The following is a 57,671-nucleotide window of genomic DNA, read 5'->3' on the forward strand; positions in this document are numbered from 1 at the left end:
CCATTATGATACCCTTTCTCAAGTTTGAGGCGATCAGCCTCACTCAATTCAAGCACTTTTATATGTTTCATGATTCAATGTCTAAAATATCATGAGACAATATTAATAATTTATGCTGAATATAAAAATATTTTAGATCACTTACTTATAAAAATAAATAATTACCTTTATATCATGTTATAATCTAAACATGATTCAAACAATGTCTAAATTCAACACATACATGGCGGGGATTGACGCAGATTTCTACATTGACTTATGCCATAGGAAAGGAGAATTGCGTCAATACAAAAAGAATGAATATATACAGAAAGAAGGGGATATATTTCCGTTTTGCGGGTTACTTGAATCAGGTATAGTAAAATACACTTGCCGGAATGTAACAGAGGGAAAGGATTACAACATAGGGTTCTCATTTCCCGGTGAATTTGTTGCAGACTATCCCTTTTGCCTTTACGGAATGAAAGCTGAAATAAGTATTCAGGCTGTAACGGACTGTAAAATTCTTTTTTGCCATTCAGACGTTTTAAACCACGAGTATGAAAACACAGTAAACGGACAAATACTGGCACGTACTACATCCGAACAACTGTTCAACCAGATATATCTGAGATACATCAACTTGTATCGTTACACTCCTGAAGAAAGATATATTCAACTTATAGAAAGATATCCGGACGTTATCCAACTTATTCCACTGAAGGAAATTGCTTCTTATCTGAAAATAACTCCTATCCATTTGATCAGAATAAGAAGGAAACAAACCCTAGGGATAAAATAATAAACTATAAAGACCAAAGATATGAAAACCATGAAACTTCACTCATTCATTATAGCGCTTTTATCTGTTGTTTTCTTTGCATCATGCAACAAGGAAGATATCTATCCTACTTTTTCTTTCGATGCTAACGGAGAATGCTATATACCTGATGCCGCCAATATCTCAACAGAAGAATTTGAATCGTCAGTCGTAGGATATGGCTGGAAGCACGTTATTACATATGAAATTGGCAGCGACGGAAAATGTTCTACTAAAGACTATTATGAAGATTTGGTGGGAGGAGGACCAAGCCAGTATTATTTCGAGTCATCTGAATCACTAAAAGAATACATGTATGTAGATGCTTTTCCGGCTCATGGATATCATACATATGCCTATGATTATGAGGATGGGAACAGAGTCAGCCAAAATGGTTATCTGGTAATGCGTATCGTATCTTTAAAAGGAGACATTATGAAAATCATTGATTTTCTTGGCATTCGTGCTGACGGAGTAAAAATTTACGGTTACTCCACCTACAAACGTATGAACAGTAAAGAACTGAAAGAAATACAGAATGCTTATCCTGATGATTTATCAAATATAAAGAGCCTCACTACATCCATAAACGATGAAGTCAATATCATCTCCGGTAATGAATTTGAATTTGACGTCCTTTCTTACAACGATTTATATTCCGTAAAAGCAAGAAACGAAGAATCATGCGAAATAACATGCGACGGAGACCACGTCAAAATAAAATTGCTTACAAACGGAGCCTACATAACCGTATCCGACAGGTTCAGACATTTTGAATTCAGTCTTTTCTCAACAGACGAAGATATGGAACCCAAGGGAACAGACATCTACGACTTGAGCTATAATGAAGTGATATTCAACAAGAATATGAAATTCATTGAGCCATCTGAAAATAGGCCACTAAGCTATGAAAACTCAAGCATAGAAACTACCACACGTGATGGATATGCCGGAAGTACTATAAGCCATTATAACCGTTCGTACATGCTCGTTGTCGATACTGACAAGAAAGCAAGACTCATACATTTACAGAACGGCAGACTATATCTGAAAGAGCTTCTTCCCAAAGAGACATTGCAGACACTTATCGAAAAGGGAAACGGAAGTTCCATCTCATATAAACTAGAACTGACTACAGCAGACAGAAGAGTTTTTCAGGTTTTACCGTTCAAAGTCACTTATAAAGAAGAATTCTAACGTAATCAGTACAACACACACAGACAATCATGAGAACAAAAATTACAATTTTATCCATTCTCTTTGCCACATTGTTTACCAGCTGCAACTCAGATGTTTTTATTGACAATTTCATTTCTGAGTACCCTGATACATGTCGTGTAGAAAGCGGCAAACCATATAAACTGAATTTTGATTCAGACAACTGGAACATATCAAGTATGGAAGGTGTTGCGATAAACACTTTTGACTATACCATATATGATCTTCAGGGTAACCCAATATATAATTATTTTCCGTTGCTGTATGAAGGAGAAACAGGAATCATTTACTACGAAAGTACATATTACGCTTTCCGCATAGAAAAAAGGAATAATCGTGAGTTAGAGATTATATGTGTCAAAAATCTTGTCAATCATCCTATCGCTTTCAGTATAATAGTAGGAAACGAATATTACCACAAGGAAATAAATGTATCATTGAAACCAACAAGCAAATTCGTTATAGACAAAGTGGAATACGATTTCGAGAATGATTTCTATTATAGTGACTACGTCGTGGAACAAGTGGATGGCATAACCGTAAACAATTCCGGCTCAGAAGGAGGACCTGTTACATTAAACTTCTATCCATTCAAGAACTCACTCAGAAAAATCGAGTTCTATCCTGATGACTATGATAGTTTCAACAATCTGGATAAGATTCTCGGAGAAAATCTTGCTGAAATACCAATACCGGACATTGTGGACGGTAAACCTGTAATGGGAAATACTAAAGTTAAATTCGGACTGAAGGAACAAAGTTTCTGGACGGGCAGGCTTGACAAGGACTTTGTTGTTTCCACAACAGTTCAACCAGGAGAGACAAAAAAGATAGAAGTATATAACAATATTGAAGAATTCCATGTAAACTATAAAGTACATGCCTCAAATCCTGACACAGGAGAAGAATGTGTTTTTACAGGAAGACTAAGCAGTAAAGACCCGTTCGATTACCTCATGATATTCCCCTAAATTAGACTATAAATAATGAAAAAATATATTACCGTAATTCTGTTACTATGCCTTGTAGCAGCAAAGCTCAACGCAGAAAGGCAGGACAGTGTCCAGAGAAAAATAATACACGTAATAGGTATTGACTTCAAACCAGCATACACATTCCCGACAAAAAGTTTCTTCAGAGGAGATAATCTGGCGCAATCTCCCATACGCACCAACCTCTCCGGACACATAAAGTATGGTTTTAAATTTGGTCCTGACAGCTATATGGGAAAAATGTATCCCAATACCATTCAGGGTATAGGCATAGGCTACAATACTTTCAATAACACAAAAGAAGTAGGAAACCCACTCGCCGTATATGTATTCCAGACATCCAGAATAGCATCACTAACAAAAAAACTGTCATTAGACTACGAATGGAATTTCGGAGCTTCATTCGGATGGAAGAAATACGATGAAGAAAAGAATCCGTTTAACACTATCGTCGGCTCAAAGACTAATGCCTATATTAATTTAGGTTTGCTGCTCAACTGGCAGATGACTCATGAAGTGGCGTTAAGAGCAGGCATAGGACTTACACACTATTCAAACGGTAACACAAATTACCCCAACTATGGCGTAAACACACTTGACGGGCGTATAGGATTGATGTGGTGTCCGCAAGATGATCCCAAATCAAAGTTTAGCAATAATGACCGAGTGACTGTTATACCGGAACAAGGATTCAAACCATACGTAAGCTATGACCTGATAGTATATGGCGCGACAAAAAAGAAAAGTATTTTCTGGTCAGACGGTTCCGGAATATTAATCCCCGGTAAATTTGCTGTAGCAGGACTTAATTTCAATCCTATGTACAACTTCAACAGGTTTTTCCGCGCCGGGCTATCTCTTGACGCTCAATATGACGAGAGCGCAAACCTAACCGACCACGTGGCAAATACAAATACGCCAACTGATGATGTGAAATTTTTCAGACCGCCTTTTATCGAACAATTCTCACTCGGACTGTCAGCCAGAGCTGAAGTGGTAATGCCTATATTCTCTATCAATTTTGGTATAGGAAAAAACTTTGTATGCCGTGGCGCTGACACAAATTCCTTTTATCAGACATTTGTCCTGAAAACAAGCATTACAGAAAATGTATTTCTTCACGTAGGCTATCAACTATATAAATTCAAGGATCCGAACAACCTTATGATAGGTATAGGTTACAGATTTAATGCAAAGAAAAACAGATACTGACAAAATTATATCTTGTAATTGTAGTACCAATGAAAATAATTATCACATTTTATCATCTGTAATATTTTTTTGTTAACTTTGCGAACGTCTAATAAAGAAAAAACTCTTTAATTAAAAATATTACGATTATGATGACAATTGACAAATTCAACTTTGCTGGTAAAAAGGCAATCGTTCGCGTTGACTTCAACGTGCCTTTGAATGAAGAAGGTAAAATCACAGACGACACTCGTATCCGCGGTGCCCTTCCTACATTGAAAAAAATCCTTGCTGACGGTGGTGCTTTGATCATCATGTCACACATGGGTAAGCCAAAAGGCAAAGTAAACGCTAAATATTCTTTGAGCCAGATTGTTGACGCTGTTTCTGCAGCTCTTGGTGTTGAAGTAAAATTCGCTCCAGACTGTGCAAAAGCTTCTGAAGCTGCTGCAGCTCTTAAACCAGGTGAAGTTCTTTTGCTTGAAAACCTCCGTTTCTATCCTGAAGAAGAAGGTAAGCCAGTAGGTATCGAAAAAGAAAATCCTGCTTACGAAGAGGCTAAGAAAGAAATGAAAGCTCGTCAGAAAGAATTCGCTAAGACTCTTGCTTCATACGCTGACTGCTACGTAATGGATGCATTCGGTACTGCTCACCGTAAACACGCTTCTACAGCTGTTATCGCTGACTACTTCGATGCAGACCACAAGATGTTGGGCTACCTGATGGAAAAAGAAGTTAAGGCTGTTGACAACGTATTGAAAGATATCAAACGTCCTTTCACTGCTATCATGGGTGGTTCTAAAGTTTCTACTAAGATCGGTATCATCGAAAACTTGATGGATAAAGTTGACAACCTGATCCTTTGCGGTGGTATGGCATTTACTTTCGCTAAAGCTAAAGGTGGTAAGATCGGTAACTCATTGGTAGAAGACGACAAACTTCAGTTGGCTCTTGACATCATCGAAAAAGCTAAAGCTAAAGGTGTAAACCTTGTATTGGGTTGCGACTGTATCGCTGCTGACGCTTTCGCTAACGATGCTAACACTCAGGTTTGCGACGATACAAATATTCCTGACGGATGGATGGGTCTTGATGCAGGTCCTAAGACTCGCGAAGAATTCAAGGCTGCTATCAAGGGTGCAAAAACTATCTTGTGGAACGGTCCTGCAGGTGTATTCGAAATGGACAACTTCGCAGGTGGTTCTAAAGTAATCGCTGAAGCTATCGCTGAAGCTACTAAAGAAGGTGCATTCTCACTCATCGGTGGTGGTGACTCAGTTGCTTGTATCAACAAGTTCGGTATGGCTGACCAGGTATCTTACATCTCTACTGGTGGTGGTGCTTTGCTTGAAGCTATCGAAGGTAAGATCCTTCCGGGTATCGCAGCTATCCGTGGTGACAAATAATTTGAGAATTATTCATACCATAATAAGAAAGGAGGCCGTTCAGGTCTCCTTTTCTTTTTGTCATAACTCCATATGAACAATTGCAAACATTCATATGGAGTTTTTATTTTATTGTCTGTCAATAATCAGAACTGGAACATCGCAGTAAACACTATACGGTTGTTCTTTACAAGATGTGTATCAACTACCTTTCCCTTTGAGTCATTGTTTCCGTACCATGCTCCTGCCCACGAATATTCCGCACCGAATTTCCAGTTAGGAATATTATATGTAAGCTCGGCAGATGCATTTGTCAGCTGATCCAGATTTGTACCGGTACCTATCAGACTGGTCACGTTTTCCTTTGCTCCAAGATTTTTCAGATAGCCGGCAAAAACTCCGAAACGCAACTTACTTCCATAAACCATATTTATCCACGAATGAGAAACTCGCAAAGGAGCATATTCCTGCTCTCCTGTACGACTGTCAACAGATGTCACTCCATATCCTCCTACTGTACTTGTCATTGTAAGATTGGAACTCAACAAAGTCTTTGCTGAGAGAGAGAATTTATCCTTAACATATTTCACATGGGCTTCACCGGAAATCCCTGTTATACGTTCGTTCACCTTATAAACTTTACCTCCGGTTTCCGACTGTGTACGTGGGGTCATAGAAGAAACATGCACTCCGGCACCAAGAATCATTCCCAGTGTCCTGTAGTCCGCACCGAAATAGAATTCAGGAACACAACTGTTTTTTATAAAATTCTGGCTTTTAACAGTCGATGTAGTTCCCGGAGCATTATTTGCCGGACCTACAGAAAGATACTGCGACTGCCATATAGCTGAAGCCGTAAGCACCATTCCTTGAGTAGTAAATCTATATCTTAACTGTGGGGCACGGCTAAAAGGCTGGAACGGAGCACCCATATTCAGATTCAGGATGTCAGGAGCCACATCACCATACAGAGGATGCCATGTCTGACCTACGAGCAAAGCTGATTTACCCCAATCAAGATTAAAATATACATGACGCATTCGGAACAATGAGAAAGTGGTACCCGAACCACGAAAATCCACTTCCAGCTTTGCAGAAGTCTTTATCTTTCCCATCAGTTCAGGGCCTTTCACATCAATTCCAAGACGTGAATACAGTGTATAGAATCCACCGTTGGCAAAACTGTTAAGGTCCTTACCATCCGCATCAGGAGATATGTCTTTCGGATACATATAGAACAATCCGTCAACAGTTTCCGAATTTGCTCTTGAGTTATAAAACAAATCGGTACGAACCTGACCGTAAAATTTGTAATCAAAACCTTTCTTCTGGGCTATCATCAACCCCGGCAATGCCATAAAGACTACCGCAACTAAACTTTTCTTCATTTCTACCCTATAAAAAAATATTATTCCAAATATACAGCAGTACCCGAAGCTGTAACCATTAGCATACTTCCGTTTCCACCTACAGTCTCAAAATCAAGATCTATTCCTATGACTGCATTGGCTCCAAGACGCATAGCCTCATCACACATTTCTTTCATCGCGCTATCTTTAGCCTGGCGCAAAACCTCTTCGTAAGACCCTGCACGTCCGCCCACGATATCACGAATACTTGCAAACAAGTCTCTGAACATATTTGCACCGATTATAGTCTCACCAGAGACTATTCCATAATAATGCAGAATACGCTTGCCTTCCACATTATTGGTTGTTGTCATTAACATATTATCTATATTTTAGTGTTTAACAGATTTTCTATACCATGCCACAAACCATATTGCAGCCACTACGACACATGCCATTCCTCCCCAGTAAGATATTACAGGCGAAAGGCTGAAACCTTCCGGCGCTATCAATATATATGTAGAGCATACGCATGTCATAAACAAGGCGGGAATAAGGGTCACCCAATAGTTTTTCTTATTCTTCACAAGATATACAGTTATTGCCCATAGTGTAAATACCGAAAGCGTCTGGTTACACCATGCAAAGTATCGCCAGATAATCTTGAAACCTTCAGCATTGCTGAAACTGAATACCAGAAGTCCAACAGTGAGAAGGAAGATAGGAATACATATCAGCAGACGTTTTGCGATACTGCGCTGTTCGATACCGAGGAAGTCGGCAACGATAAGTCGAGCTGAACGGAGTGCAGTGTCACCACTGGTGATAGGAGCTGCAACGATACCCAAAATGGCAAGTATTCCACCAAAAGTACCCAACCACTGATTGGAAATATCTGTAGCCACTTTTGCCCCCGAATAAGCTATACCTGTAGCCTGATCAACAATTCCGTTTTCATGGAAGAAATATGTAGCTGCAGCAGCCCATATCAAAGCTACTATACCTTCTGTCACCATTGCTCCGTAGAAAATAGGGCGACAATGCTTCTCGTTGACCATACATCTTGCCATCAGAGGAGACTGTGTGGCATGGAAACCGCTGATTGCTCCACAGGCTATTGAGATAAACATCATAGGGAAGATAGGGTTCTTCTCATATTTTGTTCCGAAACCGTCCCACATTTCAGGAAGTTCAGGAGATTTTACATAAAGCATTACAAGAATTCCAACAGCCATAAACAACAAGGCAAACGCAAACAGCGGATAAATACGACCTATGATTTTGTCGATTGGAAGCATTGTGGCAAGGATATAATATATGAATATCACTACCATCCAGAAATATATATCCATATAATCCGGAGTCATGCCAGCAAGCAGTTCTGCCGGACCCGACACGAACACCGCACCAACCAGAATCATAAGTAGTACGGTAAATATACATGCCACTTTCTTAGTGGTCAGTCCCAAATATCTTCCGATAATTTCAGGAAGGCTCTCGCCGGAATTACGTATGGAAAGCGCTCCAGAAAAGAAATCGTGCACTGCTCCGGCAAAAATAGTACCGAAAACAATCCAAAGATAAGATGCCGTACCGAACTGCGCACCCATTATGGCTCCGAATATAGGGCCAAGACCGGCAATGTTAAGAAACTGAATCATGAAAATCTTCCACGTAGGAAGAGGAATAAAATCCACCCCATCTGCCATAGTCACGGCAGGAGTCTTGCGCGAAGCATCCGGCTGGAAAAGTCTGTCAACGTATTTTCCGTAAACCAGATAGCCTACAATAAGTAATACTAAAGCTAAACTAAACGTTATCATAATATTTTTTGTTTGATTTTCCTTATTTTCAGTTACAAAAGTAATGTTATTTAATCAGAAATAAAACATAAAACTACAGATTACTCTCATTATAAAGATTTTTCGACAAAGTCTTAGTATCTTTGCAGCCAAAATATCAGTAATATGCAAAGAATCATAATAATACTGTCCATGCTGGCTATATTCTCAGCCAATATAAAAGCCTCATCCAAATATGAAATAAGGGCTGCATGGATTACAACCATAGGAGGACTGGACTGGCCTACAGTAAAAGCGACATCAGCATATGGAATAAAGCGTCAGAAAGAGGAACTGTGCAAGCAGCTGGATATGCTGAAAGAAGCAAACTTCAACACTGTTTTGTTCCAGACACGACTAAGAGGTGACGTGATATATCCTTCAATCTATGAAACATTTGCAGAATCGCTGGCAGGCAAGACAGGCCGCAATCCGGGATACGACCCACTAAAATTCGCAATTGAAGAATGCCATAAGCGCGGAATGGAAATTCACGCGTGGATGGTATGCATCCCTGCAGGAAATGACAGACAGGTAAAACTGCTCGGAAAACAATCCGTCGTAAAGAAAAAGCCAACGATGTGCATACATTTCAAGAGAGCCTGGTATCTTGACCCGGGCAATCCTGAAACAGCAAAATATCTGGCAGCAATAGCAAAGGAAATAACCATGAATTACGACATCGACGGAATTCATCTGGACTATATAAGATATCCGGAGAACGCGGAAAACTTTCCTGACGGAAAGACGTTCCGCAAATATGGGAAAGGGAAAACTATCTCGCAATGGCGTAGGGACAACATCACATCAATAGTGAGAGAAATATATAATGACGTCAAGCTCATAAAGCCATGGGTAAAAGTAAGCAGCTCGCCTGTAGGCAAATATGACGACACACGCCGCTACAGCTCGAAAGGATGGAACGCCTACAACGCCGTATATCAGGATGCAAAACTATGGCTGAAAACAGGGATACACGATGCCATATTCCCGATGATGTATTTCCGCGACAACCATTTCTACCCTTTTGCGCTCGATTGGGAAGAGAACAAACACGGGCGATTCGTGGTTCCCGGACTGGGAATATATTTCCTGAAACAAAAGGCCCACGAATGGGACATAAATGAGATAATGAGACAGATATATTTCACAAGGCGCAACGGACTTGACGGACAGGCTTTCTTCAGAAACGAATTTCTGATGAAAAACACGTGTGGTCTTACAGACAGCCTGAAATGCCGATTCTATACATATCCGGCTGCCGTACCTCCAATGGTATGGCAGGACAGCATTGCTCCAGCTCAACCTGTAAACGGAGTAATATCATTCAGGAATGACAGTGTGATGATTAACTGGGATAAAGCGGACTCTTCGAAAACAGAAGAAGCAAGCTATCGCATATACGCCTCAGATTTCTATCCGGTAGATATAAACGACGGTAAAAACATTATCTGCCTGAAGCATGGTTCCAACAGTTTCTGTTATAGCCTCAAGGCTGGAAAAATCAAACGCTTTTGGGCTATCACGGCTACCGACCGCTACGGCAATGAAAGTTCTCCATTGGAAATAAACCGTCCGGCAGACGACGAAAGAATAATTTCCGTAAACAAACTGCCGGAAGCACCTGAAGGATGCATTATTGTCGTAAACGACATCACCGGAATGGAACTTTTCAGAACGAAAAGCGCTTCTGATGAATTGATAAAGAAACTCCAGAAAGGAGTATATTCTATTCAATATTTACTCCCGGACGGGAAACAGGAGAATATAACTCTGATAATGTCAGAAAGAGATCAATGAAAATATGCAGAGAGGCTACTCGCAGAGCCAATCTGCAATGGTACCTGTTTCGGATGAAAAAACAGCACCTATCTTGTATATTATTCTTTTATCGGAAGAATACTCAAGAGCATACCCTTTCTCATTTATCTGATGCAGAGCTTCACCTGCAGTACCATCAAGTTTAAATTCAAATATATAGACATAATCAGGAGTTTCAACAATACAATCCACTCTACCCTGACTTTGCAGCTTTTCAATATAAACCGTATATACGCTGATAAGGCGCATGATAAGATAGAAAGTATATTGGAAATATCTTTCACGTTCGCGTTCGTTTTCCTTACGTCGCATAATATATGGAATACCGGCAAGAAAAGAAGTCAGACCTGTACGGAAGTCCTCAATCTTTCCATCCTCCAACTGAAAAGCTGCATTTCGAATCCATGAGTAGATACTCTCACGGGTATTGAAATAGTTGCTGGCCACAAGAGAAAGAAAGCCTTTCTTTACCTCGTTGTTTGGATAATCCAAAAGAAAAACATTACGGCGCAGATTAAAATCCTTTATTGTAAGATATCCACTCTGATAAATCATAGGCAAAGGCTGTTCTACGGTAGCTTTATAATCGATAAATTCTTCAGCCGAATAATAACGCCCCGTTATCTCGTCCATATTCTCGTCGGCATGCGAAAGCAGACGTATGAGATATGTCGGTGTACCGCTCTTGAACCAGAAATCAGAGATATCCAAAGTAGCAAAAGCATTAAGCAGGCTGAATGGATTATAAACATCAGTCATGTTCTTACTGAAATGATAACCATCATAGTGGGACTTAAGCATTGAACGCATCTCATCGTATGAGCATTCGTATCTGCCAGACATTTCTTTTATCGGTTCACGAAATACTGTATCCAGCTCAGTCTGTGATATACCACAGAGAGTTTCATACTTGCCGTGCATACTTATGTCAAAAGGCTGATTGAAACCACTGAATACACTGACCTGAGAAAACTTGGTAACTCCAGTAAGAAAGACAAACTGAAGATGCTCATCAGCGCTTTTGAACACCGAATAGAAACTTTTCAATGTATTGCGATGCTCTTCCTCAAGATTTTTATCCACGTCAAGAACATCAAGAATAGGCTTGTCGTATTCGTCTATCAGAACAACGGCACGGCGTCCGCTCTGCTCATGGGCAACACGAATAAGTTCAGCAAACAAGTCGCCCAAACCAAGCTCTTTAGTTCGTTCCGGTAAAGAATATTCTTCTGCCCAAGACAAAAGATAATACCTTATTTTTTTCTCAAGACCTCCCCTAACAGTATAGTCTGTACCATTGAAATCCAAATGAAACACCGGATATACATTCCAGTCTTTCTCCAGAGAGTCTATCTTCAAGCCTTTGAAAAGTTCTTTCCTACCAAGAAAATAGTTCTTCAATGTAGAAACCAGAAGGCTCTTTCCGAAACGGCGCGGACGACTAAGAAAGTAGATTTTACCTTCGGTCACAAGGCTATATACCATATCGGTCTTGTCGATATACACATAACCGTCTTCTATCAACTGGTCAAAACTCTGGATTCCTATCGGGTATTTCATAAACAGACTTTATTCGATTCTTAATATTATGTTGTAAAGATAACACAATATTAAATTATAACCAACAGCTTTAGGCTGATTTCTATAAATCAACACCATAAAAATTTCCACTTTACTATAGAAAGTTTGTCTGATAATATATATCATAAAAGATTTACTCTTTGACGCTTTGTATGTGTTCCTCAATATTTGAAGGAATTGAACCTTCAGTAAGTAATATATACAATAACAAAAGAGAAATTTATTAATTAGATATTCTCAATAAAAAACTGTATTTTTGCAAGTATTAATCGACAAAAGAATTGAATGATAACAAAAAAACAATTGCACAAGATGTATCGAAAAAAGTACCATACTCAATCCTTTATATAGTTATTGATAAGTAAACTTACTTACCTCAGCATATGGAATATACAATGATAGTAAGTTTTAATCATAATATATTTTACCCCAAACATTAATTGCATAAAGTTATGGCTAAGAATCTTTGGACAAAAGACGAAATGATATTAGTATTAAACCTATATCTTAAAATGCCATTTGGTAAAATGCACGCAGGAAATACTGATGTTATAAAAACGGCAAAATTAATAGGAAGAACACCTAATGCAGTTGCCTTACGTTTAGTTAATTATGCCAGTTGTGACCCTCTGCTTAAACAAAGAGGGATTTTAGGAATGTCACATGGAGGGAAAAAATGTGAAGAATACTGGAACGAATTTGCAAATGACCCAGAAAAACTTATTTATGAAAGCGAACGTATATTAGCTCAATATGAAGGGACATCTGTTGAACAAAAATTCAAGAAAGAACTTAGAGACATACCATCAAATATTATAGGTGACAATAAAATAAGGCAAGTAAAGACACGTATCAACCAAAGTGTATTTCGTCAAATAATACTTGCTAACTATGATTATAAGTGTGCACTTTCAGGCATTGATATTCCTGAATTACTTGTTGCAAGTCATATTATTCCATGGTCGGAAAGTCAAAAGGAACGTCTTAACCCGGAAAATGGCATATGTCTTTCTTCTTTGTACGACAAAGCATTTGACCAAGGACTTATTAGTTTTGATAATTCTTGCAAAGTCCTTTTTTCTAAACGTTTATCAAAGAACATTGGTAAAGATTATTATAACAAATATTTTTTACCGATATATGGTAAACCATTAGCTGAAACTAAAAAGTATTCTATAAATCCATTGTTTCTGGAGTGGCATCGTGATTGTATCTTTAATAAATAAACTATGAATATAGAAACTAAATATAAGGTTGGAGATATTATATATTGGTTCTGTGATTTAGACAATAAAATTCATCACGCAGAAGTTCTATTTGTAAATTATGCCGGTGCAGGATATCCTGATATAAATTATGAGGTAGAAACAGTATGTTGCGGAGAAAAAAAAACTCTTTTTATTGACGAATACGATATCATAGATACTGATTATCTATAATTTCCAACATCATCATCAATCGTCGCGAATCACGTGCATGAGTTTCAATCTGAAATAGAAACATTATCATCATTCATAAACATAGTCAAAGAAAAACAGAAAAGTAAAACCATTCTTTCAGTATAACTGAATATGTTGACATACCTTCAGTCCTATACTGAGGGTATGTTTTCTTTTATCAATTCCTTCTTCTTGTGCGATATCCATCAAATCTATTACCTAATTAAAATAAACGGAAAACAAATTGATATTGACAGAAATATATTTTTGTCAGATTGACATTCTGTTATTTGCGATTTCCAAGAATAGAATAATCAATACCAATTATAAATCAAGACAGGGAAAAATCAATTCCCAGAAAGCTTTACCAAATCATTCTATCACAAATAAAAGCCAAATCCCTTCAAAATATCACACAAACCGCCTATACGCCTACACCAATACAACAAGAAAGGAATTATTACATCATTCTATCAAAACGAGAATAAATCTAAAAATCTTCTTTTTAGAATAAAACAAGGCAACTTTTACAAAAAATATTGACAACCCGTCACTTTATGAAGAAGAAAAAGAAGTTTTTCCTGAAAAGACAAGGAGTTTTTGAGACAATAACAAGACATTTTACATAAAACGCCGAGGCGTTTAAATTAACATTCTTAACCATTCATAATATTATACATACATTATTATCAATCATAAGGACTAAAATCATTAACATTACAGATTTTTCTGAATAAAATATCTAAGGCAATAAATAACATAACAGGACTATATAATTACATTATGCAACAAATGCCATTAAAACGATTTCATTTTGTCAGAACAGATAAAACAACACCTCTACCTTTTTACGTGCTATACACTTGAAAAGGAGTTCTAAAAACTAATACTTCGAGCCATTATTTACCACCTGCCAACTTTGATATATATCAGATTTTGAGTATTTTTGCACATCGAATCGATTTAGAAAATTATAATTTATAATATATCATCACTCATGAGTAATCAAAGATACATGCAGCGCGGCGTATCGGCATCTAAGGAAGATGTGCATAACGCTATCAAAAACATTGACAAAGGTATTTTCCCTAAGGCTTTCTGTAAAATCATTCCTGATATTCTTGGCGGAGACCCTGAATACTGCAACATCATGCATGCGGACGGTGCGGGAACCAAATCATCACTGGCATATCTGTATTGGAAAGAAACAGGCGACTTGTCTGTATGGAAAGGTATCGCACAGGATGCTCTAATCATGAACATCGACGACTTGCTCTGCGTAGGAGCAGTTGACAACATACTTGTTTCTTCTACTATCGGACGTAACAAACTGCTCGTTCCGGGAGAAGTTATCTCGGCTATCATCAACGGTACTGACGAACTGCTTGCCGAACTTCGCGAAATGGGTGTAGGCGTTTACGCTACAGGCGGTGAGACAGCCGACGTTGGCGACCTGGTTCGTACTATCATCGTTGACAGTACAGTGACTTGCCGTATGAAGCGTTCTGACGTGATTGACAATGCAAACATCCGTCCGGGCGACGTTATAGTAGGTCTTGCATCTTACGGACAGGCTACTTATGAAAAGGAATACAACGGCGGTATGGGTAGCAACGGTCTGACAAGCGCGCGTCACGACGTATTCTCAAAATATCTTGCAGAGAAATATCCTGAAAGCTACGATAAGGCTGTACCTGAAGACCTGGTTTACAGCGGTAATCTGAAACTGACTGACGCTGTAGAAGGTTCTCCACTTGACGCTGGTAAGCTGGTTCTCTCTCCTACACGTACATACGCACCTGTAGTGAAGAAACTTCTTGATGAACTGCGTCCTGAAATCCACGGTATGGTTCACTGCTCGGGTGGCGCTCAGACTAAAGTTCTGCACTTCGTAGGCGACAACTGCCGCGTGGTTAAGGATAATCTCTTCCCTGTTCCTCCATTGTTCCGCACTATCAAGGAACAGAGCGGTACTGACTGGGACGAAATGTACAAAGTATTCAACATGGGACACCGTCTTGAAGTATATCTTTCTCCTGAACACGCTGAACAGGTTATCGAAATCAGCAAATCGTTCAACATCGACGCACAGATTGTTGGTCGCATAGAAGAAAGCAACGGCTCTAAGGAGTTGATTATCAAGAGCGAATTCGGAGAATTCAAATACTAACATAATAAAGCCACAATTCCTATAGTCACATTTGAATTTATTCCAATAACAAAAAGACATTAATAATACTCCTTCAAATGAAAAAAGTTTATGATAGGATCAATGTAGATTTATATATAATTGCTGTCGCTTTTGGAAAAAATTACAGCAACAATGTTTTTATGGTATATAATGCTTATGGACAATAATAGAAAGAACAATACACAGTCATTGAAACCTGCTGTTTTAGCACTGCTTTTTGTAGCAAGTATAGCTATAATCGGATTAGGAGATTCTCAAGACATCTACTACATCAAAACATTAGGCTATATGACGGCCGGATTTTCGGGAGCTATATTTGCAAAATATTTTATTGATAATAGCAAGGAACCTATATTCAAAAACTGGAAGGGTTTTATACTCCTAATCATTTCAATACTATTATTGGCTATACCTATAACATTGTTATTCGAAGGCAGATTGTGGTAAAAAAACAAAACAAAAAGATTTAAATGGCGGAAAATAACACCATATTAGAGAAACTTGAAGGACTGGTATCACGTTTTGAGGAAGTATCTACACTGATTACTGACCCGAACGTGATATCAGACCAGAAAAGATATGTAAAACTTACAAAGGAATATAAGGAGCTGGGCGACATCATGAATGCACGCAAGGAATACCTGCAGTGCATCAACGGTCTGGAAGAGGCCAAAATGATGATGAACGAAAGCGACCCTGAAATGAAGGAAATGGCCCGCGAAGAGGCTGCTGCCTGCGAGGCACGCATACCGGAGCTAGAAGAGGAAATCAAACTTCTGCTTGTTCCTGCCGACCCTCAGGATGACCGCAATGCGATTCTTGAAATCCGTGGCGGTACGGGTGGCGACGAGGCGGCTATCTTTGCCGGCGACCTGTTCCGTATGTACTCCAAATATTGCGAAACCAAAGGCTGGCGACTTGAGGTATCAAGCGCTAACGAAGGTGCAGCAGGCGGCTTCAAGGAAATAATCTGCTCCGTAACGGGAGAAAAGGTTTACGGAACTCTGAAATACGAATCGGGAGTACACCGCGTGCAGCGAGTTCCTGCCACTGAAACCCAAGGACGCGTTCACACATCGGCAGCATCGGTAGCCGTACTGCCTGAAGCTGAACCATTCGATGTGGAAATCAATGAAGGCGAAATAAAATGGGATACATTCCGAAGCGGCGGTGCCGGAGGACAGAACGTAAACAAGGTGGAATCCGGAGTTCGTCTGCGATATAACTGGAAGAATCCTAACACCGGAGTTGTGGAAGAAATCCTTATTGAATGTACCGAAACACGCGACCAGCCAAAGAACAAGGAACGTGCGCTCTCGCGCCTGCGTACATTTATATACGATAAGGAGCATCAGAAGTACATCGACGATATAGCTTCGAAGCGCAAGACTATGGTCAGCACCGGAGACCGTTCGGCTAAAATCCGTACATACAACTATCCTCAAGGACGTATTACAGACCACCGCATAAACTATACAATCTATAACCTCAGTGCATTCATGGACGGAGACATTCAGGACTGTATAGACCATCTGATTGTGGCTGAAAATGCTGAAAGACTTAAGGAAAGCGAACTTTAAACAAAGATAAAAAACACTCAAAAACTTACGTGATATGAACAAACAACAGTTATTTGAAAACATCAAGAAGAAACAGTCATTCCTCTGCGTGGGACTTGACACTGACATCAAGAAAATTCCTGAACACCTTCTGAAAGAAGAAGATCCTATATTCGCCTTCAACAAGGCTATAATTGACGCAACAGCACCTTACTGTATCGCTTACAAACCAAACCTGGCTTTCTATGAAAGTATGGGTGTTAAGGGATGGATAGCATTCGAAAAGACAGTAGAATACATCAAGACAAACTATCCTGACCAGTTCATCATAGCAGACGCTAAACGTGGTGACATCGGTAATACTTCGGCTATGTATGCACGTACATTCTTCGAAGAACTGAACATCGACTCTGTAACGGTAGCTCCATATATGGGCGAAGACAGTGTTACTCCGTTCCTTACTTACGAAGGTAAATGGGTTATCCTTCTTGCTCTTACATCAAACAAGGGTTCACACGACTTCCAGCTCACTACTGACACAGAAGGCGAACGTCTATTCGAAAAGGTATTGCGCAAGAGCCAGGAATGGGCAAACGATGAAAACATGATGTACGTGGTAGGCGCTACTCAGGGACGCATGTTCGAAGATATCCGTAAGATCGTTCCTAACCACTTCCTTCTGGTTCCTGGCATCGGAGCACAGGGTGGCTCACTGGAAGAAGTTTGCAAGTACGGTATGACTAAGGAATGCGGACTTATTGTAAATTCAAGCCGCGCAATCATCTATGCCGACAAGACTGAAAACTTTGCAAAAGTGGCAGGCGAAGAAGCTCAGAAAGTACAGCAACAGATGTCTGAGCAACTAAAGGCAATCCTCTGATTGATGAATAAAACAGTTTCGGATTAAACTTTCTTAAATTTAGCTGAAATATATATTTAGATACTTTACTGGACTTACTATCCGAAATGACATGGATTTTTCATAATAATGTCATGAAAATGCTAAACAATATTATCATATATTCCGGATAAATCCAGCAGATAAAACAGTTATATCATCCTCACAAAAGGCTGATATAACTGTTTTTTTGTTGAAATCGCCCTATTTATATGAGTAAAGATGCAAATATTTTGCTTTTTTCTCTGATATATAAAAAAAAAACACGTAATTTGCATAAATAAGTAATCGAACTTACTTTACGTTTATTAAGGGTAAAAAAAACAATTAAACAAAACAAAAGGAACAAAAGGTAATAATTATGGAGTTCTCAGCTAAACAAATTGCAGAATTTATCCAAGGAATTATCGTAGGCGACGAAAATGCGACAGTACACACTTTTGCGAAAATAGAAGAAGGTGTACCGGGGGCATTATCGTTTCTGGCAAATCCCAAATATACAAATTTCATATACGAAACGCAGTCATCAATAGTTCTGGTGAACAAAGACTTCATACCTGAACATGAAGTGAAAGCAACACTCATAAAAGTTGACAACGCGTATGAAAGTTTGGCCAGACTTATGACATTATACGAAATGAGCCAGCCAAAGAAGACCGGGATTGACCCGCTAGCCTTTATTTCGGATAAGGCAAAGATTGGAGACGGCTGTTATGTAGGTCCTTTTGCATGCATAGAAGAAGGAGCTGTTATTGGAAACAATGTCTATATTCATCCACACGTAACTGTTGGTAGCAATGCAAAAATAGGTAATAACTGCATTCTCTATCCGCACGTCACAATCTATCACGATTGCCGCATAGGTAACAATTGCATTCTGCATGCAGGAGCTGTAATCGGTGCTGACGGTTTCGGATTCGCACCTTCACCTGAAGGATATGAAAAAATTCCACAGATTGGTATTGTTATATTGGAAGATGATGTTGAAATTGGCGCCAATACATGTATAGACCGTGCTACAATGGGAGCGACTATAATTCACAAAGGTGTCAAACTTGACAACATGGTTCAAATTGCCCATAACGTAGAGGTTGGCAGCAATACAGTAATGGCATCGCAGGTAGGTATTGCCGGTTCTGCAAAAATAGGCGAATGGTGTATGTTCGGCGGACAGGTCGGAGTGGCAGGTCATATAAAAGTAGGAAACAAAGTCACTGTAGGAGCACAGTCCGGAATACCAGGAAACACCAAATCGGATATAGCTATTATGGGTTATCCTGCCATAGACCACAAACAGTTTGCCCGTTCGGCTATCATTTATAAGAAACTGCCGGACATGTATGCAGAAATAGGCAAGCTGCAGAAAGATTTAGAAGAATTGAAAAAACAAATAAACAAATAATAGCCCATGTTGAAACAACAGACTTTAAAAGGTAGCTTTTCACTGAACGGAAAAGGACTTCACACTGGAGTTAAACTGACAGTGACATTTAATCCGGCTCCGGAACATCACGGGTATAAAATCCAACGTATTGATCTTGACGATCAACCTATCATAGACGCTGTGGCCGAAAACGTGATAGACACTACTCGCGGTACAGTGTTATCAAAAAACAATGTAAAAGTAAGCACAGTAGAACACGCATTGGCAGCATTGTATGCTGCTGGAATTGACAACTGTCTGATACAAGTGGATGGACCTGAATTCCCTATACTTGACGGAAGCGCAAAAGCATATGTGGAATGCATAGAAAGGGTAGGCATAGAAGAACAGTCTGCTCCAAAGGACTACTATATAATAAAATCAAAAATAGAATTCCGCGACGAAGCTACTGGCTCATGTATCACTGTATTGCCTGACGACAGATTCAGCATCAATACGCTTATATCATACGATTCGCACATTCTGACAAACCAGTTTGCCACACTTGAAAATATGGCAGACTTCCCTACAGAAATAGCATCTGCACGTACATTTGTTTTCGTCCGCGAAATCGAACCTCTGCTTAATGCAGGGCTCATTAAGGGAGGCGACCTGGACAATGCAATCGTTATATACGAAAAGCAAATGACACAGGAAAACTTCGACAAGCTGGCCGATGTAATGAAAGTTCCTCATATGGATGCAAGCCATTTGGGTTACATCAACCATATACCTTTGGTATGGCCTAACGAACCTGCAAGACACAAGCTTCTTGACATAATAGGCGACCTTGCATTGATAGGCAAACCTATAAAGGGACGTATCATCGCCACAAGACCGGGACATACCATCAACAACAAGTTTGCAAGACAGTTGCGCAAGGAAATACGTATGCATGAAATACAGGCTCCTATATACAACTGTAATGAAGAACCGTTGATGGACGTTAACCGCATACGCGAGTTATTGCCACACAGATATCCGTTCCAATTGGTTGACAAGGTTATAGCAATGGGAGCAAACTATATCGTGGGGGTAAAGAACGTTACATCAAACGAACCGTTCTTCCAGGGACACTTCCCACAGGAACCGGTAATGCCGGGAGTTCTGCAGATAGAAGCTATGGCACAGGTGGGAGGACTTCTGGTTCTTAACTCAGTAGATGATCCTGAAAAATATTCTACATATTTCATGAAGATTGACAATGTGAAATTCCGTCAGAAGGTAGTGCCGGGCGACACTCTTATATTCAGAGTAGAACTTATGGCTCCTATCAGAAGAGGAGTTTCTACAATGAAAGGATATGTATTCGTAGGAGAAAAGATTGTCTGTGAAGCAGAATTCATGGCTCAAATTGTAAAAAACAAATAAAGTGAATATGATAAGTCCATTAGCATACATACATCCGGAAGCACAAATAGGACAGAACGTAGAAATCGGACCATTTGTGTATATCGACAAAAACGTGATTATAGGTGACAACAACACCATAATGCCAAATGCAAACATCCTTTACGGCTCACGCATTGGCAATAACAACAGAATATTCCCCGGAGCTGTTATTGGAGCAATCCCTCAGGACTTGAAGTTCAAGGGAGAGGAAACTACAGCCGAGATAGGTGACAACAATACCATAAGGGAAAATGTTACCATTAACAGAGGTACTGCCGCAAAGGGAAAGACAATAGTAGGAAGCAATAACCTGCTTATGGAAGGTGTTCACGTTGCACACGACGCTATAATCGGAAACGGATGTATTATCGGAAACTCTACAAAATTCGCAGGAGAAATAATAATCGACGATTATTCAATAATAAGTGCGAGCGTGCTCATGCATCAATTCTGTAGAGTGGGCGGTTATGGAATGATTCAGGGAGGAAGCCGCTTCAGCAAGGATATACCACCTTTCATTATAGCCGGAAGAGACCCTATCGCATACTGCGGAATCAACATCGTCGGACTGAGAAGACGCGGTTTCTCAAACGAACTGATAGAAAATATACATAATGCATACCGCATAATATACAATAGCGGAAAGAATACTGCAGAAGCTCTTGAACAAGTGAAACAAGATGTTCCTATGAGTCCGGAGATAGAATATATAATCTCCTTCATAGAAAATTCACAAAGAGGTATAATAAGATAATCATTTTTTGTATATTTACAAAACAAAGATTTAAAACTAAACAAAGATGGTTTACAAATTCAGACTCATATCAGACGAAGTCGATAATTTCTTGAGAGAAATAAAAATCGATTCAGACGCTTCATTCTACGACTTGCATGAAGCTATACTAAAGTGTACAGGTTATAAAGATGACCAGATGACTTCTTTCTTTATATGTGATGACGACTGGGAGAAAGAAACAGAAATCACCCTTGAAGATATGGGCACTAGCAGTTCTGACGAGGACATTTACATAATGAAAGATACTCCGCTGAGCGAACTGTTGGAAGACGAAAAGCAAAAGCTGATTTACGTTTTCGATCCGCTGGCTGAAAGAATCTTCTTCATCGAACTTTCTGAAATAATAACAGGACAGGATCTTGAACATGCCATATGCTCACGCAAGGAAGGTGAAGCTCCACAACAGACAATAGACTTCGACGAACAGCTAAACACAAGCCAGTCGCTTGACTTGGGAGAAAACTTCTATGGAGACGAAGACTATGACATGGAAGATTTCGACATGGAAGGTTTCGGTATGAGTGAAGGTAACCCATACGAAGAAGACAAATATTAATTATAATACCGATACTTAATAAAAGCGAAGAATACGGCTTCAACTAATGGTTGATATTCCGCATTCTTCGCTTTCTTAATTTATATATCTGATGGACAACAAAAAAACTCTCATAGTACTCATAGGACCAACCGGCGTAGGAAAAACTGACCTTAGTATAAAAATAGCGGAGAAATATGGCTCGCCTATTATTTCTGCCGATTCAAGGCAATTATACTCCGACTTGAAGATTGGTACTGCTGCCCCGACGGAAGAATATCTGAAAAGGGTGAAACACTATTTCGTAGGTACACTGAAACTGACGGATTACTACAGCGCAGCACAATATGAGAGTGAGGTCATCAGCCTTTTGGAAGAGCTCTTCAAGAGCAACAACACCATTCTTCTGACAGGCGGCTCCATGATGTATATAGATGCTATATGTAAAGGAATAGACGACATACCAACTGTTGACAGCGAGACAAGGCTGATGATGATGGAGAAGTATGAAAAAGAAGGTCTGGACAGATTATGTGCCGAACTGAAACTGTTGGATCCTGAATACTACTCGACAGTTGACTTAAAAAATCCCAAAAGGGTGATACACGCTCTGGAGATATGTTATATGACCGGAAAAACATATACTTCATTCAGAACTGGAAACAAAAAACAGAGACCGTTTGATATCATAAAAATCGGATTATGCAGGGACAGGGAAGAACTGTATGAACGCATCAACAAAAGGGTTGACATCATGATTAAAGAAGGTCTTGTGGATGAAGTCAAGTCGGTGTATGAATACAGAAACCTAAATTCACTTAACACGGTAGGATACAAAGAAATAATCCAATACCTTGAAGGTAACTGTACACTTGAATTTGCTATAGAAAAAATAAAACAGAATTCGCGTATTTACTCCCGAAAGCAGATGACATGGTTTAAACGAGATAATGATATAACATGGTTCCATCCTGACAAGGAGGAGGAAATAATGGAATTCATAGAATCAAAATTATAATAACACTGCGTTATAATTATCGTGTAAGTTCGGTATAAGTCTTCTTGCCAGAAAGCTTACATCTGAAAATAATGGAAAAATTATATCTGTATTTTATTTTTCCAACAGTAGCCTCCTTAAGATTGCACTGGCGCGATGACTGGAATTCATCGCGGAGTTTCAAATAATCATGCCTGGCTTTTATGACTGCTTTAGCATTAGCAAAATCACACTTCAACACGAAGAATAAGGCAGCCATATAATCCAGGGCGCAACGCACGCGCATTACACTTTTCAACTCATGCGAAGGAAGATTTTTATACAACATCAGCAGGTTGTTGCGGAAATTAAGATAAGTCTTGCGCGGATTCTCTTTCTTGAGTGTTGCACCGCCTACATGATAGACAGTACTTGACGGCACACAAACCACTCTATATCCCCTACTGAGGAAACGCCAGCACAAATCTATTTCTTCCATATGGGCAAAGAACTTTCCGTCAAGCCCTCCTACCGACTTGTACAAATTACGTCTGACAAACATTGCAGCACCTGAAGCCCAGAATATATCAATTATATCGTTATACTGACCATTATCCGCCTCTACTGTGTCAAAGACTCTTCCTCTGCAAAACGGATAACCATATTTATCAATAAAGCCTCCTGAAGCTCCCGCATACTCGAATAGCTCTTTATTACGATAGCTTAATATTTTAGGCTGACAGGCGGCAACTTCAGGATTTTCATCCATATACTCCAGTATAGGTTCAATCCAACAGTCGGTTACCTCTACATCACTATTAAGAAGAACTACATACTCCGTATCAACAAAATCCATCACCTTGTTATATCCTTCTGCAAAGCCATAGTTTTCACTAAGACGTATCAATCTTACCGTTGGGAATTCAGATTGCAATATTTCTACTGAATTATCGGTAGAGCCGTTGTCGGCAACACATACGTCGGCCAACAACGGATTAGTATTCTCAATGACTGAAGGCAGAAATGTACGTAACATTTCCGCCCCGTTCCAATTCAATATAACAACAGAAACTTTCTTCATACAGATATGTATTTATTCTCCTGAAATCTTTTAAATTGTTTCAGACAACAGCGACGAACCGTCAGCGTTAAAATCACCTAGTCTGACTTTTACCAGATGATTGTCCAAAACACTATCAGGCTGTAATTCCACTCGAATATAATTATCCGTAAATCCATGCATCGGCATTCCAGGTTTTGAATGTTCTGCCAGGACTACTGCTTCTTTTCCTATATGACGCGAATAAAACTCCTTAAGCTTCGTTTCGGATAGCTCAAGTAAACGTTGGCTTCTTGCATGCTTTTCTTCAGGAGAAACTACATAATCTATTTTCAAAGCCTGCGTACCAGGACGTTCAGAATAACTGAACACATGCAGCTGTGTAACGTCAAGCGAGCTTATAAAATTATATGCAGACCCAAAATACTCCGGAGTCTCTCCTCGAGTTCCAACTATAACATCAACACCTATAAAAGCATCCGGCATCAACTCTTTTATTTTTCTTATTTTTGAAGCAAAAAGATTTGTATCATATCTTCTGCGCATAAGCTTCAGAACTTCATCGCATCCCGATTGCAACGGAATATGGAAATGAGGCATGAATCTCTTTGACTTCGAAACAAACTCTATTATATCGTCTGTAAGCAAATTAGGTTCGATAGACGAAATTCTATAACGCTCTATTCCTTCTACTTCATCAAGCGCCTTAACAAGATCAAAGAAAGTCTCTCCGGTTGATTTTCCAAAATCACCTATATTTACGCCTGTAAGTACTATTTCCTTTCCTCCTTCTGATGCCACTTCCCTTGCCTGTTCCACAAGATCGGAGATTTTACCGTTTCTGCTTCTTCCTCTGGCAAATGGTATAGTGCAATAAGAGCAGAAATAATCACAACCATCCTGAACTTTCAAGAAATATCTTGTCCTGTCACCACGCGAACATGACGGAGAGAATGTACGTATATCTTTTGTTGATGTAGTTATGGCCTCACCATGAGCAGACTTGTTAAGAGTCACAAGATATTTCATCAGATCTCCTTTTTGTTCGGCTCCCAAAACCAGGTCAACACCTTTAATATCGGCAACCGTATCAGGTTTCAACTGTGCATAACATCCTGTAACAATGACATATGCACCCGGATGTGATTTAACCAGCTTATGAATAGCCTGTCTGCACTTTTTATCAGCAACTTCCGTTACGGAACATGTATTTACGACAATGATATCTGCCTTTTCACCTTTTCTGGCAGTTCTAACACCAGCTTCTTTCAAAGACTTCCCTATTGATGAAGTCTCAGCAAAATTGAGTTTACAACCTAATGTGTAATAAACAGCTTTCTTATCCTTGAAAACAGTAGTATCAATCATACAATAAAAATATTTTGCACAAAGTTACGTAATATTTCGTGATTTATAAAGTATAAAAAAACGAACAATGGCGAAGTGTAAAAAAAAGGAAAACAGGTATTGTTAAAAAACAATAAATAGGCTGCATAACATATTTTTTAGCGAAAATATTGGACCAAAAGTGAACAACGTATCAAAAAACTATATATCTTTGCAGCGTCAATTAAGATAACAACATAAGTATTACAGAATTTTAAAAGCAAAAAAGATGAAAAAGTTAGTATTTTTATTCGTTGCATTCGTTGCAGTATCTTTCGCATCATGTGGTGGTAACAAAAATGCAAATGCAGAATCTACAGAAGCTGCTGTAGTTGAAGAAGCTACTCCAGCATGTGACTCAGTATGCTGCGATTCAGCTGCATGTGATTCAGTAGCTTGCGATTCAGCTAAAGCTTGCTGCGACAAAGCTGAATAATTATCAGTAGAATTTTAGGTAAAAAGTTAAAGTCTGTAGGATAACAAAACCCACAGGCTTTTTTTGTGTCCATACTTTTCTATAATGCTTTAATTATAAAAAACAGGAATGTCACAACCAAAACTTTTATAAACAAAAAAATCCCTTTCATTCGAAAGGGATTTTTCATATACTTATGTAATAAGCTTATTATTCTGCTACTACTTCGAAAGGAATTTCTACAGAAACTTCCTTGTGAAGTTTAACAACTGCCTTGTAGTGACCAACTTCCTTAACTGTATCTTTAACAACGATAATCTTACGATCGATGTTGTGACCCAATTTAGCAAGTTCTTCTGCAATCTGAATGTTACCTACTGAACCGTAGATTGCACCTGTTGCACTAACTTTAGTAGCGATAGTCAAAGAAACACCCTTCAACGATTCAGCTACTGCTTCAGCATCTTTCTTAATCTTTTCCAATTCGTGAGCACGCTGTTTCAATTCTTCTGCCAACATTTTCTTTGCTGCCGGTGAAGCGATAACTGCTTTGCCAGTCGGAATAAGATAGTTACGACCATAACCAGACTTTACAGTTACAACATCGTTCTTGTAACCCAAGTTTAATACGTCTTCTTTCAATATAATTTCCATACTTATTCCTCCTTTTTTATTTCATCATATCAGTTACGTAAGGCAATAAAGCCAAATGACGAGCTCTCTTCACAGCCTGTGCAATACGACGCTGATACTTCAATGAAGTACCTGTAATGCGACGAGGAAGGATCTTACCCTGTTCATTCAAGAATTTCTTCAAGAATTCAGGATCTTTGTAATCGATATACTTAATACCACTCTTTTTGAAACGGCAGTATTTTTTCTTCTTAACATCTACTGATGGCGGAGTTAAATATCTGATTTCTGATTGTTGCTGTGCCATGATTAATTTTCCTCCTTTTTAGTTGATTTAACATTTCTTCTCTTTGCAGCGTATTCTGCAGCGTACTTGTCCATCTTGAAAGTCAAGAAACGGATAACTCTTTCATCACGACGGTAGTTAACCTCAAGTTTTTCGATTACAGCTGGTTCAGCTTTAAACTCAATCAACTGATAGAAACCTGTAGATTTCTTCTGAATTGGATAAGCCAATTTCTTCAATCCCCAGTTTTCTTCATTGATGATCTCAGCACCTTCCTGAGTAAGGATTGCCTTGAACTTCTCTACCGCTTCCTTCATCTGAGCGTCAGATAAAACGGGAGTTAAAATGAAAACGGTTTCGTATTGATTCATACTTATTCGTTAATTAAATTATTAATAAAAATTTCAATCGCGGCGCAAAGGTACAACTTTTTATCTAATATACAAACATTTATAGCGTTTTTATTCTATAATTATTTACTAATATATCAGAATAAGTGATTATTATAGGTAATAAGAATACGTATTACGACAATAAGTTGTATATTTGCATAGTTGTATAAACAATAATTATATGATAGAACAATTTAATTTCGACATACAATTAATATTTGCCATTCTTAATGGTAAAGTATCAGCAGCAATAAACAGAAAGCTCATTAGGAATTTCAGGATGAACGGATTGGATATCACTCCGGAACAATGGACGGTACTGATTTTCCTGTGGGAAAAAGACGGAGTGACGCAACAGGAACTCTGCAATGCTACGTTTAAAGACAAACCAAGCATGACCCGACTAATAGACAATATGGAGAAACAACACCTGGTTGTACGCATATCTGACAAGAAAGATAGAAGAACCAATCTGATACATCTGACAAAGGATGGGAAACAGCTTGAGGACAAGGCCAGGCTTGTTGCCAACCTCACACTTAAAGAAGCATTGAAAGGGTTGACTCTTGAAGAGTTAAGCGTAAGCCAGGAGGTACTTCGCAAAATCTTCACAAACACGAAAGATTAACAATATAGAGATGCATGATATTATACGAATTTCATTTTTTTTCGTAAAATAATTTTCACGTATAAAGAATTATGCTTTAATTTGTAACCAATAAACGAATAAACCATAAAAATAGAAGACACACATGAAAAGCTTATTAAAGAATCTGGGAGTAATATTGATTATTATCGGAGCTGTTATCCTGATTGCATGTTTTGCAACTGAAAATGTGAACAACAACACTATTTTGGGAACATCATTTGTTCTTATCATCGTTGGACTTATCAGCTATATCCTGATCAACAAACGCATTACTGATTAATTTACGAAATCAGACAAAATAAAAAGAGGTTATCCTTTCGGGTAACCTCTTTTTATTTTGTCATTTATCATTAAGCTTCCTGCTGTTCTTCGTCAGGAGTAATCAATTTATATCCCTTACCGTGGATATTGATAATTTCGATAGACGGATCCGCTTTAAGGTGTTTACGCAACTTAGTGATATAAACATCCATGCTTCGTGCATTGAAATAATTATCGTCAATCCAGATGTTCTTCAGTGCATAATCTCTCTGAAGGATTTCGTTTGCATGAGAACAAAGCAATGACAGAAGTTCAGACTCCTTAGTAGTAAGTTTAGTCTGCTTATCACCAATAGTAAGCAACTGTTTCTGAGTATCGAAAGTAAAGTTACCAATATTATACATAGTATTTTCCTTAACCTTCTTACCTCTGACACGACGCAAGATTGCCTCAATACGAAGTGTAAGTTCTTCCATACTAAACGGCTTGCTGATATAATCGTCTGCACCAATCTTGAAACCTTCAAGGATGTCTTCCTTCATAGTTTTTGCAGTAAGGAAAATCACAGGCACTTCCGAATTGATCTGTTTGATTTCCTGAATCATAGAGAAACCGTCTTTAACAGGCATCATAACGTCTGTTACAATCATATCATATTTTCCTTTCTGATATCCTTTCACTCCTTCGTCACCATTCAGGAACAGGTCAGCTTCATAACCTTTAGCCTGTAAATATTCTCTCAAAAGCATGCCAAGATTCTCGTCATCTTCGCACAATAAAATACGCATTCTTTCGTCCATATTATTCTTCTTTAAATAAAGGTAATACAATTATAAATTTAGTTCCGACATTCAGTTCACTTTCAGCACGAATGCTTCCGTTGTGATCTGTAATTATCTTCTTAACATAGGCCAATCCAAGACCGAAGCCTTTCACATCGTGCAAATTTCCGGTATGGACTCGGTAGAACTTATCAAATATCTTTTTCAAATTTTCTTTCTTTATACCTATTCCGTTGTCTTCTACTGATATATGAAGCTTGTTAGCCTCATTCCAGGTTCTGACTTTCAGACTTATATCCACATCCGCACGTTTATACTTGACTGCATTGTCAAGCAGATTGAATATCACGTTTGTGAAATGCATTTCGTCAACGAAGATAAACGGGTCTGTAGCTTCAAGCTCTGCATCCAATGTTCCATGACAACTTTCCACCTTCAGCCTGAAAGTATTTATCACTCCGTTCACCAGTTCATTGGCATCAATCTTCTTTTTCTTCAGAGTGGCTTTCTGGCGTTCGAACATTGACATCTGCAATACTTTTTCCACCTGGAAACGAAGACGTTTCGTTTCATCATTTATCACCCCAGATATATGCTTGAACATCACAGGCGATTTTCCTACAGCCGGATCATTAAGCATCTGGGCAGCCAGTGATATGGTAGAGATAGGTGTCTTGAATTCATGAGTCATGTTGTTTATGAAATCATTCTTTATCTCTGTAAGCTTCTTCTGACGGAATATTATATATATAGTAAAAATAAATGTTATCAGAAGTACAATAGTAAAGATTATGGAAGGAATCATAAACTTCACAGAACTGAAAATATAATCATCCATTGTTGGGAAGAATATATTCACATATCCCATTTTTGCCGGAGGATCATTTTCAAACAGCAGTCTGGAATAAATCTTCTCTCCATCATATGCATAGTCCGAACAACGGTATATTTCCTTTCCGTCTCTGTCCGTAACAGTGAAATGATATGGCAAATCCAATCCGTTGTTAAGCAACTCAGATTTGATGAAATGATCCAGCTGCTTGAAATTTATCCTCTCCTTCAGAGGCTTGTCGCTTGCCGTATATAGAATATTGTATATCACTTCATCAAGCAATGCCCTCTGATATACATACCTTTCCTTTATTATCTCCTGCAATGTCCTTGATGTCTGCGGAATATTCTTTCCTGTAGAAATTATCACCTTAGGGACACTTGACGGTCTGTTGGTAATAGTCTTGAATTCGAAAGTGGAATACATACTTCCATCAGGCGATGTTATAGTATATTGGTGATGCTGCTGGAGTATGTCATCGCTTCCTTTTCCCTTATTCAGATTAAACTGCTCAGCCAGACGAGCCGCCCTTTCAGTAGCAGCAACATCTGCTTCAAGATACTTCTTGGTTTCCACCAGTTCAAGATTACGCACGGACTGAACAAGACTGCGGTTTACATTCTCTTCGAATTGTCCACGACGCATCTTAACCATCTCTTCTATGTAACTTACCTGCAAATATAGCAGACTAAGAAAAGACAGAGCCATAATGACTCCTAATATCCATATTGTTGACTTTTTCATGGTGACAAATTTAACAAGCTAATTAATATAATCATCATCAATTAACATGTTTTACACGGGATTTTTTCGTATTTAACAATATCACCTATTTTTAATTAATAAAACCACAAGTAAAAGTCATTTCCTCCGCACTTACTTTACAAAATTAATATAACTTTAAATATATAACAACTAAAAGTGGCGAAAAGTTCATGAAAAGTGAATAAAAAAAAGCCGTATTTTTAAGAAATACGGCTTTTTTATGTATTAAAATATTAACTAACTATCAATCTTCGTTCTTTTCCTGCTCTTCAAATTCCTTCATAAGCTTATTCTGGACATCAGTTGGAACAAGTTCGTAACTTGCAAACTTCATAATGAACGAAGCACGTCCACCTGTCAATGAGCTTAAAGCAGTAGAATAGTTAGACATTTCTTTCAAAGGAACTTTTGCTGCAAGCTTTTCGTATCCCTTTTCGCTGCTCATACCCATAATCATACCGCGGCGTCCCTGCATATCACTCATTACATCACCAAGCTTGTCGCTCGGAACGAAAACTTCCACATCATATATAGGTTCAAGAATCTTAGGACCAGCGTTCTTGAATGCTTCGCTGAAGGCATTACGTCCGGCAAGCATGAACGAAATTTCATTTGAGTCAACCGGATGCATCTTTCCGTCATATACGATAACACGTACGTCGCGTGCATACGAACCTGTCAGAGGTCCCTGTTCCATACGGCTCATGATACCTTTAAGGATAGCAGGCATAAATCTCGTATCGATAGCTCCACCTACAACACTGTTGATGAATACCAGCTTACCACCCCATTCCAAATCAACAGTTTCAGTACTCTTCACATTGATCTTGAATTCCTGACCATTGAATTTATAGACTTCAGGAGTAGGCATACCTTCGTAATATGGTTCCACGATAAGATGAACTTCACCAAACTGTCCGGCACCACCCGACTGTTTCTTATGTCTGTAGTCAGCGCGTGCAGCCTTAGTAATAGTTTCTCTGTAAGGAATCTTAGGTTCCATGAACTGCACTGCAAGTTTCTCATTATTTTCAAGACGCCATTTCAGTGTACGCAAATGGAACTCACCCTGACCATGAACAAGAATCTGTTTCAATTCCTTTGACTGCTCAACAACCCATGTAGGATCTTCCTCGCGCATACGGTTCAGGATAGCCATCATCTTTTCAGTATCTGCCTCATTTTCCGGCTTGATAGCTCTAGTATATTTAGGATTTGGATACTTGATGAAATTGAATCTATTTTCACAATCCTTGCTATTCAGTGTATTGCCAGTCTTAACGTCTTTCAGCTTCACTGTACAGCCTATATCACCGGCTCTCAGTTCTTCCACCTTTTCACGGTTTGCACCTGCACACACATAAAGCTGTGCCATACGTTCCTTCGATCCACGGTCGGCATTATTCAGGTCGTCACCTTCGTGAACAACACCACTCATCACCTTGAAATACTGCACATCACCGATATGAGGTTCAACAGCAGTCTTGAAGAAATAAAGTGAAGTTGGAGCATCAGCCACAGGAGGAACAGGAACACCACGTGTATTGTGAACCACAGGCATTTCGTCAACGAAAGGTACCACGTTACCGAGGAATTCCATCAGACGGCGTACACCCATATCTTTTCCTGCACATACGCAGAACACAGGGAACATACCCCTTGCAGCCAATCCCTTGCGGATACCCTCACGCATTTCGTCTTCTGTAAGCGATTCTGATTCAAAGAATTTTTCCATAAGAGTCTCATCGTGTTCGGCAGCAGCCTCAACAAGTCTCTTGTGCCATTCCATAGCCTTTTCCATTTCTTCAGCCGGAACAGGTTCGATAGTAGGAGCACCACCTTCTGGTCCCCACGAATATTTTTTCATTAAAAGTACATCAATCAACGAATTGAAGTCCGGACCCGTACTGAGAGGATACTGAACCGGAACAACTTTAGAACCATAATTCTCAGTCAACTGTTCAAGCACTTTATCGAAATCGCAGTTAGGCGAGTCAAGCTGGTTAACAAGGAAGATAACCGGTTTACCCAACTTCTCAGTGTAACGGAAGTGATTCTGAGTACCTACTTCAGGTCCGTACTGACCGTTAAGAAGCAATATGGCTGTATCTGTTACATTAAGTGCAGTTATAGCAGCTCCCACGAAGTCATCACTACCCGGACAGTCTATGATATTAAGTTTTTTACCATTCCACTCTACATGATAAACGGTAGAGAATACAGAGTAACCATACTCCTGCTCTACCGGGAAATAGTCGCTGACAGTGTTCTTGGCAGTAATTCTGCCGCGACGTTTTATAATACCACTCTCAAAGAGCAATGCTTCAGTGAGGGTGGTTTTACCTGAGCCATCATTGCCAAGAAGTGCAATGTTTTTGATTTCGTTAGTCTGATATACTTTCATGGTATTCTAGATTAAAAAATTAATAGAATAAAGGATATGCTTTTCATATCTCATTTTTAAGTTGGCGCAAAATAGAAATTTATGTTCAGAAATCCAACTGTTACATTCGTGTTACTAAACTATGTTTTCTGACACATAACGTAATATATCCCTTTAAATCATACGATTAGAGTGTATTTTCAGGATGTAATAAAAAAGAATACTGTTATTATTAAAATCAAAGTAATGTCCAAGAAAAAATATTTCCTTCTAAACATATTCTATAAATACAACTGATATTTATATAAATCACACTGATATTTTTACAAACCACACTGTGGTTTATAAAAACCAAACTTGTATTTATAGATTTTATCCTATTATTTACAAGAAAAAATGCACAGAATACTCTTTTCATACAGGCAATACTATAATTCAGAAAATTCGTACCTTTGCATAAATTCTTAACAATAACATGATATAAATGGCAGGAATTTACATACACATACCGTTCTGCAAAAGAAGATGCATATACTGCGACTTCTTCTCTACTACGGCTTCCGAAAAGAAAAACGAATATATCAAGGCTCTGTGCAAGGAAATAGCCGGAAGAAAAGACTATCTGGGCGATGAAACCATAGACACTATTTACCTTGGCGGCGGAACGCCATCGCAACTGGAAAAGGATGATTTCACAAATATATTCAGAACCATATATGACAATTACAGCGTAAACCCGAATGCTGAAATCACAATAGAAGCAAATCCTGACGACCTGACAGACGAATATGTGGAAATGCTCTCTACCCTTCCTTTCAACCGTCTGAGCATGGGAATACAGACCTTCAACGATGATATCCTGTCTCTTCTGAAAAGACGCCACAACGCACAACAGGCCATAGAGGCTTTCGGCAGATGCAGGAATGCAGGATTCCGCAATATAAGCATCGACCTTATGTACGGACTTCCAGGCGAAAGTATGGATACGTGGAACAAAGATCTTGACACAGCTATCTCGCTGAAACCGGAACATATTTCGGCATATCATCTGATATACGAAGAAGGAACTGTGCTTTACAAACTGAGAGAAGAAAACAAAGTGAAGGAAGCCGACGAGGATTTGAGCAATTCATTGTTTGAAACACTCATCTCACGTCTGAAAGAAAACGGATATGTGCATTATGAGATTTCAAATTTCTGCCGTCCTGGAATGCACTCACGACATAATTCAAGTTACTGGACAGGGATAAAATACCTTGGATGCGGCCCGTCAGCCCATTCATACGACGGATACTCACGGCAATGGAATATTTCGTTACTTGATAAATACATAGAAGGCATAAACAAAGGTTCGGATATATCAGAAATTGAAGAGCTGGACTTATATACCCGCTACAACGATTTCGTAATCACATCAATCCGTACCGCATGGGGAATGCCACTGGATAAGCTTAAAGCCGAATACGGGAACGCTCTTTACGACTATTGCCTGAAGATGGCTCGCCCACACATCAGTCAGGGAACGCTTGAAATAAAGGATAATACCCTGAAACTGACTCAAAGCGGAATTTTCATATCAGACGGAATAATGAGTGACATGCTTTGGGTGGAATAAAAAATGCTCCCCCGATTTATCCATCAAGGGAGCATTTTCATATATATGAATAGTAAAAATTATTACTTAGCCAGGCTATATACTATATCCATGATCTGCTTGCCAAGTTCATCGGCAGCCTCCATAGTAGAAGCTTCAGAATAAACACGGATGATAGGTTCTGTATTACTCTTGCGCAAGTGTACCCATTTATCTGCGAAGTCAATCTTGACACCGTCGATGTCGTTGATTTCCTCATTCTTGTACATTTCCTTAACTTTCAGCAGGATAGCATCAACATCTGTTTCAGGAGTAAGGTCGATACGGTTCTTCGCAATGAAGTATTCAGGATATGTTGCGCGGAGCTCTGTCACCTTCTTGCCTTCGTGAGCAAGGTGGCTCAGGAACAATGCTATACCAACAAGAGCGTCACGTCCGTAATGTGATTCAGGATAGATAACTCCACCGTTACCTTCACCACCGATTACAGCGTTTGTAGCCTTCATCTTTGTTACTACGTTCACTTCACCTACTGCAGACGCATTATATTCCATACCATATTTGCGAGTAACATCGCGCAAAGCACGAGTTGAGCTGAGGTTTGAAACAGTATTTCCTGGAGTGTGCTTCAATACATAGTCGGCAACAGTCACCAATGTATATTCTTCACCATACATTGAACCGTCTTCGCTGATGATAGCCAAACGGTCAACGTCAGGGTCAACAACGAAAGCTACATCATTTCCACCCTTCTTCATAAGTCCCATGATGTCGCTCAAGTTCTTTTCAAGAGGTTCTGGGTTGTGCTGGAAGTCACCTGTTGGCTCGCAGTATAGTTTTTCTACATGCTGAACGCCCAACTGTTCGAGCAACTGAGGAAGGATGATACCACCCACAGAGTTAACACAGTCAATAGCCACACGGAAGTTAGCCTTACGGATAGCCTCAACGTCAACGAGTTTCAAAGCCAATACGCTGTCAATATGGCGCTGGTTGTATGTATTGTTTTCTGTATATTTACCAAGGTTGTCTATGTCGGCAAATGTAAATTCTTCGGCAGCTGCAATACGCAACACTTCATTACCTTCGGCAGCATTAAGGAATTCTCCGTGTTCGTTCAGAAGTTTCAGAGCGTTCCACTGTCTTGGATTATGACTTGCAGTAAGGATGATACCACCGCAAGCACCTTCCATAGTAACGGCAAGTTCTGTAGTTGGAGTAGAAGCAAGGCCGATGTTTACAACATCGAATCCCATACCCATAAGAGTACCGCAAACTACATTCTTCACCATTTCGCCGGAAATACGTGCGTCGCGTCCAACAACGATTTTATTGCTTTTCACAGTTGTTGTCTTACGAATCAGCGTAGCATATGCTGAAGTAAACTTCACAATATCCAACGGATTAAGTCCTTCACCGGCCTGGCCACCTATAGTGCCACGGATTCCGGAAATTGATTTGATTAATGTCATAGATTATATTAATTTAGGTCATAAGTTATTTCATAATAACATGGATAGACATATCTTTGTGCATAATACGTACCTTCACTATGCGGGACAATTAATTTTACACGTGCGATTTTTTCTGAAGGTGGAGCTGATATGTATGATCTCAGCTTCAAGTAAGCAAGAGGAACAAGCCAACCTGACGGAACAGCAGACGTTTCATAACGAAGATACATTTCACTTTGCGCAACATCGGTAAAAGATGCTGAATAAGAACCTGATGATCCCACAGTTGCAAGGAAATTTTCAGAATACGGAGACTTTGTATTATACAACAATGTATCACCGGCACTGATACTAAAATCAGCAACATCCATAATACAGACTTCCATAAATCGAGATGATATTGTATATCTTCCTTCTTTGAGAATTTCCCCGTCACCACGATATTGAATATTCATATACACACCACTTTTGTCGAACAAAACGTACTCATTCTCCTTAGTCACCGTATCATTCTCTATGAATTCTTTTTCAGAGATAACCTTTATATCGTTCTCCAAAATAAATTTGTTGATGGCATCAGCCTCTTCTTCTTTCTGTTCTGCATATGTCTTTCCGTTGTTACAGCTCTGAAGTCCGAAAGACAATACATATACCAATACCGATAAATAGAATAGTTTCTTCATTATTTTAAAAATTTACAGGGCAAAATTAATAAAACTATTTATATCCCCATACTAAATTAGTCGATGTAATAGTTAATTTTGTAGAAAAATATGCTAGGAATCAATTCTTAAGCAGCAGATCTTCATATTTCACAAGTGCCTGCTTGAACAATCCTATAGCTTCGTCCATTGTTCCGTAAAATTCACCGCCTGAAGCATTAAGATGCCCTCCTCCATTGAAGAATTCCTCTGCGACCTTGTTGCAAGGGAAATTACCAACCGAACGCAATGACACTTTTATCATATTCTTTTCTGTATCTTCACGCAAGAAGACAGAGAAACATATACCTTTCATCTGAAGAGGTATATTTACAAATCCCTCTGTGTCACCCTTTACATACTGGAATTTCTTCTGCTCGTCTTTAGTAAGCCATATCAGAGCCGAACGGAACTGATGGAATACTTCCATCTTATCGTAAAGTACATAACCCATCAGACGGAGACGGCCTTCGGAATATGTATTGAATACCTTGCGATAGATATCATCCTTGTCAATTCCTTTAGAAAGGAGCTCGCTGATGATGAAATATATCTCACGGTCGTTAGAGTTATATGTAAACCCTCCTGTATCTGTCATCATTCCGGTATAAATACACTGTGCAGCTTCGTATGTTATATCGTCAAAACATCCCAGACGGCATATCAGACGGAATATCAATTCTGATGTTGAAGATATTTTAGGATGAGAAATTGTAATCTTACAGAATGGTTCCGGATTTAGATGATGGTCTATCATAACCTTACGCGCCTGCGATTCCGCCACAGGTTTTGCCACTGCATCTATTCTCGACAAAGCATTGAAGTCCAGACAGCATATCACGTCAGCCTCGGCTATCAGCTTATCGGCAAACTCGGCATACTTGTCATATCTGATTATATCCTTTGCTCCCGGCATCCATTGAAGGAACTCAGGGAAAGCATTCGGAACTATCACATGCACATTCTTTTCCATTCCGAGCAAGAAATGGTAAAGCCCCAACGATGAGCCCAAAGCATCGCCATCAGGCGAAACATGTGTTACTATAACTATTTTGTCAGCCTTTTCGAAATAGGTTTCTACCTTGTCAATGTTCGCTTGTAAGATTATCTTTGAAAGCATATTTATTGTTTGTGTTAAATTGTTGGCAAATGTACTCTTTTTTTTCTATTTACAGAAGTATTCTAAAGGAAGCTTGAGCGGATTTTTCAATACATCTTATATTAAGCCTCTCGCATTCCTGTTTCAAAAACCTCCTGTATCTTTCACTTATCGAACCATCTATTATCACATTTTTTATCTTAAACAGACCGGACAACCCTGTAATGTTTCCCTCAAATCCCTTACATATATATACATAATCAAGTACAGCAAGTTCCGATGTACCGGCAAGCCGTATGTTTTTCCAGCGACCGGAGTCCATCACCCCTACTCTAATTCCATTTATCTCATGAAGCCCGTTTCCGGACGTAACAGTATCAAGATTTTTACCATTTCTGATATACAGACCGGAACGTGCAAAAAACAATGACGGAGCATCATCCGTCCGTATCTTATAGACTTCAATAATGGCAATAATGCAAAGAATGGAAAGTATCTTCAATAAATCTCCAGGACGACGCTTCTTCAAAAATACATATAGTATCAACAAAAGAACTGAAAACAGAAGGACCTGAAGTTCATTGAAACTGACGGAAGTAATCTGTGAGCCTTGCATTCCATGAACAAACTGCATCGAAGCGTTCAGTATCCCGGTCACTCCATCCAACAGCCAGACACAAACATTCCCTACCATAGGTATATACGAGAATAATAAAGAAGCCATAGTAAGCGAAAGGATACAAACCGCCAATGGCCCCACCACTATATTAGCTATTAGGAAGTATGTTGGGAAAGTTCCGAAATAATATAATATAAGAGGCAATGTACCCAACTGTGCAGCCATAGAAACAGACATTGCGCCCCATAAATAGCGTATCAACCTGTTTGAACTCTTTATCCATCCGAAAATGAGCGGATAGAAAAGAATAATGGAAAGCACTGCTACAAACGACAGCTGAAAACTTATATCGAAAAGATACATTGGGTTATATACCAGCATTACGAATGCTGTCAACGACAACGAAAAGAATCCGCAAAAACCGTTTTCCACCAGAACCGATGCCACCAGATAAAGCGTACACATAGTAACTGCCCTTACTACTGAGGGACTAAGACCGGTGATAAATGCAAATATCCATAGAACCGTCGCCACAGCAAGTGACTGAACGATTCTTCCTCCTCTCAATTTTCTGAGAGGCCACAATAAAAGATAAAGAATACCCGACAATATTCCGACGTGCAATCCTGACAATGCCAGTACATGACTTGTTCCCGCCGCACTATACACAGCTTTTAACTCCGGAGTAAGCTCACTCTTGTCGCCAATTGTCAAAGCTGAAACTACAGCCAGTTCATTATCGCCCATGTCCCAACTTTCAAACTTCCCAGCGATGATATCCCTACATCTCAACGCTATGTGCCTTATTGATTGCGGATGTTCAACTCTGACGGCTTCCCAATTGCCGGAGAAAGCCAATGCTGTTCCGGATATTCCTTTGGTGAAAAGGTACCTTTCATAATCAAATCCCATAAATTCGATATCGGAAAGCGGTTTGGATATGGCTGAATAAAAAACAATACCGTCACCGCACTGGGGAATATATGTCGCAGAATCCGGAATATAATATAAAAGAATATTCCGGTTAATTGACTTTCCGTATATACTGTCGGCTGTTGAAGGAATTGCAAGGTTAACCCTTACTTCTGAACATAAGGTTTTGCCACGAACTTCAGGAGTGGTTTCTACCACGCCATAATAACACTGTTCCTTGTCACTCCACTCATATTCTATATTTTTCCTTTTCTGAACAATCAGTATTCCACCTATAAGAAAAAAGCATGCGGAAACTATAACTCCTAAAGAATAATTCAGACGAAGAGTCCTGAATTTAATCACCACGGAAAAGAACAATGGCAAAAAGACTGCCCAAAGTACGAGAAGTAAAAACCGTAAAGACACATCCGGCAGAAACCTGTCGAAGAAAAAAATTCCGGCTGCCATAAAAACTGCCAACCGGAATAAGGGATAGTTAACCAAATAGGAATTTCTCTCCAATCTGAGCAATTATAGGTTTTTCATTTTATGAATCATGTCTATCATGTCCGGAGCCTTGAAAATGGCATTTCCTGCCACAAGCACATCAGCACCGGCATCGACCAGCTGTTTACCTGTCTCCAAATTTACACCGCCATCCACCTCTATCAATGCTTTTGAATCTGTTTCTTTTATCAATTCTCTTAACTGACGGACTTTATTCAGAGTATTTGGAATAAATTTCTGTCCTCCGAAACCCGGATTTACACTCATAAGAAGAACCATGTCAAGATCGGCAATAATATCTCTCAGTGCATACACCGGAGTAGCAGGATTAAGTGTGACACCGGCTTTCATGCCATTGTCTTTTATCATCTGTATCACACGATGAAGGTGCGGACAAGTTTCATAATGTACATTCATCATCATTGAACCCAAGGCCTTTACTTCTTTTATGAACTTTTCGGGCTGTACAATCATAAGATGAACGTCAAGAGGTTTGTTGCAAAGTCTGGACACGTATTCCAGGACAGGGAAGCCGAATGATATATTTGGAACGAATACTCCGTCCATTATATCAATATGCAACCAGTCCGCCTCACTGCGGTTAATCTTGTCCAAATCATCTTTCAGACAACCGAAATCGGCCGACAGCAAAGATGGAGAAATCAAAACTTTATTCATTTCAGAACTATTATATATTAGTATAAGAACAAAGATATGAATTCTTTTCCGAAATAAAAAATACGAGGCATGGCTAATATTGTTTAGCGACATCACAAGACCACAAAAAATAAGTGAACAAGACATGAACGTCTGTGCGTTCAGTACTTGTTCACTACTTTTCACTTGTTGTTCAAATAAGATATATAGAGTTATTATTTGTTCAGGTTAAACCTTAATCCCAACTGAAGATTAAAGTTGAAAGGCTTGTCCTTGCGGATAGTTATAATGTCCGTATTATCGTCAAAATAATATATCATACCCGGTTCAAGATACAGGCTCAACAATTTATTGAAGTTTGCCTGCAAACCTACCGATGCGAGAACAGAGAATTGCAACGGTTTCACATCCAGCTTCTCATTTCCGAAACTTTTCCTGTTATTATCATCCACGCAAACTGTCTCTACCGAACCTGAAACACACTTCTCCATCATACCGCCTGCCGAAGCATAAAAAGAGAAAATGCTATTGCTCCATACAGAACGCTGCACCTTCAAAGGGATACCCACATAATGAAGCTTTTGCTTATCTTCGATATATGATTTTGCCCCTGAGCGCAATTCAGAATAAAGGTAAGTATAATTAAGTCCGGACTCCAACGCCCAATCCTCATTCAGATTCCATTTGACTGATGCTCCTACAGTGACCGGCATATGATGTTTTATATCCGTATATGTCTGTCTTCCCATGTTATTGAACAACATCTGACTGTATGAAGCCGTTGCATCAGAAACCTCACCTACCACAACATCGTTTACCTGCGATACAGACTTTGTAGGTATAGCCAGACGAGACATACCACTGAAACTGTTACTTGAAGAATAAGGTATATTGCCTGTCATCACCCCAAGCTGAACGCCGCCACCTTTACTGCGTTTACTATCCGACATAGCCAGATAAGAAGCATTGCGTCTCACTGTTTCACGGTCTTCCCTCATTCTTTTCATTCTGTTCTCCTTTACCGAAGCTTTATCCTCTGTATCGGCTTCTTTTTTAAGTTCTGAATCCGTGCTTTCAGTGTCAACAGTCTGTATATTTTCAGATAGAGCAATGCGGGCAACGTTCAGACTATCGGCATTATTACCTGAAGCCAAGTTTACAATGGTTTTCGGTGAATAATTTACAGCCTCAGCTTGTAACTGTTTGTCACTACTCTCCACAGTCTGAACCTCCTGGATGACATTATCGGATTTATATTCCTGACGTATTTCATTATTATCTGTCAATGCCGAATTTACCTCTTTCAATTCGGAATCGGTACTCCAATACCATACCGAAACACTTGATATCGCCAATACCAAAGCGGCAGCTGCGGCAACAGACGTCCATTTTCTCCACATCGGTATAACCTTTGGAGCCGGAGTCGATATTTCAGATTCTATCTTCTCCCATAAGCCAGCAGGGAGAGGCTCCGAATAGTTGTCCATCCGGCTACGAATATCATTTATCCATTTGTCTTTCATTTCATTCATAAGCTCTTCCTGTATTCATTAATTTTTTTCATTAACAATGTCTTTGCTCTATAAAACTGCGACGACGAAGTATGTTCTGATATACCAAGCATGGCAGCTATCTCCTTGTGGCTTTTCTCTTCGAATACGAACAGATTGAAAACCGTTCTATAGCCGTCCGGCAATTCCTTTATCATCCTCATTAATTCCTTGTTCGGAATATTGTTCACATCACCATCATCGTCAAGCTGCGTATCGGGCAATTGCTCCACCAAGGTTTCCTGTTGCATCTGAACATTTTTTTTTCTCAGATAGCCAAGCGCCTCATTCACCATCACCCTGGAAAGCCAAGCCTTTAACGAACCGTCGCCAAAGAACTTAAACTGGCCTATAGACTGATATATCCTAATCATGCCATCATGAAAAACGTCCTGGGCTGTATCACGGTCGCCAATATACCGAAGACATATAGCCAATAGCTGACCACCATAAACCTCATAAAGCCGTTTTCTGGCATACGGGTCCGCATCCACACATTTTAAAGCTAATTCTTCTTCGGTCATATTTGATTTTTTGTTCTAATTATATAATGTAGTGATAGCAAAATTACTGCTTTATGTAACACAATTTTTTTTATTCTTTTTTTTTAACATGAATATATGCAGTAATCAACACTATGACACATTTTCAAGACAAAGAATCGTAAATCACACATAATATGAAACTTAAACATAAAATAATCAGTATTATCGGACTTTGCGCTTTTGGTATTTATATGTCATCATGCCTTGACAACGAGAAATACCCGGAACTGCATTCCACAATGGGAACAATCACCGATATAGAGACCCCGTCAATAGAATCCGACTCTTATGGAAAACTCTTACCGCAAAACCCTGATATTATAAAGATGTATGATGCTGACAGCATAGGACAAAGGGTTCTTGTCAGTTTAAGCTTTCCTAACGCTGAAGAAAAGAATAAAGAAGATTCAGGAAAAGAAGTTACTATATACGATTTTTATAAGGTGCTGACCAAAAAGGCAAATGATACAAGAAATCAGGACAGCGAGCCTATAGAGAATTTCGGAGAAGATATAATAAACATAACAAGTGCCTATATAAGCAAAGAGCACTTGAATATTGAGTTTAATATAAATGGCAATAATGAAACAATCCCTCACCGTATCAGTCTGCTTCTTACAGAAGAAACAAAGATAGACGATGAAGGATTGGTATATGTGGAGTTAAGACATAACAAAAACTCCGACTATGGAAACAAACTCTACTGGGGAGTTGTTTCATACACATTATCAAGTATTCCTGAATACAATGACACTGATTTTAAAGGATTCAGAATATCTTACATGAGTTCAGACAACACTAAATCGGAAATTACAGTAAAGAAACAGGAATCAAATCAGGGTAGTGCTGTCAGAAGCATGAAATCCACGCAGGAAATCGGCAACAGGCATTCTCTTTTTGCCGGCCAACTGCAATGACAACACATTGACATATCCATCTGTTGAAGCAACATGCAGATAAGTTTTATTGTCTGTAACTATGCTTCCTGATTTATATTCATGATTGCAGAAAATCTTTTCTGTCTCAAATATCTTCAGCATGACCGGAGCTGAATCGCCCTGATGAAGTTCCGTCCATGCTGCCGGATATGGCGACAATCCTCTTACGAAGTCATACACTTTCTTTACTCCGGCATTCCAGTCTATACGGCATGTTTCCTTGAAAATCTTAGGAGCCGGACGCAATTCTTCAACTTTTACCAGTTCTTCCTGAGGAGTGGTCTTCACATTTCCTTCAAGTATTGCATCAACAGTTTTCAAAACCAAGTCACCTCCAAGCATCATCAGCTTGTCATAGACTACTTCCACATTGTCTGTATCGGCGATAGGCACTCTTACCTGGTCTATAATCTCGCCGGTGTCTATCTCATGTTTCAGGAAGAATGTTGTTATACCGGTTTCTGTATCACCGTTTATCACAGCCCAGTTTATAGGAGCAGCTCCTCTGTATTGAGGAAGCAATGATGCATGCAGATTGAATGTTCCCATAGGAGGCATGTTCCATACCACTTCAGGCAACATTCTGAAAGCAACGACAATCTGCAAATCGGCCTTCAACGAACGAAGTTCCTCTACGAAAGCCTCATCTTTAAGCTTCTCAGGTTGTAACACCTTCAATCCCTGCGACACCGCATACTGCTTTACCGGACTAGGCTGAAGGACACTGCCATGACGTCCCATTGGTTTGTCAGGCATAGTAATCACAGCCACAACGTTATATCCACCTTCCACAAGTCTGCGCAAGCTTTCAACCGCAAACTCTGGAGTACCCATATATACTATACGCAAATCTTTCTTTTCCATAATCATAAGTTTATTCTGCCGAGAAGTCAACAAGCACCTGACGGTAAGTGTTAAGCATCTTCGACTTAGAAACAAATCCTTTATATTTATTATCCTCATCAACTACCGGAAGATTCCAGGCCTTTGTAGAATCGAATTTCTCCATCACCTCTTCCATGGAATCCGTAGTGACAAGTTTGGCCTTCGGAACAGTCATAAAACTTTCCACAGTATATCTGTGATACAACTCCTGACGGAACATTATATTCCTTATGTCGTCAAGATTGACTATTCCTATGAGCTCGTCATTGGCATCTATCACAGGGAACATGTTTCTGCTGGATTTTGAGATAACCTTCACCATCTGTCCCAAATCCATTTCAGGTTTTACGGTAAGGAAATCTGTTTCCATTATGCTCTCTATATTCATCATTGTAAGCACAGCCTTGTCCTTGTGGTGTGTGATAAGTTCACCTTTCTTTGCCAGACGCATGGAATAGATACTGTGTGGCTCGAACACCTTAATGGTGAGGTATGCAAAAACCGAAACTATCATAAGCGGAAGGAACAATCCGTATCCTCCGGTAAGTTCGGCAATAAGGAATACACCGGTAAGCGGCGCATGCATAACCCCGGACATAAGTCCAGCCATACCCATAAGAGCAAAGTTTTTCTCAGGAATATACGTACTTCCTATATTGAATTCATTGCATAAATGCGAAAATACAAATCCGGCTATACATCCCAGGAACAGACTTGGTGCAAATATACCACCGCATCCTCCACCACCATTGGTCGCACTTGAAGCAAATACCTTGAACAGGATGATAAGCAACAGATATACCACTAAAAGACTACTATGTCCATAGAACAATGAATTATTCATCACCGTATCCCATTCGGCGCTCGACGTTCCGTTAAGAAGAAGGGAAATAGTGTCATAACCTTCACCGTACAGAGGCGGGAAAAGGAATATCAGCACACTAAGCATTATACCGCCAAGCACAAACTTGGAGTAAGGACTTGAAAATCGTCTGAAAATATTCTCTATCCAGTTCATGGAACGTGTGAAATACCATGCTATCAAGCCGCAGAACACTCCCAAGGCTATAGCATAAGGAATACGCTCAAGGGCAAAAGGATAATCAAGTGTAAACTGGAACATAGCCTCTGTTCCTGTGAGCAGATAAGACATACATGCCGCCGTAACACTTGAAATCAGCAATGGCAACAAAGAAGCCATTGTCAGGTCGAACATAAGAACTTCAAGCGTAAACACCAATCCGGCTATAGGTGCCTTGAATATTCCTGACACAGCACCTGCGGCACCACAACCTAAAAGCAACATAAGAGTCTTATGATCCATACGGAACATGCTTCCAAGGTTAGAACCTATGGCAGAACCGGTAAGGACTATAGGCGCCTCGGCACCGACAGATCCACCACAACCGATGGTTATTGCTGACGCACATACGGACGACCATACATTATGTCCCTTTATCCTACTCTGACGACGCGAAATGGCATACAAAATCTTAGTCACACCATGACTGATATCATCGCGAACAATATATCTGATGAACAGTCCGGTTATGAAAATTCCGGCTACCGGATAGACCAGATACAGCCAGTTGGCACCTGTTGTATCAAAGTTTTCAGTAAGGAATTCCTTTATATACTCTACAAGGAATTTCAGGACAAAAGCAGCCAGAGCAGTAAAGATACCTACCAGGAAACTAAGTATGAGTATGAACTGCTTATCGGTGATATGCTTTTCTCTCCACTTTAGAAAACTCTGCAAAAAAGAAAATTTTTCCTTAGTCTTCATTCTCCAGCAAATTTATATCAACTATTCTCTGATAACTTTTACAGTACCACCCTTTCCGAGCTTTATTATACTTGAAGGTTTTGCAGGACCGGTCTCATCTCTTCTGTAATCTACGATGTAGTCAACCGCATTCTTTATTTCCTCGCTTATTTCACTGAACACAGCTGGTGCAGGCTGACCGCTTATATTCGCAGATGTAGAAACAATAGCTTTCTTGAATCTGAAACACAGCTGTTTTGAAAATTCCTCTGATGTAACCCTTATACCCACACTTCCGTCTTCTGCAATAAGATTAGGTGCCAGATTTCTGGCTCCGTCGTAAATTATAGTAAGCGGTTTTGTAGTCATATCTATAAGATCCCATGCTACACTAGGAACATCGCTTACATAAGATTCCACTTTTACAGGACTATCTACAAGCACCAGCATAGCTTTGCTGTCTGCCCTGCGTTTAATTTCGAAAACCTTCTTTACCGCTTCTTCATTTGTGGCGTCGCAACCTATACCCCACACTGTATCTGTAGGATATAGAATAACTCCACCTTTGTACATGACGTCGCATGCCTTTTTAATTTCATCGTTCATCATAAGCCCAATATAATTATTTATGTGTCTGAACTATCTGTGTCGGAGCCATTTCCGCATTACGCTTTTCTGTCTGCTCCACCACATTCTTGGCAAGTTCTATAAATGCCTGGCCTGTTATAGAATCCTCATTGAGAGCTACAGGAGTACCGTTGTCTCCACCTTCGCAAATGCTCTGTACGATAGGAATCTGTCCCAACAAAGGAACATTCAGTTCTTCTGCAAGTCTCTTTGTTCCTTCCTTTCCGAACAGATAGTACTTGTTTTCAGGAAGTTCGGCAGGAGTAAACCAGGCCATATTTTCCACCAGACCAAGAATAGGGACATTTACCTTGTCATTCTGATACATATTTATACCCTTACGCGCATCAGCCAGTGCAACTTCCTGAGGTGTACTTACTATCACCGCGCCTGTTATTGCAAGGTTCTGCAATAGAGTGAGATGAATATCGCTGGTTCCCGGAGGAGTATCAAGAACAAAATAGTCAAGTTCTCCCCATTTGGCATCGCCTACAAGCTGTTTCAAGGCATTGCTTGCCATAGCTCCACGCCAAAGTGTGGCCTGCTCAGGACTGACGAAAAATCCTATAGACAAAAGTTCGATACCGTATTTTTCCACCGGTACAATCAAATCACGTCCGCCAACTTCTTCTGCATATGGACGAGCGTCTTCCACCTGAAACATCTTAGGTACGGAAGGACCGAATATATCGGCATCAAGCAATCCAACCTTGTATCCCAATTTAGATAGAGCTACAGCTAGGTTTGCCGCTACTGTTGACTTACCTACACCACCTTTACCGGATGACACTGCAATAACATTTTTCACCTGTGGAAGGAGTTTACCAGGTTCAGGACGTGCCGCCTGCTTGCTTTCAGTGGTGATTGTAACTTCTACTTCTTTCGAAACGTATGTATGGATAGCTGTTTCAGCCGATTTGACTACTGATTTCATAAACGGATCTGTAGGCTTTTCAAAAATAATAGAAAAGCTAACCTTCATTCCGTCAATTCGAAGATTGTCGGCAACCATTTCTGCCTCGACAATATTTTTTCCGTTTCCCGGATAACGCACTGTTGAAAGCGCGTCAAGAATTAATTTTGGATATAGTGTCATATATTTTTTTATTTAAACATCGTTTAAACAGTATTTAAGCACCATTCAAACGCCTATATAGTTTATTTATAGAAAATCTTATTTGCTTGTCTTCAGACCACTTCTTTTGCTGCGGTTATAACTTCTGTAATCATCAAGTTCTATTTCCACGTCCGGTTCCTTCAGTTCACCTTCCTGAGGCAATCTGAACTTGATATACTTGATATTCAAACCTCTGTCAAGCCACTGCTGTTCGTAATAAGTACGAATGCTTAGAATATCATCATCCATACCCGAATGATAAAGATCGTCTGTGATAAACTCCACTGGCAAGTTATTGGCCTCTATCATATATTTTGTATATGTAAACATGAAGTTACTGTCTGTTTTAAGATGTACGATTCCACCCGGAACAAGGAATTTCCTGTATCTTTCCATGAAATAAGTAGATGTGAGACGCTTTGTAGCCTTCTTCATCTGCGGATCGGAGAATGTAAGCCATATTTCGCTAACCTCGCCAGGTGCAAAGAAACGGTCTATAATTTCTATATTGGTACGCAGGAAAGCCGCATTTTTCAATCCTTCGTTAAGAGCCTCTGTTGCTCCTGTCCACATACGTGCCCCCTTTATATCAACCCCGATAAAATTCTTGTCTGAATATCGTCTTGCCAATCCTACGGTATATTCACCTCTACCACAACCCAATTCCAAAACGATAGGATTATCATTTTTGAAGAAATCACGGTTCCAGTTGCCCTTCATTTCAAAGTTCACTTCATCAACCACCGAATACGGATATTCGAACACATGCGGATATTCCGCCATATCTGCAAATTTAGCCAGTTTACCTTTTCCCATGTTGAATAAAATCTTTTACAATGCAAATGTAATTCTTTTCAACGGATTTGACAACAAAACAGATAACCGGAAAATTCTAAAGCCTAATAAAAACACAATAAAGGCAGACAACTGAAAAACAGTCATCTGCCTTATCGTTTTTAATTATCTAATATATAACTGTTATTCCTGAACCTGAGTATCTTCTGCCTGTGGTTCTGCAGGAGATTCTTCAACTACCAGGTTACGATAGATTACAGCGGTACATCCCATTGATATAATTACATATGCAATAACCAAACACAACATCAGCAAAACTCCCAATATTGGTATAAGGCCAAATATAGCTGATAATATACCATATATCAGACCTAAAACAAATTGCACACCAAAAATAGTCCACTTATATCCATATGTTGCCTTATTACTCTGAACCATAGCCTCGCCGGGAGCCACTCCCTTATCCAACAATATGTATATAGCCAAAGACCATCCTATAGAAATTACAATAGCCGGAATAACCATGAAGAAGAAAGCTGGAATGATAGCCATAGCCATCAAGCCTAACAGGGTGAAATACTCTCCCATAAATTTACGATACTTACTGTCAAAAATAAATACCGGAGATATCACTTTGCCTTTACTCAATTCAATAGGAATAGTAGTCATGGCAATGGTAGTACCCACATTTAAATATGGTATCCATATAGTAACTATCCACAAAACCGTTGCCACCAACAATGATACCGAGTTCTTCATACCCAATGAAATTCCCTCTGAGAGAACATTCATCACCGAAATCTTCTTCTGTGCTTCCATAATAAATTAGTTTAAATAATACTTTGATTACAAATATAAGATTTTAATTTACATTTTCCAACTGATATCTTTTTATTTAATAAAAAAGATAAATTATTCAGCGTTAAAATAACATTTAGAACAGCGAAAGCCTATGTATATTTATAAATCAAAGTAAATACAAAACTATTCTATTGCAAAACCTTTGCAAAACGGGTTATAAGAAGCGAGACAATTGTCAATGAAATGCCAACCATAACAACACCGGTCCATTGCATGTAGTGCCAGAATGATCCTGCCAGGAATGTACCTAAAGCACCGCCTACAAAGTAGGTTGTCATAAATATGGTATTAACCCTGTTTGAAGCATTGGGAACAGAAGTCAGAACATAGGTCTGGTTACTCAATTGTACGCACTGCATACCTACATCCATGAGCATTATTCCGACTATAAATCCGGTGTAGGTGTTCTGCAAGAAATACATTATCCCCCACGCCACAATAATTATTATACATCCGATATAATTAAGTCTTTTAACTCCCAATATACGAACATAACGTCCAACAAGAGATGCCGTCAATGCTCCTGCAACACCACACAGTCCCATCATACCAATCACATTATTGCCTGCATACAAAGGTGCACCGCTTAATTTGAAAGCCAGACAAGCCCACAGACAAAGGAAACTTCCGAAACACAATCCCGCACGTAAGGAAGAAAGCCTTATATCAGGACGCTGCCTGAAAATTTTCATCAATGACTGCATCAAATCTTTATATGTTCCTTTGTAATTGACTGTCATATCAGGAATAACCCTAACAACCACAAAGATACAAACGAACATTATTACTGCAGCAATGTAATACATGGTACGCCATCCCCAATACTCTCCTACAATGCCGCTTATGACTCTTGAACCTAGGATTCCAGTAAGAAGTCCGCTCACCAATACGCCTACATTCTTCGATTTATGTTCCGGTTTCGAGAACTGTGACGCTATCGGTATGAATATCTGAGGCATTACAGAACAGATACCAGTAATTAAAGACGAAGCCAAGACAAGCCCAATATTTTCTGAAAAGGCAATTGACACCATAGAAAGAGAAAGTAACGAAAAATTCACCACAATTATATTGCGCCTGTTATATAAATCGCCCAATGGAATTATAAACAACAAACCGCAGGCATATCCTATTTGAGTCACCATAGGGATAAGATTTGCAGTAAACTCACTAACCTTCAAATCACGACAAATGTCGTTTAACAACGGCTGGTTATAATATAAATTAGCCACAGCCAATCCTGAAATTATCGCCAATATCAATAGCAGATAGCCAGGAATACCTTCATTCTCTATCAGTTTCTTTTTCATGCTGCAAACTTATACAAAAATAAATCATCAAATACACATAACAACAGAAAAAATATAATCAAACGCATTTATAGAAAAAGTAGTGTTAACTTTACAAAGAAAAAATATTAATATTTATGATAAACAAAATCTTTAAACGCCTGATAATACTGGCTGCATTTATAGCACCTATACAGTCGTATGCAGCACGAATTGACACTTTGAGTGTAAAAAGTGAAAAAATGAATAAGGAAATCGAAGTAGTTGTAATAGTACCCGACAAAGCTATCAACCATCAGGAATGTCCGACACTGTATCTGCTGCATGGATATAGCGGAAATGCCAGTACATGGATAAACATAAAGCCTGAGCTTCCTGACATGGCAGACAAGGATGGAATAATAGTAGTTTGTCCGGACGGTGAAAACAGCTGGTACTGGGATAGCCCCACCAATCAGGACAGCCAGTTCGAGACTTTTGTATCGAAAGAACTGGTGAATTATATTGACTCTAATTACTGTACAGTGAAAAACAGGAATGGAAGAGCAATTACCGGATTAAGCATGGGAGGTCATGGAGGACTATGGCTATCAATAAGGCATAAAGACATATTCGGAGGAGGAGGAGCAACAAGTGGCGGCGTTGACATACGACCTTTTCCAAGCAACTGGGAAATGAAAAAGCAATTGGGAGAACGCGACACAAACAAGGAAGTTTGGGACAACCATACTGTTATCACACAATTGGATAAAATCAACAATGGTGACCTTGCAATAATTTTCGATTGCGGAACAAGTGATTTTTTCTTTGAAGTAAACAATAATCTACACGCGGAATTATTGAAACGCGGAATAAACCACGATTATATCACACGTCCAGGTGCTCACGACGGCAAATATTGGAGCAATTCAATAGAATACCAATGGCTTTATTTCAGTAAATTCTTTAAAGGATACAAATCAAAATGATAAAAAAAGCGATGGACTAAAATCACTAAATTGTCCATCGCTTTTTCTATAAGCTCTTTTGTTATCAGCATTCTATGATAACTGATTTGCGAGCCGGAATAACAATATTCTCAGTCAAATCAATTGTCTTTCCGCTGGCAATTTCTCTCCCCATAACACTTTCATTCACAAGTCCTTTAAAATGGTTATTCATTAGGATCTGCTCGTTGTCTGTGCTGTTTAAAACAATAAGTTCTGTTCTACCTTCCTCTGTACGTGCATAAACATAAAGTCCCTGCTGAGGAACATGATACTTTACAGTTCTTTTTGTTGTCATAATTTAGTTGTTTAGTTTAATTCGGGCGCAAAGATATTTCAATATTACAATTCGGTTAAAAACTGTCCTGCTAAAAAATACTTAATCAAACAACTTTTTGATATATATCAATTAATTATAATCTTTACAAACATAAAAAACAGGCAAACCACACATAAAGCAGTCTGCCTGTTTTTATTTTAAACCGTTGATTACATACGTTTTAGATCAGGAATCCGAGCAAGATACCGGCAGCTACAGCCGATCCGATAACACCTGCTACGTTAGGACCCATTGCATGCATCAACAAATAGTTGCTTGGATCATATTCCAAACCTACAATCTGAGATATACGCGCTGAATCAGGTACGGCCGATACTCCGGCATTACCGATAAGCGGATTAATCTTATTGTCTTTCTTCAGGAACAAATTGAAGAACTTGACGAACAATACACCTGAAGCTGTTGCTATGATAAATGACAAAGCACCAAGTGCAAAAATAAAGATTGAATCACGAGTCAGGAACTCAGAAGCCTGAGTAGATGCACCAACTGTAAGTCCCAACAGGATAGTTATAGTATCAATCAACGGACCACGTGCTGTCTCTGCAAGACGACGTGTAACTCCACTTTCCTTCAACAGGTTACCGAAGAACAACATTCCCAACAATGGAAGACCTGAAGGTACAAGAAAACATGTAAGCAACAGACCTACTATAGGGAACATTACCTTTTCTGTATGCGAAACTGCACGAGGAGCTTTCATACGGATAAGACGTTCCTTCTTTGTTGTGAGCAGACGCATGATAGGCGGCTGAATCACAGGAACAAGAGCCATGTATGAATATGCCGACACCGCAATCGCACCCATCAGGTTAGGGGCTAGCTTGGATGAAAGGAATATGGCTGTAGGACCATCCGCACCACCAATAATACCTATAGCTGCTGCCTGCATAGGGTCGAAACCGAATTCAAGTGCAAGCATGTACGCTCCGAAAATACCAAACTGTGCAGCCGCACCGATAAGCATCAGTTTAGGATTTGATATCAAGGCTGAGAAGTCCGTCATGGCACCGATACCCAAGAATATAAGAGGCGGATACCATCCCGACGTTACACCCTGATATAAAATGTTAAGTACTGAGCCTTCCTCATAAAGACCTACCATTAGGCCGGCTTCCATATTGAAAGGAATATTACCGACAAGAATACCGAAACCGATAGGAATCAGCAACATAGGTTCAAATTCCTTTGCCACTGCCAGATAAATGAAGAATATACCGACAAGAATCATTATCAAATGCTGTGGAGTAGCATTGAAGAAACCGGTATATGTCCAGAAATCCGCCAGGTTATTCTGCAAAAAACTAACAAATTCTCCCATATTATTCAATAATTATAAGGTCAGTACCTTCAAGAATAGATTCACCTTTGCTTACTTTGATAGAAGTAACTTTACCGTCACGGTCGGACTTGATATCGTTTTCCATCTTCATTGCTTCAAGAACGAGCAAAGTCTGACCACGTTTGACAATATCGCCTTCCTTTACCTTTATATCAAGAATTACTCCTGGCAGAGGAGATTTGATTCCTGATTTGCTTCCAGCTACAACAGGACGAGACACTGCAGGTGGCGGAGCGGCAGGAGTAGTAGCTGCTGTACGAACTACCGGCTTGATTTTAGGTGTTGCTGATTTTTCCAGTTCTACGGTATATGAAGTTCCATTAACTTCTACCTTTACATTGTTGTCTTGTATATCTCCAACAGTAACCTTATATAAGTTACCGTTTATCTTATATTTATATTCTTTCATACGATTAAATTTTATCAAAGTTATTTCTTGTTCGGAGTTTCACGCAAAGTATAAATCTTAGAACTCCATGGCGAGTAACTGCGTTTTACGCGGCTTATTGTAAGGATAGTTTCTTCCACATCGTGATCAGCACCCTGAGCTTCGTGCAATGCCATAGATATCGCGGCAATAACTTCTCCTGGAGCTTCACCTAGTTTCATTTCCTTAGCTTCCTTATGGTCTGTCACATTCTGTGCTTTCATAGCGTTACGCTTACGCAAAGCAATTGCAGCCTTACCGACAAACTTAAAGCAAATATAAAGCAGAATCAGACCTATAAATACGACTGCCATAGCCGAAATCGCCATACCCACACCAACAGGATCGTGCTGTTCGAACTTATCCATTTTAGGATTACTTTCTATTGTCTTGTTGTTTGTGCTAGGTGTAACATATTTCTCGGCACTGTCATCCTTCACTTCCCATTCGTTCAAGCCATCGCTCACACGGGCATAAGAATAGTTTTCTTTAAGTACACCTGCCGGAACAACAACCTGATCAAGAAGTTTCTTGCCAGAATCATAAAGTCCAATCCAATTCTCGTTTGTTTTGCTCAAAACAAAATTTGTGTGGAAAGTACCACGACGCGGTGCACCGTCCGCCCAAAACAATGTGTGTTGGCGAGGTTTCAAAAGAGTCAACACATCACCTTTTGGAATAAAATAAGTGGCAGTATCACCCGGCTGTGAGCTTACACGGAGCAAGCATCCTGCCAAATCGGCGCTGCTATACGATTTGTTGAATATTTCTATCCATCCGCTGTGCAATCCGTAATCATCCTGGAAGTTACTCTGATTATCGACAAGCACTTCATTGATGACTACCTTATTGTTAGGCTTTTGTTCCTTGCAGGACGAAAAAGCCACCAACAGCATCAAAGAAAGGAACATTCCGATATTAAGTTTTCTCATCATATTTTCAGATTTTAATTTATTACAAAGGAATATTACCGTGTTTCTTCGACGGATTAGTAAGTTTCTTGGTCTGCAACTGCTGCAATGCACGTATAATGCGGAAACGGGTATTACGAGGCTCAATCACGTCATCGATATAACCATATTTAGCCGCATTATAAGGATTAGCGAACAGTTTAGTATATTCCGCTTCTTTTTCAGCCATGAATGCCTTAGGATCTTCAGCTTCCTTGGCTTCTTTAGCGTAAAGCACTTCTACAGCACCGGCACCACCCATAACTGCAATTTCTGCAGTAGGCCATGCATAGTTCATATCACCGCGCAACTGCTTACAGCTCATCACGATGTGCGAACCACCATATGACTTACGAAGAGTAATAGTAACTTTAGGTACTGTAGCCTCACCGTATGCATAAAGCAATTTAGCTCCGTGAAGGATAACTGCATTATATTCCTGACCTGTACCCGGCAAGAATCCAGGAACGTCAACAAGCGAAACAATAGGAATATTGAAAGCGTCGCAGAAACGAACGAAACGTGCTCCCTTACGTGACGCATTGCAGTCAAGCACACCTGCAAGGAACTTAGGCTGATTGGCAACAATACCTACAGACTGTCCGTTGAAACGTGCAAAACCGATAATGATATTCTTTGCAAAATCTCTCTGAACTTCAAGGAACTCACCATTATCTACAATAGCACCGATAACTTCGTACATATCGTAAGCCTTGTTCGCGCTGTCAGGGATAATCTCGTTAAGAGAATCTTCCAGACGGTCAATTGGGTCTGTACAATCTACATATGGAGCCTCTTCAAGGTTATTCTGTGGAATATAGCTCAAAAGTTTACGGATCAATGCCAGACCTTCTTCTTCTGTAGAAGCAGTGAAATGAGTAACTCCGGAACGTGTTGAGTGTACGCTAGCACCACCAAGGTCTTCCTGTGACACATCCTCACCTGTCACTGTCTTGACTACCTTAGGACCTGTAAGGAACATATAAGATGTACCTTCCATCATAAGAGTAAAGTCAGTCAAAGCAGGAGAATAAACAGCACCGCCGGCACAAGGACCGAAAATACCGGAAATCTGAGGAATGACACCCGAAGCAAGGATATTGCGCTGGAAAATTTCGGCATATCCTGCCAAAGCGTTTATGCCTTCCTGAATACGCGCTCCACCTGAGTCATTCAGTCCGATACATGGAGCACCCATCTTCATGGCCATATCCATCACCTTACATATTTTCTGTGACATTGTTTCAGACAATGAACCTGCAGACACAGTGAAATCCTGTGCAAATACATATACCAATCGCCCCTCTATAGTACCGTAACCTGTAACGACACCGTCACCAAGATAATGTTTCTTGTCCATTCCGAAGTTTGTACAACGGTGTTTTACGAACATATCCAGTTCTTCGAAGCTACCTTCGTCAAGCAACATAGAGATACGTTCACGTGCTGTATATTTACCTTTAGCATGCTGTTTTTCAATAGCCTTTTCACCACCTCCCAGACGGGCCTGAGCACGCAGTTCAATTAGCTCTTTCACTTTTTCCAATTGATTACTCATAGTTATAAGTATTTTTAAAGTTTATAATAACATTTACCGGACGAGGCTGCATAAAATAAGTGAAGAGTCGGCTTACATAATAATATGCAAACAGACTCTTCAAATATATCTATAAAACAGTTATTCCAACCATCGCCTCAACCAGTATTTTATTTTTCACAAAGTTCTGTCAAAACCCCCATTGTTGATTTCGGATGAAGAAAAGCGATATTAAGGTTTTCCGCTCCCTTACGTGGAGCCTTATCTATAAGGCGGATTCCTTTACCTTCGGCATCAGCCAAAGCATTAGCTACACCATCTTCAACGGCAAAAGCCACATGATGTACACCCATTCCTCTATTCTCAATAAATTTAGCTATTGTACTTTCAGGACCTGTCGGTTCAAGAAGTTCTATTTTTGTTTCACCACATTTCAGGAATGCAGTTCTAACTTTCTGGTCTTCTACTGTTTCGATGTTATAACATTTCAATCCCAATACATTTTCATAGTATGGCAGGGCTTCTTCGATACTGTTTACAGCAATGCCCAAATGTTCAATATGAGATATTTTCATAATGATGTTGTTTTTTTGATATTAAATTAAAGTTGATAAATTCTATAAGACAAAGGAAAGAAATTTGGATTAAAATACGAAACTTTTTCAGTAAATATTTATCCTTATTACTTTTTTATAACGTCTGAACTTTGATTTTGGAAACTTAACTTTGCAATCGACTGTTATATCAAACATATATCTTTTCCATTATCCTATTCAGCCATTTCCATTTCAGTCTGTACCACCGGCGGGTACTCAATTGCTTGCCTCCAAACCTCAATATAAAATCACGGTATCCGTATTTTTTAAAAGGAAGTCCGGCATCAATAAACTCAAAATGACTATACCCCTTCTCCCTTGAATACAGCATAGCATTCCATACAG

The 57,671-nt window shown here is 39.4% G+C and carries 56 protein-coding genes (1 of these 56 running past the window's edge); 23 read left to right on the forward strand and 33 right to left on the reverse strand.

What is annotated here, in order from left to right:
* Window positions 1-202 precede the first annotated feature (202 nt).
* The 5 genes from OCV82_RS11920 to OCV82_RS11940 all read left to right on the forward strand — a co-directional run bounded on the left by OCV82_RS11920 (window position 203) and on the right by OCV82_RS11940 (window position 5,606).
* Window positions 203-781, forward strand: a complete 579-nt coding sequence (locus OCV82_RS11920) for a Crp/Fnr family transcriptional regulator (protein WP_154044597.1) — start codon at window positions 203-205, stop codon at window positions 779-781.
* Window positions 782-802: 21 nt separating this feature from the next.
* Complete coding sequence (locus OCV82_RS11925) at window positions 803-1,996, forward strand: hypothetical protein (RefSeq protein ID WP_262543633.1); 1,194 nt, start codon at window positions 803-805, stop codon at window positions 1,994-1,996.
* Between the two features lie 29 nt (window positions 1,997-2,025).
* A complete protein-coding gene (locus OCV82_RS11930; RefSeq protein ID WP_154044598.1) occupies window positions 2,026-2,988 on the forward strand; it encodes a hypothetical protein in 963 nt (320 codons plus the stop codon).
* 15 nt (window positions 2,989-3,003) lie between these two features.
* Entirely contained in the window at window positions 3,004-4,221 is a 1,218-nt protein-coding gene (locus tag OCV82_RS11935) for an acyloxyacyl hydrolase (protein ID WP_154044599.1), read from the forward strand.
* 128 nt (window positions 4,222-4,349) lie between these two features.
* Window positions 4,350-5,606, forward strand: coding sequence for a phosphoglycerate kinase (locus tag OCV82_RS11940; protein ID WP_154044600.1), 1,257 nt, complete (start codon window positions 4,350-4,352; stop codon window positions 5,604-5,606).
* Window positions 5,607-5,731: 125 nt separating this feature from the next.
* Here OCV82_RS11940 and OCV82_RS11945 read toward each other — a convergent pair whose 3' ends face one another.
* The 3 genes from OCV82_RS11945 to OCV82_RS11955 are packed head-to-tail and all read right to left on the reverse strand — an operon-like array spanning window position 5,732 to window position 8,757.
* The gene (locus OCV82_RS11945) at window positions 5,732-6,973 is read right to left on the reverse strand and encodes a DcaP family trimeric outer membrane transporter (protein ID WP_154044601.1); all 1,242 of its coding nucleotides are present in this window, start codon (window positions 6,971-6,973) and stop codon (window positions 5,732-5,734) included.
* Between the two features lie 20 nt (window positions 6,974-6,993).
* Entirely contained in the window at window positions 6,994-7,314 is a 321-nt protein-coding gene (locus tag OCV82_RS11950) for a heavy metal-binding domain-containing protein (RefSeq protein ID WP_154044602.1), read from the reverse strand.
* A 12-nt stretch (window positions 7,315-7,326) separates the two neighbouring features.
* Window positions 7,327-8,757, reverse strand: coding sequence for a carbon starvation CstA family protein (locus OCV82_RS11955; RefSeq protein ID WP_154044603.1), 1,431 nt, complete (start codon window positions 8,755-8,757; stop codon window positions 7,327-7,329).
* Window positions 8,758-8,901: 144 nt separating this feature from the next.
* Here OCV82_RS11955 and OCV82_RS11960 point away from each other — a divergent pair, with 144 nt between their 5' ends.
* Window positions 8,902-10,575, forward strand: coding sequence for a glycoside hydrolase family 10 protein (locus OCV82_RS11960; protein WP_262543634.1), 1,674 nt, complete (start codon window positions 8,902-8,904; stop codon window positions 10,573-10,575).
* A gap of 15 nt (window positions 10,576-10,590) precedes the next feature.
* On the opposite strand, the gene OCV82_RS11965 is transcribed toward OCV82_RS11960, so the two are convergent.
* Complete coding sequence (locus OCV82_RS11965) at window positions 10,591-12,156, reverse strand: ATP-binding protein (RefSeq protein ID WP_154044604.1); 1,566 nt, start codon at window positions 12,154-12,156, stop codon at window positions 10,591-10,593.
* A 473-nt stretch (window positions 12,157-12,629) separates the two neighbouring features.
* Between OCV82_RS11965 and OCV82_RS11970 the strand changes: the two genes are divergently transcribed.
* The 11 genes from OCV82_RS11970 (at window position 12,630) to miaA (ending at window position 23,428) form a co-directional block, all read left to right on the forward strand.
* Window positions 12,630-13,403 (forward strand): HNH endonuclease, encoded by a 774-nt coding sequence (locus tag OCV82_RS11970; protein WP_154044605.1) that lies wholly within the window; start codon window positions 12,630-12,632, stop codon window positions 13,401-13,403.
* Window positions 13,404-13,406: 3 nt separating this feature from the next.
* Window positions 13,407-13,616 (forward strand): hypothetical protein, encoded by a 210-nt coding sequence (locus OCV82_RS11975; protein WP_154044606.1) that lies wholly within the window; start codon window positions 13,407-13,409, stop codon window positions 13,614-13,616.
* Between the two features lie 997 nt (window positions 13,617-14,613).
* Window positions 14,614-15,786, forward strand: coding sequence for an AIR synthase related protein (locus OCV82_RS11980; protein WP_154044607.1), 1,173 nt, complete (start codon window positions 14,614-14,616; stop codon window positions 15,784-15,786).
* A gap of 132 nt (window positions 15,787-15,918) precedes the next feature.
* Window positions 15,919-16,254 carry a hypothetical protein gene (locus tag OCV82_RS11985; protein ID WP_154044608.1) on the forward strand — a complete coding sequence of 112 codons (336 nt, stop codon included), beginning with the start codon at window positions 15,919-15,921 and terminating at the stop codon, window positions 16,252-16,254.
* A 23-nt stretch (window positions 16,255-16,277) separates the two neighbouring features.
* Entirely contained in the window at window positions 16,278-17,387 is a 1,110-nt protein-coding gene (gene prfA, locus OCV82_RS11990; RefSeq protein WP_154044609.1) for a peptide chain release factor 1, read from the forward strand.
* Window positions 17,388-17,421: 34 nt separating this feature from the next.
* Window positions 17,422-18,246 carry an orotidine-5'-phosphate decarboxylase gene (pyrF, locus tag OCV82_RS11995; RefSeq protein ID WP_154044610.1) on the forward strand — a complete coding sequence of 275 codons (825 nt, stop codon included), beginning with the start codon at window positions 17,422-17,424 and terminating at the stop codon, window positions 18,244-18,246.
* Between the two features lie 379 nt (window positions 18,247-18,625).
* A complete protein-coding gene (gene lpxD / locus OCV82_RS12000; RefSeq protein ID WP_154044611.1) occupies window positions 18,626-19,666 on the forward strand; it encodes a UDP-3-O-(3-hydroxymyristoyl)glucosamine N-acyltransferase in 1,041 nt (346 codons plus the stop codon).
* 6 nt (window positions 19,667-19,672) lie between these two features.
* On the forward strand, window positions 19,673-21,058 hold the full coding sequence (locus tag OCV82_RS12005; protein ID WP_154044612.1) for a bifunctional UDP-3-O-[3-hydroxymyristoyl] N-acetylglucosamine deacetylase/3-hydroxyacyl-ACP dehydratase: 1,386 nt from the start codon (window positions 19,673-19,675) through the stop codon (window positions 21,056-21,058).
* Between the two features lie 7 nt (window positions 21,059-21,065).
* Entirely contained in the window at window positions 21,066-21,833 is a 768-nt protein-coding gene (gene lpxA, locus OCV82_RS12010) for an acyl-ACP--UDP-N-acetylglucosamine O-acyltransferase (RefSeq protein ID WP_154044613.1), read from the forward strand.
* A gap of 46 nt (window positions 21,834-21,879) precedes the next feature.
* On the forward strand, window positions 21,880-22,431 hold the full coding sequence (locus tag OCV82_RS12015) for an IS1096 element passenger TnpR family protein (protein WP_154044614.1): 552 nt from the start codon (window positions 21,880-21,882) through the stop codon (window positions 22,429-22,431).
* Window positions 22,432-22,522: 91 nt separating this feature from the next.
* Entirely contained in the window at window positions 22,523-23,428 is a 906-nt protein-coding gene (gene miaA / locus OCV82_RS12020; protein WP_154044615.1) for a tRNA (adenosine(37)-N6)-dimethylallyltransferase MiaA, read from the forward strand.
* 16 nt (window positions 23,429-23,444) lie between these two features.
* Here miaA and OCV82_RS12025 read toward each other — a convergent pair whose 3' ends face one another.
* Both OCV82_RS12025 and mtaB read right to left on the reverse strand, forming a co-directional pair.
* Window positions 23,445-24,467, reverse strand: a complete 1,023-nt coding sequence (locus tag OCV82_RS12025) for a glycosyltransferase family 2 protein (protein WP_154044616.1) — start codon at window positions 24,465-24,467, stop codon at window positions 23,445-23,447.
* A 30-nt stretch (window positions 24,468-24,497) separates the two neighbouring features.
* Entirely contained in the window at window positions 24,498-25,814 is a 1,317-nt protein-coding gene (gene mtaB, locus OCV82_RS12030) for a tRNA (N(6)-L-threonylcarbamoyladenosine(37)-C(2))-methylthiotransferase MtaB (protein WP_154044617.1), read from the reverse strand.
* A gap of 247 nt (window positions 25,815-26,061) precedes the next feature.
* On the opposite strand from mtaB, the gene OCV82_RS12035 reads away from it, so the two are divergent.
* Window positions 26,062-26,268, forward strand: coding sequence for a hypothetical protein (locus OCV82_RS12035; RefSeq protein WP_154044618.1), 207 nt, complete (start codon window positions 26,062-26,064; stop codon window positions 26,266-26,268).
* 189 nt (window positions 26,269-26,457) lie between these two features.
* Here the strand turns inward: OCV82_RS12035 and rplI are convergent, their stop codons facing one another.
* The 3 genes from rplI to rpsF are packed head-to-tail and all read right to left on the reverse strand — an operon-like array spanning window position 26,458 to window position 27,537.
* Window positions 26,458-26,901, reverse strand: a complete 444-nt coding sequence (gene rplI / locus OCV82_RS12040) for a 50S ribosomal protein L9 (RefSeq protein WP_154044619.1) — start codon at window positions 26,899-26,901, stop codon at window positions 26,458-26,460.
* A gap of 16 nt (window positions 26,902-26,917) precedes the next feature.
* A complete protein-coding gene (rpsR, locus tag OCV82_RS12045; RefSeq protein ID WP_154044620.1) occupies window positions 26,918-27,187 on the reverse strand; it encodes a 30S ribosomal protein S18 in 270 nt (89 codons plus the stop codon).
* A 2-nt stretch (window positions 27,188-27,189) separates the two neighbouring features.
* Entirely contained in the window at window positions 27,190-27,537 is a 348-nt protein-coding gene (gene rpsF / locus OCV82_RS12050; RefSeq protein ID WP_154044621.1) for a 30S ribosomal protein S6, read from the reverse strand.
* Between the two features lie 202 nt (window positions 27,538-27,739).
* On the opposite strand from rpsF, the gene OCV82_RS12055 reads away from it, so the two are divergent.
* Window positions 27,740-28,186: a MarR family winged helix-turn-helix transcriptional regulator gene (locus OCV82_RS12055; protein WP_154044622.1), complete on the forward strand. Its 447-nt coding sequence runs from the start codon at window positions 27,740-27,742 to the stop codon at window positions 28,184-28,186.
* Between the two features lie 124 nt (window positions 28,187-28,310).
* Window positions 28,311-28,487, forward strand: coding sequence for a hypothetical protein (locus OCV82_RS12060; protein ID WP_204390761.1), 177 nt, complete (start codon window positions 28,311-28,313; stop codon window positions 28,485-28,487).
* Between the two features lie 70 nt (window positions 28,488-28,557).
* On the opposite strand, the gene rprY is transcribed toward OCV82_RS12060, so the two are convergent.
* The 3 genes from rprY to OCV82_RS12075 all read right to left on the reverse strand — a co-directional run bounded on the left by rprY (window position 28,558) and on the right by OCV82_RS12075 (window position 33,251).
* Complete coding sequence (gene rprY / locus OCV82_RS12065) at window positions 28,558-29,268, reverse strand: response regulator transcription factor RprY (protein ID WP_154044623.1); 711 nt, start codon at window positions 29,266-29,268, stop codon at window positions 28,558-28,560.
* 1 nt (window position 29,269) lies between these two features.
* Window positions 29,270-30,826, reverse strand: coding sequence for a sensor histidine kinase (locus OCV82_RS12070; protein ID WP_154044624.1), 1,557 nt, complete (start codon window positions 30,824-30,826; stop codon window positions 29,270-29,272).
* 265 nt (window positions 30,827-31,091) lie between these two features.
* Window positions 31,092-33,251 (reverse strand): elongation factor G, encoded by a 2,160-nt coding sequence (locus OCV82_RS12075; RefSeq protein WP_154044625.1) that lies wholly within the window; start codon window positions 33,249-33,251, stop codon window positions 31,092-31,094.
* 463 nt (window positions 33,252-33,714) lie between these two features.
* On the opposite strand from OCV82_RS12075, the gene hemW reads away from it, so the two are divergent.
* The gene (gene hemW, locus OCV82_RS12080; protein WP_154044626.1) at window positions 33,715-34,845 is read left to right on the forward strand and encodes a radical SAM family heme chaperone HemW; all 1,131 of its coding nucleotides are present in this window, start codon (window positions 33,715-33,717) and stop codon (window positions 34,843-34,845) included.
* Window positions 34,846-34,907: 62 nt separating this feature from the next.
* Here the strand turns inward: hemW and glmM are convergent, their stop codons facing one another.
* The 7 genes from glmM to OCV82_RS12115 all read right to left on the reverse strand — a co-directional run bounded on the left by glmM (window position 34,908) and on the right by OCV82_RS12115 (window position 42,850).
* Complete coding sequence (gene glmM / locus OCV82_RS12085; protein WP_154044627.1) at window positions 34,908-36,296, reverse strand: phosphoglucosamine mutase; 1,389 nt, start codon at window positions 36,294-36,296, stop codon at window positions 34,908-34,910.
* 8 nt (window positions 36,297-36,304) lie between these two features.
* The gene (locus tag OCV82_RS12090; RefSeq protein ID WP_154044628.1) at window positions 36,305-36,961 is read right to left on the reverse strand and encodes a DUF4827 domain-containing protein; all 657 of its coding nucleotides are present in this window, start codon (window positions 36,959-36,961) and stop codon (window positions 36,305-36,307) included.
* A gap of 100 nt (window positions 36,962-37,061) precedes the next feature.
* Window positions 37,062-38,099 carry a DHH family phosphoesterase gene (locus OCV82_RS12095; RefSeq protein WP_154044629.1) on the reverse strand — a complete coding sequence of 346 codons (1,038 nt, stop codon included), beginning with the start codon at window positions 38,097-38,099 and terminating at the stop codon, window positions 37,062-37,064.
* A gap of 49 nt (window positions 38,100-38,148) precedes the next feature.
* Window positions 38,149-40,080 carry a ComEC/Rec2 family competence protein gene (locus OCV82_RS12100; RefSeq protein ID WP_154044630.1) on the reverse strand — a complete coding sequence of 644 codons (1,932 nt, stop codon included), beginning with the start codon at window positions 40,078-40,080 and terminating at the stop codon, window positions 38,149-38,151.
* A 63-nt stretch (window positions 40,081-40,143) separates the two neighbouring features.
* Complete coding sequence (rpe, locus tag OCV82_RS12105) at window positions 40,144-40,797, reverse strand: ribulose-phosphate 3-epimerase (RefSeq protein WP_154044631.1); 654 nt, start codon at window positions 40,795-40,797, stop codon at window positions 40,144-40,146.
* A 194-nt stretch (window positions 40,798-40,991) separates the two neighbouring features.
* On the reverse strand, window positions 40,992-42,308 hold the full coding sequence (locus OCV82_RS12110; protein WP_154044632.1) for an outer membrane beta-barrel protein: 1,317 nt from the start codon (window positions 42,306-42,308) through the stop codon (window positions 40,992-40,994).
* The gene (locus OCV82_RS12115; RefSeq protein WP_154044633.1) at window positions 42,305-42,850 is read right to left on the reverse strand and encodes an RNA polymerase sigma factor; all 546 of its coding nucleotides are present in this window, start codon (window positions 42,848-42,850) and stop codon (window positions 42,305-42,307) included. The genes OCV82_RS12110 and OCV82_RS12115 overlap by 4 nt, the downstream gene beginning before the upstream one ends.
* Window positions 42,851-43,005: 155 nt before the next feature.
* Between OCV82_RS12115 and OCV82_RS12120 the strand changes: the two genes are divergently transcribed.
* Window positions 43,006-43,788 carry a NigD1/NigD2 family lipoprotein gene (locus tag OCV82_RS12120; protein ID WP_154044634.1) on the forward strand — a complete coding sequence of 261 codons (783 nt, stop codon included), beginning with the start codon at window positions 43,006-43,008 and terminating at the stop codon, window positions 43,786-43,788.
* On the opposite strand, the gene fmt is transcribed toward OCV82_RS12120, so the two are convergent.
* The 7 genes from fmt to OCV82_RS12155 all read right to left on the reverse strand — a co-directional run bounded on the left by fmt (window position 43,702) and on the right by OCV82_RS12155 (window position 51,169).
* Window positions 43,702-44,673, reverse strand: coding sequence for a methionyl-tRNA formyltransferase (gene fmt / locus OCV82_RS12125; RefSeq protein ID WP_154044635.1), 972 nt, complete (start codon window positions 44,671-44,673; stop codon window positions 43,702-43,704). The genes OCV82_RS12120 and fmt overlap by 87 nt on opposite strands.
* 10 nt (window positions 44,674-44,683) lie before the next feature.
* The gene (locus tag OCV82_RS12130; RefSeq protein WP_154044636.1) at window positions 44,684-46,480 is read right to left on the reverse strand and encodes a chloride channel protein; all 1,797 of its coding nucleotides are present in this window, start codon (window positions 46,478-46,480) and stop codon (window positions 44,684-44,686) included.
* 21 nt (window positions 46,481-46,501) lie between these two features.
* On the reverse strand, window positions 46,502-47,065 hold the full coding sequence (locus OCV82_RS12135; protein WP_154044658.1) for an L-threonylcarbamoyladenylate synthase: 564 nt from the start codon (window positions 47,063-47,065) through the stop codon (window positions 46,502-46,504).
* A 16-nt stretch (window positions 47,066-47,081) separates the two neighbouring features.
* Complete coding sequence (locus OCV82_RS12140) at window positions 47,082-48,182, reverse strand: Mrp/NBP35 family ATP-binding protein (protein ID WP_154044637.1); 1,101 nt, start codon at window positions 48,180-48,182, stop codon at window positions 47,082-47,084.
* 78 nt (window positions 48,183-48,260) lie between these two features.
* Window positions 48,261-49,019 carry a tRNA (guanosine(46)-N7)-methyltransferase TrmB gene (gene trmB / locus OCV82_RS12145; protein WP_154044638.1) on the reverse strand — a complete coding sequence of 253 codons (759 nt, stop codon included), beginning with the start codon at window positions 49,017-49,019 and terminating at the stop codon, window positions 48,261-48,263.
* A 162-nt stretch (window positions 49,020-49,181) separates the two neighbouring features.
* Entirely contained in the window at window positions 49,182-49,817 is a 636-nt protein-coding gene (locus OCV82_RS12150) for a hypothetical protein (RefSeq protein ID WP_154044639.1), read from the reverse strand.
* 170 nt (window positions 49,818-49,987) lie between these two features.
* Entirely contained in the window at window positions 49,988-51,169 is a 1,182-nt protein-coding gene (locus tag OCV82_RS12155; RefSeq protein WP_154044640.1) for an MFS transporter, read from the reverse strand.
* Between the two features lie 116 nt (window positions 51,170-51,285).
* On the opposite strand from OCV82_RS12155, the gene OCV82_RS12160 reads away from it, so the two are divergent.
* A complete protein-coding gene (locus tag OCV82_RS12160; RefSeq protein ID WP_154044641.1) occupies window positions 51,286-52,116 on the forward strand; it encodes an alpha/beta hydrolase in 831 nt (276 codons plus the stop codon).
* A gap of 64 nt (window positions 52,117-52,180) precedes the next feature.
* On the opposite strand, the gene OCV82_RS12165 is transcribed toward OCV82_RS12160, so the two are convergent.
* From OCV82_RS12165 to OCV82_RS12195, 7 genes are all read right to left on the reverse strand, one after another.
* Window positions 52,181-52,432, reverse strand: coding sequence for a cyclomaltodextrinase C-terminal domain-containing protein (locus OCV82_RS12165; protein WP_154044642.1), 252 nt, complete (start codon window positions 52,430-52,432; stop codon window positions 52,181-52,183).
* A gap of 202 nt (window positions 52,433-52,634) precedes the next feature.
* On the reverse strand, window positions 52,635-53,795 hold the full coding sequence (locus tag OCV82_RS12170; RefSeq protein ID WP_154044643.1) for a sodium ion-translocating decarboxylase subunit beta: 1,161 nt from the start codon (window positions 53,793-53,795) through the stop codon (window positions 52,635-52,637).
* Window position 53,796: 1 nt separating this feature from the next.
* On the reverse strand, window positions 53,797-54,225 hold the full coding sequence (locus OCV82_RS12175; RefSeq protein WP_154044644.1) for a biotin/lipoyl-containing protein: 429 nt from the start codon (window positions 54,223-54,225) through the stop codon (window positions 53,797-53,799).
* A gap of 20 nt (window positions 54,226-54,245) precedes the next feature.
* Entirely contained in the window at window positions 54,246-55,175 is a 930-nt protein-coding gene (locus tag OCV82_RS12180) for an OadG family transporter subunit (protein ID WP_154044659.1), read from the reverse strand.
* Between the two features lie 22 nt (window positions 55,176-55,197).
* Entirely contained in the window at window positions 55,198-56,751 is a 1,554-nt protein-coding gene (locus tag OCV82_RS12185; RefSeq protein ID WP_154044645.1) for an acyl-CoA carboxylase subunit beta, read from the reverse strand.
* Window positions 56,752-56,900: 149 nt separating this feature from the next.
* A complete protein-coding gene (mce, locus tag OCV82_RS12190; protein WP_154044646.1) occupies window positions 56,901-57,305 on the reverse strand; it encodes a methylmalonyl-CoA epimerase in 405 nt (134 codons plus the stop codon).
* Between the two features lie 169 nt (window positions 57,306-57,474).
* Window positions 57,475-57,671, reverse strand: the final stretch of a protein-coding gene (locus OCV82_RS12195; protein ID WP_154044647.1) for a GNAT family N-acetyltransferase. The gene runs 769 nt beyond the window's last position; only the last 197 of its 966 coding nucleotides appear in the window; its start codon lies beyond the right edge, outside the window — the gene reads right to left on this strand; it ends in the stop codon at window positions 57,475-57,477.

It is taken from the genome of Bacteroides cellulolyticus (assembly GCF_025567135.1).
GTDB lineage: Bacteria > Bacteroidota > Bacteroidia > Bacteroidales > Bacteroidaceae > Phocaeicola > Phocaeicola cellulolyticus.

What these genes read in the sequence shown, in the direction of transcription:
- OCV82_RS11920 (WP_154044597.1), top strand. Translation starts at nt 203, where the DNA reads ATGTCTAAATTCAACACATACATGGCGGGGATTGACGCAGATTTCTAC.
- OCV82_RS11925 (WP_262543633.1), top strand. Translation starts at nt 803, where the DNA reads ATGAAAACCATGAAACTTCACTCATTCATTATAGCGCTTTTATCTGTT.
- OCV82_RS11930 (WP_154044598.1), top strand. Translation starts at nt 2,026, where the DNA reads ATGAGAACAAAAATTACAATTTTATCCATTCTCTTTGCCACATTGTTT.
- OCV82_RS11935 (WP_154044599.1), top strand. Translation starts at nt 3,004, where the DNA reads ATGAAAAAATATATTACCGTAATTCTGTTACTATGCCTTGTAGCAGCA.
- OCV82_RS11940 (WP_154044600.1), top strand. Translation starts at nt 4,350, where the DNA reads ATGATGACAATTGACAAATTCAACTTTGCTGGTAAAAAGGCAATCGTT.
- OCV82_RS11945 (WP_154044601.1), bottom strand. Translation starts at nt 6,973, where the DNA reads ATGAAGAAAAGTTTAGTTGCGGTAGTCTTTATGGCATTGCCGGGGTTG.
- OCV82_RS11950 (WP_154044602.1), bottom strand. Translation starts at nt 7,314, where the DNA reads ATGTTAATGACAACAACCAATAATGTGGAAGGCAAGCGTATTCTGCAT.
- OCV82_RS11955 (WP_154044603.1), bottom strand. Translation starts at nt 8,757, where the DNA reads ATGATAACGTTTAGTTTAGCTTTAGTATTACTTATTGTAGGCTATCTG.
- OCV82_RS11960 (WP_262543634.1), top strand. Translation starts at nt 8,902, where the DNA reads ATGCAAAGAATCATAATAATACTGTCCATGCTGGCTATATTCTCAGCC.
- OCV82_RS11965 (WP_154044604.1), bottom strand. Translation starts at nt 12,156, where the DNA reads ATGAAATACCCGATAGGAATCCAGAGTTTTGACCAGTTGATAGAAGAC.
- OCV82_RS11970 (WP_154044605.1), top strand. Translation starts at nt 12,630, where the DNA reads ATGGCTAAGAATCTTTGGACAAAAGACGAAATGATATTAGTATTAAAC.
- OCV82_RS11975 (WP_154044606.1), top strand. Translation starts at nt 13,407, where the DNA reads ATGAATATAGAAACTAAATATAAGGTTGGAGATATTATATATTGGTTC.
- OCV82_RS11980 (WP_154044607.1), top strand. Translation starts at nt 14,614, where the DNA reads ATGAGTAATCAAAGATACATGCAGCGCGGCGTATCGGCATCTAAGGAA.
- prfA (WP_154044609.1), top strand. Translation starts at nt 16,278, where the DNA reads ATGGCGGAAAATAACACCATATTAGAGAAACTTGAAGGACTGGTATCA.
- pyrF (WP_154044610.1), top strand. Translation starts at nt 17,422, where the DNA reads ATGAACAAACAACAGTTATTTGAAAACATCAAGAAGAAACAGTCATTC.
- lpxD (WP_154044611.1), top strand. Translation starts at nt 18,626, where the DNA reads ATGGAGTTCTCAGCTAAACAAATTGCAGAATTTATCCAAGGAATTATC.
- OCV82_RS12005 (WP_154044612.1), top strand. Translation starts at nt 19,673, where the DNA reads ATGTTGAAACAACAGACTTTAAAAGGTAGCTTTTCACTGAACGGAAAA.
- lpxA (WP_154044613.1), top strand. Translation starts at nt 21,066, where the DNA reads ATGATAAGTCCATTAGCATACATACATCCGGAAGCACAAATAGGACAG.
- OCV82_RS12015 (WP_154044614.1), top strand. Translation starts at nt 21,880, where the DNA reads ATGGTTTACAAATTCAGACTCATATCAGACGAAGTCGATAATTTCTTG.
- miaA (WP_154044615.1), top strand. Translation starts at nt 22,523, where the DNA reads ATGGACAACAAAAAAACTCTCATAGTACTCATAGGACCAACCGGCGTA.
- OCV82_RS12025 (WP_154044616.1), bottom strand. Translation starts at nt 24,467, where the DNA reads ATGAAGAAAGTTTCTGTTGTTATATTGAATTGGAACGGGGCGGAAATG.
- mtaB (WP_154044617.1), bottom strand. Translation starts at nt 25,814, where the DNA reads ATGATTGATACTACTGTTTTCAAGGATAAGAAAGCTGTTTATTACACA.
- OCV82_RS12035 (WP_154044618.1), top strand. Translation starts at nt 26,062, where the DNA reads ATGAAAAAGTTAGTATTTTTATTCGTTGCATTCGTTGCAGTATCTTTC.
- rplI (WP_154044619.1), bottom strand. Translation starts at nt 26,901, where the DNA reads ATGGAAATTATATTGAAAGAAGACGTATTAAACTTGGGTTACAAGAAC.
- rpsR (WP_154044620.1), bottom strand. Translation starts at nt 27,187, where the DNA reads ATGGCACAGCAACAATCAGAAATCAGATATTTAACTCCGCCATCAGTA.
- rpsF (WP_154044621.1), bottom strand. Translation starts at nt 27,537, where the DNA reads ATGAATCAATACGAAACCGTTTTCATTTTAACTCCCGTTTTATCTGAC.
- OCV82_RS12055 (WP_154044622.1), top strand. Translation starts at nt 27,740, where the DNA reads ATGATAGAACAATTTAATTTCGACATACAATTAATATTTGCCATTCTT.
- OCV82_RS12060 (WP_204390761.1), top strand. Translation starts at nt 28,311, where the DNA reads ATGAAAAGCTTATTAAAGAATCTGGGAGTAATATTGATTATTATCGGA.
- rprY (WP_154044623.1), bottom strand. Translation starts at nt 29,268, where the DNA reads ATGGACGAAAGAATGCGTATTTTATTGTGCGAAGATGACGAGAATCTT.
- OCV82_RS12070 (WP_154044624.1), bottom strand. Translation starts at nt 30,826, where the DNA reads ATGAAAAAGTCAACAATATGGATATTAGGAGTCATTATGGCTCTGTCT.
- OCV82_RS12075 (WP_154044625.1), bottom strand. Translation starts at nt 33,251, where the DNA reads ATGAAAGTATATCAGACTAACGAAATCAAAAACATTGCACTTCTTGGC.
- hemW (WP_154044626.1), top strand. Translation starts at nt 33,715, where the DNA reads ATGGCAGGAATTTACATACACATACCGTTCTGCAAAAGAAGATGCATA.
- glmM (WP_154044627.1), bottom strand. Translation starts at nt 36,296, where the DNA reads ATGACATTAATCAAATCAATTTCCGGAATCCGTGGCACTATAGGTGGC.
- OCV82_RS12090 (WP_154044628.1), bottom strand. Translation starts at nt 36,961, where the DNA reads ATGAAGAAACTATTCTATTTATCGGTATTGGTATATGTATTGTCTTTC.
- OCV82_RS12095 (WP_154044629.1), bottom strand. Translation starts at nt 38,099, where the DNA reads ATGCTTTCAAAGATAATCTTACAAGCGAACATTGACAAGGTAGAAACC.
- OCV82_RS12100 (WP_154044630.1), bottom strand. Translation starts at nt 40,080, where the DNA reads ATGGCAGCCGGAATTTTTTTCTTCGACAGGTTTCTGCCGGATGTGTCT.
- rpe (WP_154044631.1), bottom strand. Translation starts at nt 40,797, where the DNA reads ATGAATAAAGTTTTGATTTCTCCATCTTTGCTGTCGGCCGATTTCGGT.
- OCV82_RS12110 (WP_154044632.1), bottom strand. Translation starts at nt 42,308, where the DNA reads ATGAATGAAATGAAAGACAAATGGATAAATGATATTCGTAGCCGGATG.
- OCV82_RS12115 (WP_154044633.1), bottom strand. Translation starts at nt 42,850, where the DNA reads ATGACCGAAGAAGAATTAGCTTTAAAATGTGTGGATGCGGACCCGTAT.
- OCV82_RS12120 (WP_154044634.1), top strand. Translation starts at nt 43,006, where the DNA reads ATGAAACTTAAACATAAAATAATCAGTATTATCGGACTTTGCGCTTTT.
- fmt (WP_154044635.1), bottom strand. Translation starts at nt 44,673, where the DNA reads ATGGAAAAGAAAGATTTGCGTATAGTATATATGGGTACTCCAGAGTTT.
- OCV82_RS12130 (WP_154044636.1), bottom strand. Translation starts at nt 46,480, where the DNA reads ATGAAGACTAAGGAAAAATTTTCTTTTTTGCAGAGTTTTCTAAAGTGG.
- OCV82_RS12135 (WP_154044658.1), bottom strand. Translation starts at nt 47,065, where the DNA reads ATGAACGATGAAATTAAAAAGGCATGCGACGTCATGTACAAAGGTGGA.
- OCV82_RS12140 (WP_154044637.1), bottom strand. Translation starts at nt 48,182, where the DNA reads ATGACACTATATCCAAAATTAATTCTTGACGCGCTTTCAACAGTGCGT.
- trmB (WP_154044638.1), bottom strand. Translation starts at nt 49,019, where the DNA reads ATGGGAAAAGGTAAACTGGCTAAATTTGCAGATATGGCGGAATATCCG.
- OCV82_RS12150 (WP_154044639.1), bottom strand. Translation starts at nt 49,817, where the DNA reads ATGGAAGCACAGAAGAAGATTTCGGTGATGAATGTTCTCTCAGAGGGA.
- OCV82_RS12155 (WP_154044640.1), bottom strand. Translation starts at nt 51,169, where the DNA reads ATGAAAAAGAAACTGATAGAGAATGAAGGTATTCCTGGCTATCTGCTA.
- OCV82_RS12160 (WP_154044641.1), top strand. Translation starts at nt 51,286, where the DNA reads ATGATAAACAAAATCTTTAAACGCCTGATAATACTGGCTGCATTTATA.
- OCV82_RS12165 (WP_154044642.1), bottom strand. Translation starts at nt 52,432, where the DNA reads ATGACAACAAAAAGAACTGTAAAGTATCATGTTCCTCAGCAGGGACTT.
- OCV82_RS12170 (WP_154044643.1), bottom strand. Translation starts at nt 53,795, where the DNA reads ATGGGAGAATTTGTTAGTTTTTTGCAGAATAACCTGGCGGATTTCTGG.
- OCV82_RS12175 (WP_154044644.1), bottom strand. Translation starts at nt 54,225, where the DNA reads ATGAAAGAATATAAATATAAGATAAACGGTAACTTATATAAGGTTACT.
- OCV82_RS12180 (WP_154044659.1), bottom strand. Translation starts at nt 55,175, where the DNA reads ATGAGAAAACTTAATATCGGAATGTTCCTTTCTTTGATGCTGTTGGTG.
- OCV82_RS12185 (WP_154044645.1), bottom strand. Translation starts at nt 56,751, where the DNA reads ATGAGTAATCAATTGGAAAAAGTGAAAGAGCTAATTGAACTGCGTGCT.
- mce (WP_154044646.1), bottom strand. Translation starts at nt 57,305, where the DNA reads ATGAAAATATCTCATATTGAACATTTGGGCATTGCTGTAAACAGTATC.